Raw genomic sequence first — 55,569 nt, forward strand, 5'->3', positions numbered from 1 at the left:
TGACCCTGGAGCTGCTGCGCCGCGGCCGCGGGCTGTCCCTCGCCGACTGCTTCGCCCTGGAGCTGCACCTGGACCGCCAGTGGTTCGCCAGCGGCGACATCATGGAGGGCGTGCGCGCCCTGCTGGTCGACAAGGACAAGGCGCCGCGCTGGAATCCGCCCCGCCTGGCGGACGTCACGCCGGAACGGGTCCAGACTTTCTTTGCCGGCTTCCGGCCGAGCGCCGGCAAGACCCGCCGCCAGGCCTGACAGCGAGAGGTGAGCGCGATGCACGATATCGAACTGAGCGAAGAGCAACGCATGATCCGCGACCTGGCCCGGGACTTCGCCCGCCGCGAGGTCGCCCCGCGGGCCAGGGACTGGGAGAAGGCCGGCTGGATCGACGATGACCTGGTGGCGCAGATGGGCGAGCTGGGCCTGCTCGGCATGGTGGTGCCGGAGCAATGGGGCGGCAGCTACGTCGACTACGTCGCCTACGCCCTGGCGGTCGAGGAGATCTCCGCCGGCGACGGCGCCCTCGGCACGCTGATGAGCGTCCACAACTCGGTCGGCTGCGGTCCCCTCCTGCACTACGGCAGCCAGGCGCAGCAGGACGCCTGGCTGGCCGAATTGGCCACCGGCCGCGCCATCGGCTGCTTCTGCCTGACCGAGCCGCAGGCCGGTTCGGAGGCGCACAACCTGCGCACCCGCGCCGAACTCAGGGACGGCCGTTGGGTGCTCGACGGCGCCAAGCAGTTCGTCAGCAACGCCAGCCGCGCCCGGCTGGCCATCGTCTTCGCGGTGACCGACCCGACACTCGGCAAGAAGGGCCTGTCGGCCTTCCTGGTGCCCACCGACACCCCCGGCTTCGTCGTCGAGCGCCGCGAGCACAAGATGGGTATCCGCGCCTCCGACACCTGCGCGGTGAGCCTCTCCGGCTGCAGCATCCCCGCCGAGAACCTGCTCGGCGAGCGCGGCAAGGGGTTGGCCATCGCCCTCTCCAATCTGGAGGGCGGGCGCATCGGCATCGCCGCCCAGGCACTCGGCATCGCCCGCGCGGCGTTCGAGGCGGCGCTGGCCTATGCCCGCGAACGCGTGCAGTTCGGCAAGCCGATCGCCGAGCACCAGAGCATCGCCAACCTGCTGGCCGACATGCACACCCAGCTCAACGCCGCGCGCCTGTTGACCCTACACGCCGCGCGCCTGAAGAGCGCCGGCCTGCCCTGCCTGTCGGAGGCCTCGCAGGCCAAGCTGTACGCCTCGGAAATGGCCGAGCGGGTCTGCTCCAAGGCCATCCAGATCCACGGCGGCTACGGCTACCTGGAGGACTATCCGGTGGAGCGCTACTACCGCGACGCGCGGATCACCCAGATCTACGAGGGCACCAGCGAGATCCAGCGCCTGTTGATCGCCCGCGAGCTGGCCGACTACCCGCTGTGAACTTCGGCGGCGGGCCCGCAACGGGCCTGCCGCTCAGCGTCCCAGCATCAGGTCCTGATGCTGGCGGGCCATCTCGCGCAGGAAATCCCAGGTCACGCGCATCCGCGCCAGGTCCTTGCTCTCCACCGGCATCAGCATCCAGAAGGTGCGGGTGAATTCCACCTGGTCGGCGAGCACCTCGACCAGCGCGGGATCCCTGCGCGCCGCGAAGCTGGGCAGAATGGCGATGCCGGCGCCGGCGCCGGCGGCCTTCTGCTGGGCGAGGATGCTGGTGCTGCGCAGGGCGACCTGCCGCGGCCGGCCGATGTCGTCCAGGTAGTGCAGCTCCTTGCTGTAGAGCAGGTCCTCGATGTAGCTGACGAAGCTGTGCTGGCGGAGGTCGTCGCGGCTGCGGATCGGCGGATGCGCGGCCAGATAGTCCGCCGAGGCGTAGAGGCGCAGCACGTAGTCGGTCAGCTTGGTGATGATGTAGGGGCCGCGCTCGGGGCGTTCCAGGGTGATGACGATGTCCGCCTCGTGGCGCGACAGGTGCACCATGCGCGGCACCGCCAGCAGGTCGACGCCGAGGTGGGGATAGCGCCGGGTCAGGGCCGCCAGCTGGCCGGCGAGCAGCTCGACGCCGTAGCCCTCGGTCGCGCCGATGCGTACCAGCCCCGACAGGTGGTCGGCCGCGCCCGAATCCTCCTGCTCGATGGCGCGAAAGGCGCTTTCCATGGCCTCCACCTGGACCAGTAGGCGGCGCCCCGCCTCGGTCGGCCCGTAGCCCGAGCCGTCGCGGATGAACAGCGGCTGCCCCAGATTCTTCTCCAGCGCCTGCACCCGCCGCGCCACCGTGGTGTGGTCGACGCCGAGCCGGCGGGCCGCCACCGTCAGTTTTTTCGCCCGTGCCAGTTCGAGAAAGAAGCGCAGATTGTCCCAGTCCATGTCCTTGTCTCGGGAGAGATCACGGCCCCGATCATGCAGTGCCTGCGCACCTTTGCACAGCCCGGAGCCGTGTACCCGATACCTGTGCATAAATGCAGACCGGCTCTGCGCCTGGCTGCCTTGCCAAGGGAGGGCACCGGGTTAGGCTCAGAGATGACCCGCCGAACGCGCGCCTTCCGCCGTAGCCGCCGTTCCCGCGCATTCGCCGTTCTCGTCAATAACAACAACAGAGAGCCGGAAAAATGAACTATCAGCACTCCCATGACCGCTCCATCGCCGATCCCGCCGGTTTCTGGGCCGAGCAGGCACGCGCGGTGAACTGGTTCCGCCATCCCACGGAAACGCTCCGCCCCCTGCCCGACGGCACGCATCAGTGGTTCGCCGACGGCCAGCTGAACAGCTGCTACCTGGCCCTGGACCAGCAGATCGAGCAGGGTCGCGGCGAGCAGACGGCGCTGATCTACGACTCGCCGGTCACCAACCGCAAGGCCCGCTACAGCTACCGCGAGCTGCGCGACGAGGTGGCCCGCCTGGCCGGCGCGCTGCGCGAGCTGGGCGTGGAAAAGGGCGACCGGGTGATCATCTATATGCCGATGGTGCCGCAGGCGGCCATGGCCATGCTCGCCTGCGCGCGGATCGGCGCGGTGCATTCGGTGGTGTTCGGCGGCTTCGCTCCCCACGAGCTGGCGCTGCGCATCGACGACGCCAAGCCCAGGCTGCTGCTCACCGCCTCCTGCGGCCTGGAGTTCGAGCGGGTCATCGAATACAAGCCGCTGGTCGACAAGGCCCTGGAGCTGGCCGGCCACCAGCCCGAGCACGTGCTGGTGCTGAAGCGGCCACAGGCGCCGGTCACGCTGGTTCCCGGGCGCGACCTGGACTGGCACGCCCTCGTCCCGCTGGCCGATCCGGTGGAGCCCGTGCCGGTCGACAGCGGCGATCCGCTGTACATCATGTACACCTCCGGCACCACCGGAAAACCCAAGGGCATCGTCCGCGACAACGGCGGCAATGCGGTCGCCCTCAAATTCGCCATGCGCCACATCTACGACATGCAGGCCGGCGACGTCTGGTGGGGCATCTCCGACGTCGGCTGGGTGGTCGGCCATTCGCTGATCGTCTACGGCCCGCTGATGGCCGGCTGCACCACCGTGCTCTATGAAGGCAAGCCGATCCGCACGCCCGACGCCGGCGCCTACTGGCGGGTGATCGAGGAGTACGGCGTCAACGGCCTGTTCTGCGCACCGACGGCGATCCGCGCCATGCGCAAGGAAGACCCCGCGGGCGAGCTGGGCAGGCGCCACGACCTGGGTTCGCTCAAGCAGCTGTTCCTGGCCGGCGAGAAGCTCGATTCCAGCACCCACCAGTGGCTGGCGGAGCTGACCGGCAAACCGGTGCACGACCACTGGTGGCAGACGGAAACCGGCTGGCCGGTCACCGCCCCCTGCACCGGGCTGGAGGGCTGCATCTCGCGGCCCGGATCGAGCAACCGCGCGGTGCCCGGCTACCGGGTCGCGGTGCTGGACGAACAGGGCCAGCCGCTCGGGCCGAACCGCCAGGGCGCGATCGTCATCGCCCTGCCCCTGCCGCCCGGCTGCGCGCAGACCCTGTGGAACGACCACGCGCGCTACCTGCAGTCCTACCTCGCCGCCTACCCCGACTACTACCACACCGGCGACGGCGGCTATCTCGACGAGGAGGGCTTCGTCCACATCATGGGTCGCACCGACGATGTGATCAACGTGGCCGGCCACCGCCTCTCCACGGGGGAGATGGAGGACCTGGTGGCCCAGCATCCGGCGGTGGCCGAGTGCGCGGTGATCGGCGTGCCCGATGCGATCAAGGGCCAGGTGCCGCTGGGGCTGATCGTTCTCAAGGACGGCGCGCGGATCGCCGAGCAGCAGTTGCAGCGCGAACTGACGGCCATGATCCGCGAGCAGATCGGCGCGCTGGCCTGCTTCCAGCGGATCGCACTGGTCAAGCGCCTGCCGAAGACCCGCTCGGGCAAGATCCTCAGGGCGGTGCTGCGCAAGCTCGCCAACGGCGAGGAGGTCGCCATCCCCTCGACCATCGACGACCCCGCCATCCTCGGCGAGATCGGCGCCACCCTGGCGCTGTATACGCGCGCCAGCTGAAGCCGGCGTTCCCGCTGCCGCTGATGCCTTTCGAGGTTTCGACAGCAGCGGGCGCCTCCGGCGATGTCGCCTCGCCGAGCGCAGGAATCGCCTGCCGCCTGCCGCGCTGTTCCCTATGCCCCCATCAAAAGCAAGCCTTCATTGTTGCACTCAAGTACAAAGTTAAGTTCATTATTTCCTATTGTTTACATATATAAAAATAACTAGATTTGTTGCGGTTTTATTTCAAGACAATGGATTCCCGACTCGAAAGCGTTCTTCGGCGCAGCCTGTGGAAACCCGCGCGGCGGCGCGGCGGTCCTATCGATGTCGGCGCCTGCGGCCGCGGAAAGGACGGGAAATACCGTGCCCCAGCCGCTCCGGTTCCTGCCGTATCGCCCGCACCAGAGCGCCGACTGCGCGAGCCGGCCTCGGCAAGGCAAAAAACGGAAGGCTCTTTCGGCTCGACAGTTCATTCGCATGCATGGGCCGGCAGGAACGGACGCCCCGTCTCGATATGCAGATGAACAAGGCGTCCGGCGCCCCACCGGAAGGCCCGATCCCTTATTAGCGTCAAACATTTGGTTTTTTATATACAGGAGAAAGCGAGAAGACGCCGCGGAAGATGCTCCGGCATATTTCCCGGGGACGCTCTCGCACAGCGAAGATGAACCGATCGTTTTCCAATCTAGGTCTGTTGCTGGGCATTGCCGGTGGACTGTTCGTCGAAGAGGCCGGCGCGGAGTTCCTGAAGGACAGCAAGGCCACGCTCACCTTGCGCAACTATTACCTCAACCAGGACACCCGCAATGCGGACGCTCCCCGGCTCGATCAATGGGGCCAGGGCTTCCTGCTCGACTTCAAGTCCGGCTACACCGAAGGCCCGGTGGGCTTCGGCCTGGATGTGCTGGGCACCTATGCCATCCGCCTGGACGACGGCGGCCGTGCGGGCAAGACGGACATCGACCGGGCGCCGGGCACCGGCGGCATGTTCCCGCTGGAAAGCAACGGCAAGTCGAAACGCGACTTCGGCCGTGTCGGCGTGACCGGCAAGATGCGCTACTCGAAAACCGAGCTGCATGTCGGCACCCTGCAACCCAAGTTGCCGGTGGTGACCTACAACGACGGTCGCCTGCTGCCGCAGACCTACGAGGGCTATCAGGTCACCTCCCGGGAAATAAAGGACCTGACCTTCGTCGCCGGCAAGCTCGAACACTCCACCGAGCGCAACTCCAGCAACAGCGACAGCCTGTCGATACAGGGCTCGAACAACCGCAAGACCGGCCAGTTCAGCAATCAGTTCCTGTATGGCGGCTTCGACTACCGGCTCAACAAGGACCTGGTCGTCAGCTATTACTTCGGCAAGCTGCAGGACTTCTACAAGCAGCACTTCGTCGGCCTGGTCCACAACCTGGCCTTGCCGGTCGGCGCCCTGAAGACCGACCTGCGCTACTACGACAGCTCTTCCACGGGCGCCAACGCCTCCGCCTCCGGCCGGGCCAACGGCTATCGCGCGCAGGGCTGGTGGTCCGGCAACGACGCCGACCGCTACGAAGTGGACAACAAGCTGTGGAGCGCCCTGTTCACCTACAGCCTGGCCGGACACGCGATCAAGGCCGGCTATCAGAAAGTCACCGGCCACAGCGACTTCCCCAGCCTGGCCCCCGACTCCGGCACGGGCCGCTCGCTCTACCTGATCACCAATACCAACATCCAGGCGGCGAAGTTCGCCAGTGCGGGCGAGCAGACCTGGGTGTTCGGCTATGCCTACGACTTCGGCCAGATCGGCATTCCCGGCCTGTCGCTCAGCACCACCTACTACAGCGGCAGCGACATCGACGACACCGTCGATGGCCGCCGGGGCAACAGCGAGGAATGGGCGCGCGACCTCACCCTCGGCTACAAGGTGCAGAACGGCCCGCTCAAGGGGCTGGGCATCGACTGGCGCAACGGCACCTGGCGCGGCAACGATTCGGGCACCGTCGATCGCGACGAAAACCGCCTGATGCTGAGCTACAGCATCCCGCTGCTCTGACCACCCCGTCTTCGATACTCGTCTATCCTCTCTTCCCGACGCCTGCGCGTCGGTCGCACGGGCGGTCGGGAAGCGGCTAACCAGGCAATCCCCGGCCCTGCCGGGGAGACCGACTGCCGTCGTCGGTCAAAGCCCCGCCCTGCCGTGTGAGGCGGCATCCCATGCCCCCTGCGTCATCGTGGCGCGGCCCGATCGTCCGGCCGGCAAGATAAGAGTAATTATCTTTTGTACCCCTTTTCTTGTTCTACGGTTACGATAGCCTCCTAGCGAACTACCAAGGTGACGGACAAGCCTGCGGCCCTTGTCGACAAGGCCAAGGCGAAGCCACCCTGGCTCCGATTGTCCCGGCAGCGACACCCCATCCTGCCCTCACGCAGATATCCGGCCCCATGCACCCTATCGTCTCCAGCGCTCAGCCAACCCGAACACTCCCACGCCGCCTGCCTGCCGCCCTGCTGCTCTGCAGCCTGCTGCTGGCCCCCGCGGTCCAGGCCGTCGAGCCGGCATCATCCGGGGCAGCGCCCGCCGCTCCGGCAGCGGCGCCCGCGGCGACGGCGCCGGCAGCGGTTCCGGCGCCGGGCACTCCTCCGGCCGTCCCGGGCGCAGCGCCCGCGGCCCAGCCCGCCCCCGAGGCCGGCGCTGCGGCGCCCGCCAGCGCCGACCCGGCCGCCGCCCCCGTCGAGGAAGCCCAGGCCGAGGCCGGCCTGCCCCATGACCTCTCGCCCTGGGGCATGTACCTGAACGCCGACATCGTGGTGAAAGGCGTGATGATCGGCCTGCTGCTGGCCTCGGTGGCCACCTGGACCATCTGGCTGGCCAAGGGCCTGGAGCTGCTCGGCGCGCGCCGCCGCCTGCGTGGCGAGCTGGCCGACCTCAAGGGCCTGCGCACCCTCGACCAGGCCGCCGCGCTGCCGCGCGCCAGCCACTGCCTCAGCGCCCAGCTGATCGAGGACGCCCGCGAAGAGCTGCAGCTTTCCGCCGGCACCGTCGACAAGGACGGCATCAAGGAGCGCGTCAGCTTCCGCCTCGAGCGCCTGGTCGCCGCCAGCGGCCGCAAGATGAGCGTGGGCACCGGGGTGCTCGCCACCATCGGCTCCGTCTCGCCCTTCGTCGGCCTGTTCGGCACCGTCTGGGGCATCATGAACAGCTTCATCGGCATCGCCAAATCGCAGACCACCAACCTCGCGGTGGTCGCTCCCGGCATCGCCGAGGCCCTGCTGGCCACGGCCATCGGCCTGGTCGCGGCGATTCCGGCGGTGGTCATCTACAACGTCTTCGCCCGTTCCATCGCCGCCTACAAGGCGCAGGTCGCCGACCTCTCGTCGCAGGTGCTGCTGCTGGTCAGCCGCGACCTCGACCAGCCCTCGGCCGCCCGTCAGAGCCAGGCCCAGGCGTCGCACAAGGCGACAGTGGAGTAAGCCGCCATGGGAATGCACATGAACGAGGGGGGGATGACCTCCAGGAAGCCCACGACATCAACGTCACCCCTTTCATCGACGTCATGCTGGTGCTGCTGATCATCTTCATGGTCGCCGCGCCTCTGGCCACCGTGGACGTCAAGGTCGATCTGCCGGCCTCGACCGCGCAGCCGACGCCGCGACCGGAGCAGCCGATCTACCTGAGCATCAAGAAGGACCACAGCCTCTACCTCGGCAACGACCGGGTCGAGCCGGACCTGCTCGGCAGCACGCTCGACCAGCAGACCAAGGGCGACAAGGAGGAAACCATCTTCGTTCGCGGCGACGAGGACGTGGACTACGGCCAGCTGATGGAAGTCATGGATCTGCTGCGCGCCGCCGGCTACCTGAAGATCGGCCTGGTCGGCCTGGAGACAGTGGGCAAGCCATGAGCGAACAACTGCGAACCCTGCCGCGCTGGGGGCTGTGCCTGCTGCTGGTGCTCGGCGTGCACGTCGGCATAGCGCTCTGGTCGCTGTACTGGCGGCCGGAGAGCAAGCCGATCCAGTTGGCGCCGCCTCCGCCGGCCATGATGGTGGCGCTGGCGCCCGCCGCCGCTCCGGCTGCCGCGGCCGCCGCCCCGGCCGCGCCGCCTCCGCCGGAACCGGCCGCGCCGCCGGAACCGGTGGTGCAACCCAAGCCGATCGAGGCGCCCAAGCCCAAGCTGGCCCTGCCGCCGCCCAAACCCAAGCCCAAGCCGCAACCGCCCAAGCCCAAGACCGAGGCCAAGCCGCTGCAGAAGGCCGAGCCCAAGCCGGAGCAGAAGGCCGAGCAGCAGCAGGTCGCCCAGAACCAGTCGCAGAACAGCGCCCCGGCGGCCTCGAACGCCGCGCCCAGCAACGCGAAGCCGGCCGGCCAGGCGGGCAGCCCGGAGTCCTCGAACGCACTGCCCACCTGGCAGGGCATCCTGCGCGCCCACCTGAGCCGCTACAAGCGCTATCCCCCGGAGTCCCGCCGTCGCGGCGACGAAGGCACCGTCACGCTGCGCTTCAGGATCGACGGGCAGGGCCGGCTGCTGTCCTACGAGCTGGTCACCCGCTCCGGCCGTACCGCGCTGGACCAGGCCACCCTGCAGATGATCCGCCGCGCCGAGCCGCTGCCGCCGCCGCCGCCGGAACTGCTGACCAACGGCAGCCTGGAAGTGGTGGCGCCTTTCGCTTATTCGCTGCGAGACCACTGACTGCCGACCGCCGCCCCGCCGGGCGGCGGTGCCGGCTCCCGCCCCGGATTGTTCATTTTTTACACCGTTTTTATTCCACGCCCGATACGATGGCGCGTCGTCGAGACGTCCAGGTAAGGCCGCGCCACCGTGACCCTGCAAAAATTCCTGCCCGCCCTGCTGGTCAGCGTCGGCCTCACCCTGCTCATGCTGCCGATGCAAGAGGCCATCGACCTCTCCAACACGGCGCTGCTCTACGTGCTGGTCGTCGTCGTCATCGCCACCCGCTACGGCCGCGCTCCGGCGATCGCCGCGGCCGTGCTGAGCGCCCTGCTCTACGCCCACGTCTTCGTTCCGCCGCTGTTTTCCCTGGCGATCACCGAAACCCAATACCTGCTGGCGGCCGTGGTCATGCTGGTGGTGGCCCTGCTGGTCGGCCACCTCACCGCCTCCCTGAAGAGCCAGGCCGAGCAGGTGCAGGCCCGCGAAGCGCAGACCCGCGCCCTGTACGACCTGGCCCGGCACCTGACCGCCGCGCAGAAGCCGACCGAGGTGGAGGAGATCGCCAGCCGCTTTCTCGGTACCGCGCTGCAGGCCGCCCATACCCGCATCCTGCCGGAAAGCGCCCTGGCCGAGCCGCCGGCACCGCTCACCGCGGCTCTGCTGCAGTCGGCTCTGGCCGGGCGCCACCCCCTGCTCAGCGCCGGCAGCGATCCGCAGCATACCCTCGCCCTAGTCCCGCTGATCGCCAGCGGCCCGCCGTACGTGCTGGCCTGCGAGCTGCCGGCCGCCCAGGCGGGCAGCGAGGCGACCCGCGCGTTCCTAGAAACCGCCTCGTCGGTGCTGACCGTCGCCCTGGAGCGCACCCATTTCGCCGAAATCGCTCGGGAAACCGAGCTGCGCCGCGCCGCCGAGTCCCTGCGCAGCTCCATCCTCTCCGCGCTGTCCCACGACCTGCGCACGCCGCTGACGGTGATGGTCGGCCTGGCCGATAGCCTGGCCCTCGGCAAGGCCTCGCCGGAGCGGCAGAAAAACATGCTGAATGCCCTGCGCAACCAGGCCCTGTCGATCAACCAGCTGGTCACCAACCTGCTCGACATGGCCCGCCTGCGCTCCGGCACCATCGAGCTGAACGAGGCCTGGCAGCCGATCGACGAGGTCATCGGCGCCACCCTGCAACAGGTCCGTACCCACTGGAAGGACCGCGAAGTCACCCTGGACATTCCCGTCGGCCTGCCGCCGCTGCGCTTCGATGCGGTGCTGGTCGAGCGGGTGCTGTGGAACCTGCTGGAAAACGCCATCAAGTACTCGCCGGCCGATACGCCGGTGGAGCTGATGGTGCGCCGCTTCGGCGACTGGCTGGACGTGATGGTCTGCGACTGGGGGCCGGGCCTGCCGGCCGAGGGCGCCGAGGAACTGTTCGGCCTGTTCCGCCGCGGCCAGAGCGAATCGAGCATCCCCGGCGTCGGCCTCGGCCTGGCCATCGCCCGCAGCATCGCCGAGGCCCACGGCGGCCAGGTGCTGGCGGAAAACCGCATGGGCGGCGGCGCCTGCTTCCGCCTGCGTCTGCCGCTGGGCAGCGCACCCACCCTGAGCGATTTGAAGGACGAACCATGAGCGAAACCCAGACCATCCTCCTGGTGGAGGACGACCCGCAGATCCGCGAACTGGTGGCGGCCACCCTGGAAGGCGAAGGCTACACCATCATCGAGGCCGGCACCGCCGCCCAGGGCGCGGTGGAGGCCGGCGCCCGCAAGCCGGACCTGCTGGTCCTCGACCTGGGCCTGCCGGACCGCAACGGCATCAACTTCATCCGCGACTACCGGATCTGGTCGGCGGTCCCCATCCTGGTGCTCTCCGCCCGCTCCCAGGAAATCAGCAAGGTCACCGCCCTGGATGCCGGCGCCGACGACTACCTGACCAAGCCCTTCGGGGTTTCCGAGCTGCTCGCGCGGGTGCGTGCCCTGCTGCGGCGCAGCCCTTCGGAGGAGCGGGAGCAGCTGGAGCCGATCATCGAGTTCGGCGACTGCCGGATCGACTGCGTGCACCGCGCGGTCACCCGCGCCGGCGAGCCCCTGCACCTGACCGACATCCAGTACCGCCTGCTGATCCTGCTGGCCTCCAACCCTGGCCGGGTGCTCACCCATCGCCAGCTGCTGCTGCAGATCTGGGGCAGCCACGCGGTGGAGAACAACCAGTACCTGCGGATCTACGTGGGCCACCTGCGGCAGAAGATCGAGCGCATCCCCGCCCAGCCGCAGCACATCATCACCGAGATCGGCGTCGGCTACCGCTTCCAGCCCTGAGGTTCGCCGACGAAGGCCGCGATCGGCTTCCTGAAAAAGCTTGCAACGGCTTCCCGCTTGAGCCCCCCGCCCGGATCACTAGCCTGAACGCGTGACGCCGGGCCCCTCTGACGGCTGCTGCCGCCATGTCGGAGTCACCTTTCTTTCAACTTCGACTGTAAGGAGGGGCTCATGGACGCATTCATGGCGTTTGCCTCGACCACCTTTCTCGGCACATCCACCTGGTTTTGGCTGCTGTTCATCGGCATCGTCATCGCGCTGCTGGCCTTCGACCTCGGCGTGCTGCACCGCGACCATCATGAAATCGGCGTGAAGGAGAGCCTGCTGCTGTCGGCCGGCTACATCAGTGTCGGCCTGCTGTTCGGCCTCTTGGTCTGGCACTGGAAGGGCGCCGAAGCCAGCCTGGAGTACTACACCGGCTTCATGATCGAAAAGTCGCTGTCGATGGACAACGTGTTCGTCATGGCGATGATCTTCGGCTACCTGGCCATTCCGCGCAAATACCAGCATGAAGTGCTGTTCTGGGGCATCCTCGGCGTGATCGTGCTGCGCGCGCTGATGATCGGCCTGGGCGCCGCGCTGATCGCCGAATTCCACTGGATCCTCTACGTGTTCGGCCTGTTCCTGCTGCTGACCGGCCTGAAGATGCTGTTCTCCAAGATCGACGACGATCACCACCTGGAAGACAGCCGCTTCATCAAGTTCCTGCGCCGGCACCTGCGGGTCACCGACCGGCTGCACGAGGGGCGCTTCTTCGTCCGCCAGCCCAATGCCGAAGGCAAGACCGTGCTCTGGGTCACGCCGCTGCTGCTGGCGCTGCTTCTGATCGAGTGCGCCGACCTGGTGTTCGCGGTGGACAGCGTGCCGGCGATCTTCGCCATCACCCTGGACCCCTTCATCGTCTACACCTCGAACATCTTCGCCGTCCTCGGCCTGCGCGCGCTGTACTTCGCCCTGGCGGCGCTGATCCACCGCTTCGCCTACCTGAAGTACGCCCTGGCCCTGGTACTGGTGTTCATCGGTGCCAAGATCTTCCTGGTCAACATCATCGGCAAGATCCCGGCCGGCATCTCGCTCGGCGTGACCTTCGGCCTGCTGCTCGGCGGCGTCCTGGTTTCCCTGTGGAAGACCCGCAACCAGCCGGTGCTCGAGGAGTCCGGCAAGCCGCTTCACTAAAGGCCCAGCCGGCAGGGGTGCTCGAACCGGACGCCCCTGCCGGCCGCCTCCCAGGCGGCCTCAGCGCTTGGCCGGACGGCTTTGCCAGGCTTCCAGCCGAGCCACGTGCTCGGACTCCTCCTCGGCGAAGGCCTCGGCCATGCGCTTCACCTCCGGGTCCTGGGCGGTTTCGGCGATGCTCCGATAGTAGTCGCAGCTGCGCCGCTCGCCGTCCAGGGCCAGGACCAGGGCGCCGGGCACGTCCATGAAGCCGTCCACCCCGGCCCAGGCCGCCGCCTCGGGGCTGGTGCCCTCCGGCCAGTCATAATCCTCGGGGGCCAGCGTCGGCAGGTCGTGGAAACCGCCGCGCTGCATGGCCTCCTTCAGGTGCAGGCGGGAGTAGTGCGCCATCTGCCGGAAGAACTCGGCCACCTCCATGCTGCCGAGGCTCTGCATGGCCTCGGCCAGCTCCTCGTAGCGGCGCGCCGACTCCTTCTCCAACTGGATGGCATGGGCCAGGAAACGCTGGATGTCGTCCATGCTCGCCCCTCAACCGAACTTGAACAGGATGCCGAACCCGCCCCGCGGCCATTCCCAGGCCACGTTGCGGTGTTCGTCGCAGATGATCCGGCAGGTGCCGCACTCCAGGCAGCCGTCGGTGGCCAGCGCCACCGAGCCGTCGGCCTCGCGGCTGTAGCAGCCGGCGGGGCAGCAGACGGTGCATTGCTGGTTGCGGCACTTGGCGCAGACCGCGGCATCCTTGATCTGGATGTGCGGGCGGTCGGCATCGACCCGGTAGCGGTCCTGAAACAGCTTCTCTTCGATCTTCGACATGCTCTTCTCCTTACTCGACGGCGCGCCAGAACTTGAAGGCATCGGCGATCAGCCCGAACAGCGAGCGGGATGCGACGAAGCTCTTCCTGATTTCCTTCTCCTTGGTCTTCTTGTCCACCCCGTCCACGCGGATCAGGGTCTGCGCCGCCTTGGAGAGCAGGTCCGGATAGGTGGTGAAGAACTGCTTGTTCTTGTGGAAGATCTCCGGCATGCGCCGGTACTTCTTCAGGTCCTTCATGACGAAGCTGTCGTCCAGCTTCTGCTTGTAGCCGGCCAGGTTGGCGGCGCTGAACGGCTTGCCGGCGGCCTTCAGCTCGATCAGGGTCTGCGCCGCCAGCATGCCGGTGGTCATCGCCAGGTTGGAGCCTTCGCGGTGGAGACCGTTGACGAACTGCCCGGCGTCGCCGGCGATCATCCAGCCCTCGCCGTAGACCTGGGGAATGGCGTGGTAGCCGCCCTCGGGAATCAGGTGCGCGGCGTATTCCTTCATCTCGCTGCCGGCGATCAAGGGCGCGATGGAGGGATGGGCCTTCATCCGGTCGAGCAGCTCGTAGGGGGTGACCTTCTGCTCCTTGAAGTCGGAGAGCATGCAGCCGACGCCCAGGGTGATCGACTCCTTGTTGGTGTAGAGGAAGCCGGTGCCCATCATCCCGGCGCTGATCTTGCCGGCCATCTCGATGACCACGCCCTCGTCCTCGCCGATGTTGAAGCGCGCCTCGATGGTTTCCTGGGGCAGGAAGTGGATCTCCTTGACCGCCAGGGCGACGTTCTCGGGCTTGATCTCCGGCTGGAAGCCGGCCTTCACCGCCAGGCGCGAGTTCGCCCCGTCGGCGAGGATCACCGCGTCGGCGCGGATCTCGCCGCCCTGGCGGTCAGTGCGCACGCCCACCACCTTGCCGCCCTCGATCAACAGGTCGGTCACCGTGGTCTCGCAGATGGTCAGCACCCCGGCCTCGCGGGCCTTCTTGTTGAACCACTGGTCGAAGTGCACGCGGATGATGGTATAGCGGTTGTACGGCGGCTTGTTGAAGTCCTCCGAGCGGTAGTGCGTACCCATGTAGGACGCGTCGTCCATCACCCAGACGCGCTGCTCGATCAGGTGGCGCTCCAGGGGCGCGTCGTCGCGGAAGTCGGGGATGATCTTCTCGATGGCGTCCGCGTAGAGAATGGCGCCCTGTACGTTCTTCGAGCCGGGCGTTTCGCCCCGCTCGATCTGCAGCACCTTGAGCCCGCCCTTGGCCAGGGTATAGGCGGCCGCGTTGCCGGCCATGCCGGCACCGACCACGATCACGTCGAATCTTTCAGCCATGCTGTGTCTCCTTTAGCCGGTCTTTTTCGCTTGGGCCAGATGGGCCTTGAAGGCTTCGGTCAGCGCCGGGAGGACGGTCGTGGCATTGCCGACGATGCCGTAGTGGGCGAAATCGAAGATGGGCGCGTTCGGATCGGTGTTGATGGCGATGATCAGGTCCGCGCCGTCCATGCCGACGCGGTGCTGGATCGCCCCGGAGATGCCGGCGGCGATGTACAGCTTGGGCCGCACGGTCTTGCCGGACTGGCCGACCTGGCGGTCCAGCTCGGCCCAGCCGGCCTGGACCACGGGACGCGAGGCGCCCACTTCGGCGCCGAGCACCTTGGCCAGGTCCCAGACATGCCGGAAGTTCTCCTGGTTCTTCAGGCCCCGGCCGCCGGAGACGATGATGTCGGCGAACGGCAGGTTGGGCTTGTCGCGGGTATCGTCGGGGATGAACTCCAGCACCTTGGTGACGATCGAGGTTTCGATCATCGAGAACGGCACCTCGACGATCTCGCCGCTGCGGCTGGCGTCGGGCTCCGGCATGGCCATCACCCGCGGGCGCACGGTGGCCATCTGCGGCCGGTGGCGCTGGGTCATGATGGTGCAGAGCAGCGAGCCGCCGAAGGTCGGGCGGGTGGAGGCCAGGTTGCGCGTGTCGGTGTCGATGAGCAGCTCGGTGCAGTCGGCCACCAGGCCGGTGCCCAGGGTGGTGGCCACCGAGCCGGCCAGGTCGCGGCCCAGGGTGGTGGCGCCGAGCATGAGGATTTCCGGCTGGTAGCCGTTCACCAGGTCGGTGAGCGCCTTGGTGTAGGGCTCGTTGCGATAATCCCGCAGCACCTCGTCCTGGAGCAGGTAGCACTTGTCGGCGCCGAAGCGGAAGGCCTCGGCGCAGATGCCCTTGCCGCGCTCGCCGGGGCCGCAGATGACCACCCCGCAGAGTTGCACGCCCAGTGCGTTGGCCAGCTTGCGGCCTTCGCCCAAAAGCTCCCAGGACACCGGATGCACCTCGCCGCGCTCGCTCTCGATGCAGACCCAGACGTGGCGGTAATCGACGAAGCGGGGGTCCAGCTCGACCTTCTTCTTCGCCGGCTTTTTCGGTTGTTCGCTCATTTCGTGGTCCTCATACCGCCCGCTTGGCGATTTCCTGTTCCAGCTTGGGGTGCTGGGTGAACAGCTTGGCCAGCAGGGTCACGGCCAGGTTCTTCGGGTCGCTGTCGTGGACTTCGATCATCTCGGCCCGCTTGCTGCGCGGCTTGGGGGCGAAGACCTTGCTGACCACGGTGGGGCTGCCCTTGAGGCCGATCATTTCCACCGCGTCGATGCCGGCGGCCGCGCGGTCCCAGACCTTGAGCTCGTGGCGGGCGGCGCGGAACAGGTCATCCAGGTCGCCGAAGCGCATCTCGTTGGTGCCTTCGAGCATGGTGATCAGGCAGGGAGTGGAGGTCTTGAGCAGTTGCACGCCGCCCTCGGCGCGGCGCTCCACCTGGATCTCGCGCTTCGCCAGGTCCACGTCGACGATCTTCGACACGTAGGTGAGCAGCTGGAAATCCAGGCGCTTGGCGATGCCCGGCCCGACCTGGGCGGTATCGCCGTCGATGGTCTGCTTGCCGGTGAAGATCAGATCGACCGGCATGTCCTGCATGATCTGGCGGATGGTGGCGCTGAGCGCATAGGAGGTGGCCAGGGTGTCGGAGCCGGCGAAGGCCCGGTCCGAGACCAGGATGGCGTCGTCGGCACCGAAGGACAGGCACTTGCGCAGCGCCGCCTCGGCCATGGGCGGACCCATGGTGATCACGGTGACCGTGCCGCCGAACCGGTCCTTGAGGCGCAGGGCCTCTTCCAGGGCGAACAGGTCGTAGGGGTTGATGATCGCCGGGACGCCCTGGCGCATGATGGTGTTGGTGACCGGGTGCACCCGGATCTGGGCCGAGTCCGGCACCTGCTTGATACAGACGACGCTGTGCATGGGGTGGCGCTCCGAAGAGGGGGACGGATCAGACGGCCTGGTAGCGCGGCACGCTCTTGTCGATGCGGATGCACTCGACCGGGCAGTTCGACGCGCACTGGGCCTCGTCGTGGTCGCCCACGCACTCGGTGCACAGTTCGGTCTTGATGGCGTAGACGCCGTTCTTTTCGTAGATGGCGTCGTTCGGGCACTCGGATTCGCAGGCGGCGCAGGCGGTGCACTCGGAACCGTTGATCTTGTAGGGCATGGGAATTCTCCTGATGAGTATCGGCTAATTGGCTGACAGTGAAACTGCAACAGCCGTACCACGCCCAGAATCCAGGGTTTTTATATAAAATTAATATAAAATTCCTTTTAAATCAGAAACATAAAATTTGTTGTCTTTATGCACGCAAATCCCGATGAATATTTCTTTTGGTGGTCTTTGCTGCAAACAAAGATGCACTTCCACGGCGCCTCGATAAATCGGGACACATAAAACAAGGCCGGAAAGAGCGCGCAACTTCCGGTCAATCCGTTAATGTGTCGCAAAACTTATCGGCTGCTCATTCAAGGAGTCCGCATGCCCGACCTTTTCCCCGTCGCAGCCGGCAGGGGGCATTCCCATGCCGCATAGCCTGCCGCTGATCACCACCCTGGCCAGCGCGCTCGGCCTGGCCCTCGTGCTCGGCGTCATCGCCGCCCGCCTCAGGCTGCCGGCGCTGGTCGGCTACCTGCTGGCCGGCGTCATCATCGGCCCCTTCACGCCGGGCTTCGTCGCCGATCTCCACCTCGGCCAGGAACTCGCCGAGATCGGCGTGATGCTGCTGATGTTCGGCGTCGGCCTGCACTTCTCCCTCGACGACCTGCTGGAGGTGCGCAAGATCGCCCTGCCCGGCGCCGTGCTGCAGATCGCCGTGGCCACCGCCCTGGGCGCCGGCATGGCCGTCGCCTGGGGCTGGAGCCTCGGGGCGGCGCTGGTGTTCGGCCTGGCCCTGTCGGTGGCGAGCACCGTGGTGCTGCTCAGGACCCTGGAGGCGCAGGGCATCCTCGAGTCCATGAACGGGCGCATCGCGGTCGGCTGGCTGGTGGTCGAGGACCTGGCCATGGTCCTGGTCCTGGTGCTGCTGCCGCCGCTGGCCGGCATGCTGGGCGGCACGGCGGCGGACGGCGGCGACGGCAACCTGTGGAGCACCCTCGGCCTCACCCTGCTCAAGGTCTCGGCCTTCATCGCCTTGATGCTGGTGGTCGGCCGCCGGGTGTTCCCCAAGCTGCTCTGGCTGGTCGCCGGCTGCGGCTCGCGCGAGCTGTTCACCCTCTGCGTGGTGGCCGCCGCGGTGAGCATCGCCTACGGGGCGGCCGAACTGTTCGGCGTGTCCTTTGCCCTGGGCGCCTTCTTCGCCGGCATGGTGCTGCGCGAATCCGAGTTCAGCCACCGCGCCGCCGAGGAGTCGCTGCCGCTGCGCGAGGCGTTCGCCGTGCTGTTCTTCGTCTCGGTGGGCATGCTCTTCGACCCGCGGGTGCTGGTCGAGCAGCCGCTGCAGGTGCTCGCCGTGGTCGGCATCATCGTGGTCGGCAAGTCGATCGCCGCCGCCGCCCTGGTCCTGCTCCTGCGCTATCCGCTGAACACCGCGCTGATCGTCTCGGCGAGCCTGGCGCAGATCGGCGAGTTCTCCTTCATCCTCGCCGGGCTCGGGGTGAACCTGGGCCTGCTGCCGGCGGAAGGCCAGAGCCTGATCCTCGCCGGCGCGCTGATCTCGATCGCCATCAACCCGCTGGTGTTCACCCTTACCGGGCCGCTGCAGGCCTGGCTGGATGCGCACTCGAAGCTGGCGCGCCGGCTGGAGCATCCCGCCGACCCGCTGGCCGAGCTGCCGATGAGCACCCACGAGCGCTACCTGTCCGGGCAGGTCGTGCTGGTCGGCTACGGCCGCGTCGGCCGGCGCATCGCCAGGGCCCTGGCCGAGCGCGACATCCCCTACGTGGTGGCCGAGCAGAACCGCGAGCTGGTCGAGCGCCTGCGCGCCGAGGGCGCCGCCGCCGTGTCGGGCGACGCCGCGGACCCGGCGGTGCTGATCCAGGCGCACATCGCCCGCGCCAGCATGCTGGTGGTGGCGATTCCCGACACCTTCAACGTGCGGCAGATGATCGCCACCGCCCGCACCCTCAATCCGGCGATCGAGACGGTGCTGCGCACCCACAACGAGGAAGAGGCCGAGCTGCTGGAGCGGGAGGCCGCCGGGAAGATCTTCCTCGGCGAGAACGAGCTGGCCAGCGGCATGAGCTGGCATGTGCTCAAGCGCTACGGCAAAGTCCACTGAGCGGCCGCTCCGGGGCGCCGGCGATCCGCTGCGGCGCCCTCGGCAGCGACCATCCGGCGGAGCGAGGCTACCGTCGATAGATGATAGGAATTATCATCCATCCCCGCCCTTGCCGAGCCGCGTCGTTCCCCGCCGATGTCCGATCACGATTCCCCTGCCGACCTCGATCCGGCGGATCCGCCGGCACCGGGCGAGGCGCCGGAGCAGGACTTCCTGCGGGTCTTCCTGGCCCAGCGCGAGCGGATGGAAGCCCTGGTCAGCCGGCGGGTCGGCTGCCGCGCCACGGCGGCGGACCTCATCCAGGACCTGTTCCTGCGCTTCTGGAAACGCCCGCTCCGGCAGCTCGACGAGCCCGGCACCTACCTGCTGCGCAGCGCGCACAACCTGGCCATCGACCACCTGCGCGGGGAAGGCAAGCGCAACCGCTCGCTGGACAGCCTGGGACCGGAGCACGACGGCGAGAGCGCCTCGCTCGAAGCGGCGCTGCAGGCCGGCGACGAGCTGCGCCTGGTCGAGGCCGCGCTGCGTGGCCTGCCGGAGCGCACCCGGCACATCTTCCTGCTCAACCGCATCCACGGACGCACCTACGGCGAAATCGCCCAGGCCATGGCGCTGTCCCAAAGCGCCGTGGAAAAACATATGATGCGCGCCCTAGACACCTGCAAGGCGGCTCTCGAGCAGACGCCCGGCAGCTGCGACGCCACGCCAGGGAACGACCGCCGATGACCCCGCCGCCCACCTCCGCCGTGTCCACCGCCCAGGAGCAGGAAGCCTGGCGCTGGCTGCTGCAACGGCATGCCCCGGCCCCGGGCTGCGACGAACGGGCCTTCCAGCGTTGGTTGGCCGCCGATCCCGGCCATCCGGAGGCCTATGCCAAGGCCGAGGCGGTGTGGATCTGCAGCGCCGCGCCCGCCGCCCGGCTGGCCGCGCAGGAGTCGGCCGCCCTCGCCGGCTATCTGGCGCGCATGGACGCGCCCGACAGCCGGCGGCGCAGCGGCCCGGCCTGGCGCGCGCCGGCCTGGACAGTGGGCATGGCCGCCTGCCTGCTGCTGGTGCTCTGGACCGGCGGCTGGTGGCAGCCGCAGCGCTGGCTCGGCGACCTGCGCGCCGACTACGTCTCGGCCCCCGGCGAAGTCCGCGAACTGCCTCTGGCCGACGGCTCGCGCCTGGTGCTGGACGGCGACAGCGCCCTGGCGGTGCATTTCGACGGCCGGGAACGGCGGGTCGAACTGCTGCGCGGCGCCGCCTCGTTCCAGGTGGTGCGCAACGGCCTGCCCTTCGTGGTCGGCGCCGAAGGCGGCGAGGCGCGGGTGCTGGGCACCGAGTTCGAGGTCCGCCGCCTGCGCCGGGAAACCCGCGTCACCGTCGCCTCCGGCCAGGTGGCGGTGCGCGCCGGCGAAGCCGCCGAGCAGCCGCCGGCGGTCCTCCACGCCGGACAGCGCGTGGCCTTCGCCGACGGCCGCCTGGCGGCGCCCGAGGCGGTCGACAGCGGCGCCGCGCTGGCCTGGCGCCAGGGCTGGCTGGCCTTCTACCAGACCCCGCTGAGCGAGGTGCTGGAGCGCCTCGGCGACTACTATCCGGGGCGCATCGTCCTGCTCGACGCCGACCTGGCGACGCGCCGGGTGACCGGCTCCTTCCCCAGCGCCGATCCGCACGCGGTCCTGAACGCGCTGCAGGCGGTGCTCGGCTTCCGGCAGCGCGAGCTGCTCGGGCGGCTGATCGTCGTCCACTGAAAAATTTTTTCATTTTCAGGTGAGGTAATCCGGCGCGGGCTTCGTGTAGTAGTCGAATTGCGATTCATTCGCATCGAAGCAGCCCATGCGCATGAGAAGACCTCGATGACCCACCGCTCCGCTCCCCTGTCCCGCCTTTCCCGCCGGCTCCTGGCGACCGCCCTGCTGGGCCTCGGCCTGCACGGCCTGCCGATGGCCCAGGCCCAGGCCGAGACGGCGCAGGCCGCCTGGCAGGACCGCCGCCATGACTTCGCCATTGCCGCCGGCCCGCTGCCGCGCTCGCTCGGCGAGTTCAGCCGGATCACCGGCCTCAGCCTGGTCTATACCGACGAGGCGCCGTACGAGGTGCAGAGCGCGGCGCTGGAGGGCAACCTGAGCGCCGCCGCCGCCCTCGACCGGCTGCTCGCCGGCTCCGGCTACACCTGGCGCCAGCTCGACGCGCGCACCCTGACCCTGCAGCGCCTAGGCGGCGCCGACAGCGGCCCGATGACCCTGTCGAGCACCCTGGTCAGCGCCGACAGCGACCCGCAGACCAGCTACCAGCCGGAGCCGACCGCCTCGATCATGCGCAGCGACACGCCGGTGCTGGAGATTCCGCAGACGATCAACGTGGTTCCCGCCCAGGTGGTCAAGGACCAGCGCCCGCGCAACCTCGACGACGCGCTGAACAACATCAGCGGCATCACCCAGGCCAACACCCTGGGCGGTACCCAGGACGCGGTGACCAAGCGCGGCTTCGGCGACAACCGCGACGGCTCGATCATGCGCGACGGCATCCCCTCGATCCTCGGCCGCAACTTCACCGCCAGCGTCGACCACGTCGAGGTGCTCAAGGGACCGGCGAGCCTGCTGTACGGCATCCAGGACCCCGGCGGGGTGGTCAACCTGGTGAGCAAGAAGCCGGAACTCGCCCCCTACCACGCCATCAAGGCGAGCGCCAACGCCTACGCCCACGGACGCAACGGCAGCGGCGGCCAGTTCGACAGCACCGGCGCGCTGGGCGGCTTCGGGCTGGCCTACCGGCTCATCGTCGACTACGAGGACGAGGACTACTGGCGCAACTTCGGCACCAACCGCGAGACGACGGTCGCCCCCTCGCTGGCCTGGTACGGCGCGGATACCACCGTGCTGCTGAGCTACGAGCACCGCGAATACACCTACCCCTTCGACCGCGGCACGGTCATCGACCCGAACACCAGGCGGCCGCTGGACATCTCCCGGCGGCGCCGGCTGGACGAGAAGTTCAACATCACCGACGGCCGCTCCGACCTGACCCGCTTCAGCGTCGAGCATGCCTTCGACGAGCACTGGAAAGGCCACTTCGCCTACGGCTGGACCCGCGAGACCTACGACGACGACCAGGCACGGGCGACCGCGGTCAACACCGCCAAACAGACCGTGACCCGCCGCATCGACGGCACCCACGGCGCGGTCAGCACCAACAGCTTCGCCAGGCTCGGCCTGAACGGCGACTTCGAGCTGTTCGGCCTGCGCCACGAACTGATGACCGGCATCGACAGCGAGAAGCGCAAGATCTTCCGCGCCGACCTGATCCGTGGCGCCACCTCGACGCTCAGCTATACCGATCCGGCCTACGGCCGGGTCGGCGCGTCCGACAACGTCGACGCCGCGAGCAGCGACCAGACCGACAAGCTGCGCACCGACTCCGTGTATTTCCAGGACTCCATCCACCTGAACGAGCGCTGGATCCTGGTGCTCGGCACGCGCTACCAGCGCTACGACCAGTGGGCCGGCCGCGGCCGACCGTTCAAGGCCAACACCGACGTCAAGGACCACGAATGGACGCCGCGCGCCGGCCTGGTCTATCGCCTCAGCGACGAGGTTTCGCTGTACGGCAGCTACACCTACTCCTTCAAGCCCAACTCGACCATCGCGCCGCTGGCCAACGACCAGGTCCTCGACAGCGCGACCCCGCCGGAAGAGGCGCGCTCCTGGGAGCTCGGCGGCAAGCTGGAGATTCCCGGGCGGATCACCGCCAACCTGGCGCTGTTCGACATCCACAAGCGCAACGTGCTGGTCAGCCAGCTGGACGCCAACGGCGACAGCTACAGCCGCGCCGCCGGCAAGGTCCGCTCCTACGGCCTGGAGCTGGACGTGAGCGGCCAGCTCAGCGAGCGCTGGAGCCTGATCGGCAGTTACGCCTGGCTGCACGCCGAGGTGACCGAAGACCCGGAGCTGGAGGACAACCGCCTGCAGAACGTGGCCAAGACCAGCGCCTCGGCCTCGCTGGTCTACGACGCCGGCAGCCTGTTCGGCGGCGACCGGCTGCGCCTGGGCGGCGGCACCCGCTACGTGGGCAAGCGCTCGGGGGATGCGGCCAACTCCTTCACCCTGCCGTCCTACACGGTGACCGACGTGTTCGCCACCTACGACACCCGGGTCGGCGAGCACAAGCTCAACCTGCAGCTCAACGTGAAGAACCTGTTCGACAAGACCTACTACGCCTCCAGCGCCAACCAGTACTACGTGTCGCTCGGCGAGCCCCGCCAGCTCCAGCTCTCCAGCACGCTGGAGTTCTGAAGGCCGCGCGCGCCCTGTCGACGGAGTCGGACCTGCGCCGGGCAACGGACTGCAGGCCTGGCCCGACCCGCCCGTCAGCGCCGGCCGGCTCCCCTGGCGCGCCGGACCAGAATACGCCCCAGGACGAGGCCGATCGCCCCGGCCGCTCCCGAGGCGAGCAGCACCCCCAGCTTCGCGGCACTCAGCAGATGCGCATCGTCGAAGGCCAGCGTGGCGATGAAGATCGACATGGTGAAGCCGATCCCGGCCAGACAGCCGATCAGCCACATCCACGACCAGCTCATGCCTTCCGGAAAACGGCAGCCGCCCAGGCGAACCAGCAGCCAACTGCTGAGCAGGATGCCCAGCGGCTTGCCGAGGACCAGGGCCAGCGCGACGCCGAGCATCACGCTCAGGGAACCGCCACTCCCCAGTTCGACGCCATCGAGGTTCACCCCGGCATTGGCCAGCGCGAACAGCGGCATGACCCCATAGGCGACCCAGGGATGCAGCGCCATCTGCACGCGGACGACGGGGGGCAGCAGCTCGCGCTGCGCGTGGCGGAGCTGGCGCACCGGCTGCAGCAACTGGTAGGTGTCCCCGTCGCCCTGCCGCACCCGCTCGACGAAGTCTCGGATGGCACCGGTCGCCGTTTCGACGGGACGCGCGATGCTTGGCGACGAGACGACCGGCGTCATCAGCCCGAGGATCACGCCGGCCAGCGTCGGATGTGCGCCGGTCTGCAGCAGGCCGAACCAGAGCAGGGCTCCGGGGACGATGTAGGCCCAGGCCGAGCCGATGCCGATCCGCTGAAAGCCCAGCACCAGCAGGATTCCGCCCCCGGCAATCAGCAAGCCCAGCGGATCGAGCCCGCCGGAAAAGAACAGCGCAATGATCAGTACCGCGACGATGTCGTCGATGATCGCCAAGGCCAGCAGAAAGACCCGCACGGAGCCGGGAATCGCTTTGCCCAGCAGGGCCAGCACGCCCACGGCGAAGGCGATGTCGGTCGCCGTCGGCACGGCCCACCCCTGGCGCAGACCTTCCGTGCCGTTGACGGCAAGGTACAGCAGCGCCGGCATCGCCACGCCCCCGAGGGCCGCCGCCATGGGCAATACGGCCAGCCGGAGGCTGGACAGGGCTCCGTTATGGATTTCCCGGCGAATCTCCATGCCGACGACCAGGAAGAACACGCTCATCAGCGCGTCGTTGATCCAGAAGTGCAGGGACTGCGAGACGATATGCTCGCCGATCCCGACGGTGAGCGGCATGTGCCACAGATGCTCGTAGCTCGCGGCGGCCGGCGAGTTGGCCCAGAGCAGCGCGATGGCGGCAGAAATCAGCAGGACGATGCCGCTCACGGCTTCGATGTGCAGGAAACGCTCGAGCGCGTCGAACGCTTTATCGGCCAGGCGCTGCGCGGACGGCAACGCCCCGCGGGAAGGGTGTCGGTTCATGAGATCGCTCGCTCTCGGCTGTGCGGCGGCCCGACCGACACAAGAAACCTGTCCGGCTGCACCTGCAGACCCGACACCCGCCAACGACCCTACACAAACGCATCGGCGATGGGAAGGCCGGCGATCATGTCAGGACGTGTCGCCTCAGCGAGGCGCGGTCCTGTCCGTTCGAGGACGCCTCAGCTCGACTGGAACGCCTTGTCGTCCTTGCCCCAGGGGAAATCCAGGTACGACGGATTGGCGAACCATTCCAGGCCCCGGGTGGCCTCGAAGCCGATGTGCGGCATGATCTGGTCTTTCGCCATGAACCGGAGGCCCGCGCCCTGCAGGTAGTGCGTGGCGAAGCCGTTGCGGCGCAGCTGGGCCGGCAGGCAGTCCCGGTTGCGCCGGGTCAGGGTCAGCATCTCGACGCCCTTGGGCGTGCCGTTGTCGAGCTTGTCGTAATCGCCGCAGAGCATCACGTACAGGCCGCGAATGGTCTGATGGCTGTGCAGCACGTAGTCGGGCGTGTTCATGCCGCGCTCGGCCCAGGCGCTCAGCTGCGGCATCGGGTTTTCCCGGTAGCTGCTGTGCAGGGCCTGCCGGTTCGCCTCCACATAGGAGCCCGGAATGCCTTCGAGCACCACCACCAGCACGTTGCGCGCGCGTCCGGGCGCCGGCAGCAGTTTCCGCCCCTTCAGGTCGAGCCGGGTGAGCCCCGCCATCTGCGGCGGGATATCGACGCTGTGGTCTTCCAGCCATTCCGCCACGCGCGCCTGCCCTGCCCGAGGCCTGCCGCCAGCAGCTGGTGCGGCAGGTTGAACAGCCGCCACTGATCCTCCTCGCTGGGTTGCAGGTACTGCGCGCCGCCGTGGGCCGCGAGGAGCAGCACGGGCGCCAGCCAGGCATGCCGGGGCAGGTCGGGTGTGGGGCTCGAACGGCCGCTCCACTGGCCGACCAGCCAGACCGCCAGGCCGAGCGCCAGGGCGGCAGCCAGCCAGGGGTGGGCGAAACCGCCGCCGGTGGAGTTTTCCAAAAACTGCGGATCGAGCAGGTAGTGGAGGTCCGCCAGATTCGGCAGCCTGCCGACGGCGCTGACCAGTTCGGCCGTGGCCAGGGTCATCAGGCACCACAGCGACAGCATCGGCAATGCCAGCCACCACGGACGGCAGTACAGGAGCACGACCAGCACACCGCCGATGCCCAGGTCCGACAGATAGCCGAGGGGAGCGGACCAGCCGAGGGCGAGGCGCAGGCCCAGGGGAACGACCAGCACCAAGCCGAGCAAGGCGCCGAGGGAGAAACGGGGATGCTGTAACCAGCGACGCATGCAATTCACGAAAACCTGCCAGCCATCGAGTCGTCATGGGGGGCGGGGAGCAACGGCCGTAGCCTCCCGCCAAGAGCGGCCCAGCCTGTCGCGGTAGCCGGGAAGCGGCGGCGCGAGCCGTGCGAACCGCTCGCGACCGACGTAGCTCGGCTAACGCACCCCGCGCACCGGGCGATTATCCCGATGTGAAAAGATCGTGAAAAGATGTCGGACACCCGGAAAGACGAAGGCCGGACGACGCGTTGCGCTTCGTCCGGCCTTCGGGAACGGCGGCAGATTGCGGAGCGGCGGTCAGCCGGCGGCGGTCAGCTTCGCCAGGTTGACCTGCCAGACGTCCAGCTGGACCACGTGCTCGGCCTCCTCGTCGGCGAACTCGGTGGCCATCGCCTTCACTTCCGGGTCGGCGGTTTCGTCGGCGATCTTCTGGTAGTACTCGTGGCTGCGCTGCTCGCCGCGCATGGCCAGCGCCATGGCGCCGAGCACGTCGATGTCCGGGTCCACCGGACCCCAGGCGGCTTCCGGACTGGAACCGTCGGGCCAGTCGTACTCGTCGGCCGTCAGCTTCGGCAGGTCGTGGAAGCCGCCGCGCTCCATGGCCTCGCGCTGGTGCAGGCGGGAATAGTGGGACATCTGCTGGAAGAACTCCGCCACCTCGGCATTGCCGAGTTTCTGCATGGCTTCGGCCAGCTCGGCATAGCGGCGGGACGACTCCTTCTCCAGCTGGATGGCATGGGCAAGGAAACGCTGGATCTCGTTCACACCCCTTCTCCTTAATAAATATCGATTGAAGGTGGATGGAAGCCGAAGCCGCCACGGCCCTGTCGGGCGATCGGGTGGCCTCACGGAAAGTGAGGATAATGCGGCAGGTGTCGCATTGCCGGCAACCGGCGATTTGCCGCGGCGGACGCTGCCCGTCGGATGAAGCGCCCGGTAGACTCGCGGCAAGGACCGCAAGGTCGCCGCTCCCACTCCCGGTAGTGCCCATGCAGATCGACGAAGAACTGACCTTCAAGAAGCTGGAAATCTTCCTGGCCTTCATGCGCAGCGGCAACCTGTCGCGCGCCGCCGCCGAGCTGGACACCAGCACGGTCAGCGTGCACCGCGCCCTGCACTCGCTGGAAAACGCCCTGCGCTGCCCGCTGTTCCGCCGCGAGGGGCGCCGGCTGACGCCCCTGGAAAGCGCCCTGGTGCTGGAGGACCGCGCGCAGAAGCTGGTCGCCGACATGCTCGACACCGTGCGCCTGACCCGCGAGGCCGCCGGCTTCTCCGCCGAACGCTTCAAGCTCGGCGCGCTCTACTCGCTGACGGTGAAGACCGTGCCGCAGCTGATCATGGGCCTCAAGCTGCGGCGCAGCACGCTGAACATCGACCTGATCCTCGGCTCCAACATCGACCTGCTGTACAAGCTGAAGAACCTCGAACTGGACGCCATCCTGGTCTCGCTCAACGACAGCGTGGCCGATCCGGATTGCGAGTCGCTGCCGCTGTTCCGCGACGACATCTTCCTCGCCGTGCCGGTCGACTCGCCCTTCGCCGCGCAGGCCGAAGTCGATCTGGCCGAGCTGCGCGAAGCCACCTTCATCACCCTGACCCAGGGCTTCGCCACCCACCAAGATGCCCTGCGCGTGTTCCGGCAGGCCGGCTTCGCGCCCAAGGTGGCGATGCAGGTCAACGACATCTTCACCCTGCTCAGCATGGTCAGCTCCGGGGTCGGCTACGCCCTGCTGCCGGGGCGCATCGCCGCGGTGTACGAGAACCGCGTGCGGCTGATTCCGCTGCAGGCGCGCTACCGGATGCAGCAGCAGATCGGCGTGGTGTTCCTGAAGAGCCGCGAACGCGATCCCAACCTGCTCGCCCTGCTCGCCGAGTGCCGGATGTACGCCACGCGCCACGCGGGCTGAAAACGACAGGCGCCGCACGGAGCGGAGCCTGTCGAGCGCCTGGGCGGCGGTCAGAAGAAGAACAGCGTCAGCAGCACGAACCACGGCAGCAGGATGGCGCACGACCAGCCCATGTAGCCGAAGAAGCTCGGCATCGGCACGCCGCGCTGGTCGGCGATGGCCTTGACCATGAAGTTCGGCGCATTGCCGATGTAGCTCAATGCGCCCATGAACACCGAGCCCATGGACACCGCCAGCAGGGTCTTCGGCAGCTCGTTCATCATCACCTGCGCGTCGCCGGAGGCCAGGTTGAAGAACACCAGGTAGGTCGGCGCGTTGTCGAGGAAGCCCGACAGCATGCCGGACATCCAGAAGTACATGGCGTCGATCGGCGAGCCGTCGGGATGGGTCACCGCCGCCACCAGCCCGGCCATGCTGCCCTCGCTGCCGGCACGCAGGATGGCGAGCACCGGCACGATGGTCAGGAAGATCCCGGCGAACAGCTTGGCGACCTCCAGGATCGGTCCCCAGTCGAAGTCGTTGCCGGCGCGCACCTGCTTCGGCGTGATCTTCAGGGACGCCAGGGCCAGGCCCAGCATCAGCAGATCGCGCACCAGGTTCTGCAGCTCGATCGGCGTGCCCATCACCGTGAAGGCGACGCCCGGCTTCCAGACGCCCGACAGCAGCACGGCGCCGACCACCCCGCCGAGCAGCAGGAAGTTGACCGTGCCATGGAGCTTGAGCGGCGAGTCCGGCGACGGATCGCTCGGCAGCAGCTCGTCCTCCCGGGCGTAGAAATAGCGGTCGACGAAATAGAAGACGGTCAGCAGCGCCAGCGTCGACAGCAACACCGGCAGCAGCATGTGCTCGACCGTCCAGAAGAAGCCGACGCCCTTGAGGAAGCCGAGGAACAGCGGCGGATCGCCCAGCGGGGTCAGCCCGCCGCCGATGTTGGCCACCAGAAAGATGAAGAACACCACCACGTGCACGCGGTGCTTGCGGTTGTCATTGGCGCGCAGCAGCGGGCGGATCATCAGCATCGCCGCCCCCGTGGTGCCCATCAGCGAGGCCAGCGCCACGCCGATGGCCAGCAACGCGGTGTTCAGCCGTGGCGAGCCGTGCAGGTTGCCCCAGACCAGAATCCCGCCGGAAATCGTGTAGAGCGAGAACAGCAGGATGATGAACGGCAGATACTCGGCGAACAGCGCATGGACGATCACCGCGACGGTATCGTGCAGGCCGAAGATGAAGGCGAACGGAATCAGGAACAGCAGCGTCCAGAGCGCGGTGATCTTGCCGAAGTGGTGGTGCCAGACAGAGGCCGCGAACAGGGGAAACAGGGCAATCGACAGCAGAACGCCGACGAAAGGAATGCTCCAGGCCAGACTCAGGCTGGCGCCATCGACTTCCGCCGCAAACACGAGTCCGGGCGACAGAAGCAGTACATATAAAAACCGGCTCAGGATCGACTTCATCAACCGATTCTCCAGAAAGAAATTGATTACGGATGTCCGACACTTTGCGGGCCGCGCATGGACTCGAAGCGACAACCCAATAATCGGAGCGGGTCTTCTTCGTAAAAGCAGGATTTGCGCCAGATCAATATGGAAAGTGCCATTCGCGGCGAAAATTCGTTTATCGATGATCCGCTCCACGACAGCCATCCGCCTGCTCGGCCATTGCCGCTCGCCGGCGGCAGGCAAGCCTGCGAAGCCGCGCCAATGGCCGTGGTTCCTGGCCCGCAGCATGGCAGCCACTCGGCAACGGCCCTGCAGAACCGGCAACTGCGGCCATACTTGGAAATCTCTGCCGCCCCCGCTATACGGCGTATCGAATAGCAGCGAAGTTCAACGCCGGTCTTGTATGAAAAGTGCCGTCGCCAATTAAGACCGTATAAAAAAATGGCTGGAACGAAACAGGCGTAAATATCCACTCGGTATCTACGGGTTTAGTTTTCCGTTATTGCCGCTCCGACTTTTTCATATACCCACTAACTGGTTCGAACGAATTTCGTTCGAACCCTTTTGAAACCCAAAAAATGGCCGCCTCGCGGCGGCCGAAAGTTTCGACGGTAACGGGCGAAACGGGCGCTCAGCCGAACAGGCCGCGCATCATGAAGTACAGCAGCGACGGGCCGAGCAGACAGCCGAGGGCGGTGTAAAAGGCCGCGGTCAGGCAGCCGTAGGGCACCAGCTTCGGATCGGTCGCGGCCAGCCCGGCGGCCACGCCGCTGGAGGTGCCCATCAGCCCGCCGAAGATCACCGCCGAGCGCGGGTTGTTCAGCCCGATCAGCGGCGCGACGAAGGGCGTGACCACCATCACCGCCATGGCCTTGATCAGGCCGGCGGCGATCGACAGGGCCATCACTTCCGAACTGGCGCCCAGCGCCGCGCCGGTCACCGGGCCGACGATGTAGGTCACCGCGCCGGCGCCGATGGTGGTCAGGCTGACCGCATCGGTGTAACCGAACACCAGCGCCACGCTCACCCCGGCGATGAACGAGACGAAGATGCCGAACGCCAGCGAGATCACTCCGCTGACCCCGGCCCGCTTGAGCTCCTCCGGGTTGACGCCGAAGGCGGTGGCGATGATCGCGAAGTCGCGCAGCATGGCGCCGCCGAGGATGCCGATGCCGGACAGCAGCGGGATGTCCACCAGGCCCTTCTGGCCGCCGGTATAGAGCCCGCCGAAGTAGGACAGCAGCAGGCCGAGGAGGATGGCGATGGCCGAGCCGTGCAGACGCCCCCGGGTGAATTTCGCGGACATCCAGTAGGAGATCCACATGGTCGCGCCGATCACCGCGAAGCCGCTGATCAGACCGTAACTGGTGAGTACCTTGGTCAAGGTTTCAGTGATCATGGCGCTTACCTCTGCACGCTGGCGGTGGCTTGGGCGGCAGTGCCCGACTCATGCGGCTTTTTTTCGGCGGTGTCCGGGCGACCGAGCTTGTCCAGCACCGGCACCATGGCGAAGCTCAGGCCGACCGCCAGCAGACCGGCGAGGATCGCCATAGGGCCGCTGCTCAGCGCGCCGACCACGTTCTGCTGGGCGGCCATGGCGACCACGATGGGGATGTAGATGGCGCTCCAGAACTCGATGCCCTGCTCGGTCTTGCCGGCGAGCAGGCCGCGCTTGCTCAGATAGCCGCCACCGAAGATCAGCAGAATCATGGCGATGCCGACACCGCCGACATTGGAGGGAACGCCGAGGAGCACGCCGAGCAGGTCGCCGATGAACAGGCCGGCCAGGGTGCAGATGGAGAGCAAAGCAACACCGTAGATGATCATTGTTATTGTCCTGTCTGGAAAAATATTGTTCTTGTCGTGCAGGCAGTGGCGGTCAGCGGTCGAGGCAACCCTCCTCGCGCAGCAGCGCGTCCAGCGTGTCGAGGCGGGCGCCCTGGAAGGCGACCACGGCGCCCTGGCGGATCACCCGCCGCGCCAGGCCGCTGAGCACCGTGCCCGGCGACAATTCGACGTGCAGGCGCACCCCACGCTCGTAGGCATTGCGCAGGGTACCCCGCCAGTCGACCACCCGGCACATGTTGAAGGTCAGGTCGTCGCGCAGCGCCTCGGGGTCGAGCACCAGGCGCGCCGAGCTGCCGCTCAGGTAGCGCAGTGCCGGGCGGCGCAGCGTCACCCCGGCGAAGGCCTCGGCCAGTTGTGCCGCCGGCTCGGCCAGCAGCGCGCAGTGCGAGGGCACGCTAACCGCCAGGCGCCGCGCCGCGCCGGCGCCGCTGCGCCGGGCCAGCTCGCCGACCGCGGCCATCGCCGCCTCGCTGCCGGCGATCACCAACTGGTTGTCGGCGTTGATGTTGGCCAGGAACACCGGGCTGTCCGGGCCGTTGACCCGCGCCAGCAAGGGCTCCAGCTCGGCGATGCCCAATCCCATGATGGCGGTCATGCCGTAGCCGCCCGGCCAGGCCCGCTCCATCAGCTCGCCGCGCAGGGCCACCAGACGCGCGGCATCGGCCAGCTCCAGCGCGCCGCCAATCACTGCCGCCGGATAGGCACCGATCGACAGCCCGGCGACGTAGTCCGGCCGCGCGCCGCGCGCCAACAGCAGCCGGGCGCTGGCGACTCCGGCGAGCAGCAGGCAGAGCTGCACGGCGCGGGTCGAGGCCAGGGCCTCGGCGCTGTCCAGCGCCAAGACGTCCTCACCCAGCGCGTCGCCGGCCTCCTCCAGGCAGGCCCGCACCAGGGGCTCGTCCGGCAACTGGTGGAGCATGCCCGGCTGCTGGGCGCCCTGCCCGGAAAAGGCGAACAGACTGCTCATGCCGCCACCTCCCGCCAGGGATCGCCGACCAGCCGCGCGCCATTGCCGGCCTTGAGCAGCACCCGCGCCGCAGGGCTCGCCCAGTCGCGCAGGGCGATGGCGCCGGCCGGGGTTTCCAGTTGCAGGTCGACCCGGCACGGCAACCGCTCCAGCCGCTCCACGAGGGCCTGCGCCTGCCGGCGCTGCAGCGGCCGCGGCACGCGCAGCAGCAGGTCGAGATCGCTGTCCTCATGCAGCACCGTCACGCCGGTGGCCAGCTGGTAACCGGCGCCGCCGGTCACCCCCCAGGCCAGATCGCGCTGGCGGCACAGCGCATCCAGTTGCGGCTGCAGCAGGGCCAGGGCGCGCAGCGGCGCGCAGAGGCCCTCCCGTTCCCCGCCGCCGATCAGCTGCTCCGGCGGCACGCAGCGGCGGACCGCCGCCTGCGGCATCCAGGTGGCGTGGCGCCGCTCGCGCCCGTGCCCGCGCACCCCCACGGCGATCCAGCCGTCGCGCGCCGGCGCGCGACGCACCACCACCGGCAGGCCGGCGGCGAGCACCGCGCGGGCCCAGGCCGGCGCACCGGCCTCCAGCCAGTCGGCGCTCGCGCCCCAGAGCAGGTCGTGGGGCCGGGGCAATCCGTCCGTCCCGCGGTGCATCGTCGTTTCGCCCATGACAGCCACCCCGCGGCCTACCACTGTGCCCGCAACAGCTCGCGTACCCGGCGCGAGGCGGCGCGGTTGGTTGCGCCGAGACGACCGCGCAGATCGCTGCCGGTGGCGCGGATGTCGGCCTCGGCCTGTTCCAGGCAGGCCCGCACGCGCGCCAGATCCTCCGCGCCCGGTTGCTCGATGCACTCCACCGACAGGCTTTCCCAGAGCAGACCGAGGGAGGCGTAGCTGTCCAGGTCGTAGGCCATCGGCGGCACCTGGGCGGCGAAGGCCTCCAGTTCGTCCACCGTGCGCAGGGTGACCCGCGCCGCGGACTCCTTGCCCATGGCGTGGACCATCACCCCCGGATCGCGCAGGGCGACGATGCGGTTGGCCTGGTAGCCGTGGGCGAGGAAGGCGCCGGACATGGCCTTGCCGACCAGCAGGGCGATCACCGGATGCCCGGCCAGACGGGCCCGGGCATAGCCGTCCACCGCGCCGGCCAGCGCCTGGTGGATGCCGTAGGCTTCCTCGCGGCGGCCGTAGGCCTGGCTGGGCACGTCGACCACGGCGACCACCGCGCGCTTGACCGGCGCGTCACGGTCGGCGGCGATCACCTCGTCCAGCGCGCGACCCAGGCTCCAGCCTTCGAGCAGGCCGACCTCGCCGCTGCGGGCGCGCGGAAAGCGGTTGTCGGCATCCGGCACCACGGCGATATAGCGGGCCGGGCGGCCGGCCAGCGGGGCGTCGACCACCTTCAGCGAGGCCGGGTAGCCCGGCTGCCCGGCGGCGTCGGCGGTCAGGGCGCGCAGCCAGTTCAGGCCGCGTTGCGAAAGGGCGTTGCTCATGCCTGATCTCCTTGGTAGAGGGCGCGCACGGCGGCGGCGTCAGCTTGCGGGCGGGTGTCCACGCGCTCCAGCAGGTCGAGGAAACGCGGATACTGACGGCTGCGCGGCAGGGCGTCGCCGGGCCGGTCGAGAATGCCCAGCAGCCGCGCGCGGATGGCCTGCGCGTCGTCGGCGACGTAGGCATCGACCAGCCCGCAGGCGAAGCGCTGTTCGCCGCCGGTCAGGCTCCAGATGAACGGACGGTCGCGCGAGTCGTACTCCTCGATGCCGGCCTCCTGCTCGATCACCTGCGGGCCGTTGAGGCCCAGGCGCGCCTCGCGGGTCACCAGCAGATGGCTGCACAGCGCGGCGGCGATGGACATGCCGCCGAAGCAGCCCACGGGACCTGCGACCACGCCGATCACCGGCTGGTACTGGCGCAGCTCGACGATGGCGGCCTGCACCTCGGCAATCGCCGCAAGACCGAGATTGGCCTCCTGCAGGCGCACGCCGCCGGTCTCCAGCAGCAGCACGGCACAGGTCGGGATGCCGTTGCGGTTGTCCTCGGCGGCCAGCTCCAGGGCGCCGGCGATCTTCGCGCCGCCCACCTCGCCGAGGCTGCCGCCCTGGAAGCCGCCCTCGATGGCGGCGAGCACCGCCGGGCGGCCGCCGAGGCTGCCCTTGGCCACCACCACGCCGTCGTCGGCCTGGGCGACGATGCCCTGGGCCTCCAGCCAGGGCGACTTGAGCCGGGCGAAGGGGTCGAGCAGCTCGCGCAGGCTGCCCTGATCGAGCAGCGCGGCAGCGCGCTGGCGGGCGCCCAGTTCGACGAAGCTGCGGCTGTGCAGCAGTGCGTTCGGGTCAGTCATGGCTCAGCTCCTCCAGCGCCTGTTCCAGACGCAGGCGCACCACACCGGGGTGGCGCCGAAATCGTGGATGTCGACGTTCAGGGCCGGCGGGTTGCCGCCGGCGAACATGCGCTCGAACAGGTGGCGCCAGCGCTCGGCGCTGCCGTTCACCGAGGTGACCACCTGGATGTTCAGGCGACCGGCCGGGCCGGGCTCGAGCAGCACCTCCAGGTCGCCGGAACCGACGCAGCCCACCTGGGCGCGCTGGCGGGCCGGCTGGCCGGCTGGAAATTCGAAGGACAGGGTTTCCATAGTCACAGGCTCCCAAGCGGCGCCCCGAGCATCGGCTCCAGGCGGTCGAGGAATAAGGTGGCGGCGAGCAGGTCGGCGGCGCCGCCGGGCGAGGCGTCGAGGGCCAGCAGGTCGTGCTCCAGCGCCTTGAGGCAGCGGCGACCGGCCAGCGTGGCGCTGCCGCCGGCGTCCAGCACCGCGCGGGCGCCGTGCTGCATGCTGGCCAGCCCTTCCAGGCCGGCCCGGTGCAGCACGCAGGTATCTTCGAGCTGCGCCATGATCGCCAGCAGCGCATCCAGCTGCGCGTGGTTCTCGTCGAAACCGGCTGCGCGGCTGCGCCGGAGCTGCGGTAGGCCGTGCTGCAGCGCGCCGGGGAAGCCACACCGGGCCTCTTCCCGCGCACCGCGCACGCCGTAGCGCTGGCGCACGCGCTCGCCATGGCTGGGCGCCTGCGCCGGTATCTGCCGGTCCTCCAGCCGGGCCAGCCGCGCGGCGCGCAGGCTCACCTGCTGCGGCGCGGCCTGCGAGGGTTCGAGCGCGGCGGCGGTGACCAACAGGCCGAGTGCCCAGATCGCCCCGCGATGGGTGTTGACCCCGCCGGTGACCGCCAGCATCTGCGCCTCACCCTCGCGGCCGAGCCGGCCGATGGCCTCGCGCAGCGGCTGGCCGAGTTCGGCAATGGACTGCCCGGCGTCGGCCATGGCGTGGAAGGCCGGCCACAGCGCGTGCGCCGAGGCGTGCATCAGTTTCAGGTCGAGGTCGCGGTGCGCGCCGCTGCCGCGGCGGTCGACCAGCGCCGGCTTGGGCGACAGGTCGGCCTCGTCGATCAGCGCCTCGACGGCGAGGTCGGCGAGCCGCTCGGCCAGGCTCGGGCGCGCTCTTGCTGCAATGAATGCGCTCATCACCAGCTCCTGAACTTGGCGGGCGGGTTGTAGAGGCCGCCGGACCAGTCGACCAGCTCGGCGATGCTCTTGGCGGCGAGCAGCTCGCGGCTCGCCTCGGTGCGGCGGATGCCGAGATCCTCCGGCAGGGCGATCAGCCCCTCGCGGCGCATGCGCTCGGTGTCCTTCGGGTCGTGGCGCAGGCCGATGCTGGTGACGCCGGCCACCGCGGCGATCATCGCCCGGCGTTCCTCCAGCGAGCGCGCCTTGTACAGGTAGGCGATCCCCTCCTCGGTGAGCAGGTGGGTGACGTCGTCGCCGTAGATCATCACCGGCGCCAGCGGCATGCCGACCTTCTTCGCCACCTCGACCGCGTCGAGCTGCTCGACGAAGGTGGGTTTGCCGCCTTCCTGGTAGGTCTCGACCATCTGCACCACCAGCTTCTTGCCGCGCTCGAGCAGGGTCTCAGGCGTGGTCATGTCCAGCCATGCCGGGGTGGCGTGACGACGGCCGCGCGGGTCGTGTCCCATGTTCGGCGCGCCGCCGAAGCCGGCCAGGCGGCCGCGCGTCACCGTGGAGGAATGGCCATCGCCATCCACCTGCAAGGTCGCGCCGATGAACAGATCCACCGCGTACTGGCCGGCCAGCTGGCAGAGCATGCGGTTGGAGCGCAAGGAGCCGTCGCGGCCGGTGAAGAACACGTCCGGGCGCGCCGCCACGTAGTTCTCCATGCCCAGCTCGGTGCCGAAGCAGTGCACGCTCTGGACCCAGCCGGTCTCGATCGCCGGGATCAGCGTCGGGTGCGGGTTGAGGGTCCAGTTGCGGCAGATCTTGCCCTTGAGCCCGAGGCGCTCGCCGTAGGTCGGCAGGATCAGCTCGATGGCCGCGGTGTTGAAGCCGATGCCGTGGTTGAGCGACTGGACCTTGTGCTTCTCGTAGATGCCGCGGATCGCCATCATCGCCATCAGCACGTGCACCGGCTTGATGTGGCGCGGGTCGCGGGTGAACAGCGGCTCGATGTAGAACGGCTTGTCGGCCACCACTACGAAGTCGACCCAGGAGGCCGGGATGTCCACGCGCGGCAGGTCGCGCGGGTCGTCGACGATCTCGTTGACCTGGACGATGACGATGCCATCGGCGAAGGCGGTCGGCTCGACCAGCGCCGGGGTGTCCTCGGTGCTCGGGCCGCTGTAGATGTTGCCCTCGCGGTCGGCCATGAAGCCGGCGACCAGCGCGACGTTGGGGATCAGGTCCACCACCAGGCGCGAGTACAGCTCGATGTAGGTGTGGATGGCGCCGACTTCGAGCAGGCCGTCCTCCATCAGTTGGCCGATGCGCAGGCTCTGCGGGCCGGCGAAGGAGAAGTCCAGCCGACGGGCGATGCCGCGCTCGAAGAGGTCGAGGTGCTCGGCACGGCTGACGCTCGGCATGATCATGTGCAGATCGTGCAGCCGGCCGGGATCGGCCTTGGCCAGCGAGCGGGAGAGGAAGTCGGCCTGCTTCTGGTTGTTGCCTTCCAGCACCACGCGATCGCCGGGGGCGATCAGCGCTTCCAGGGCGGCGACGATTTTGTCGCTCGGCAGGACCACGCCCTCGGCGAGACCTCGCACCTGCTCGAGCCGCCGCAGCTTCTCGCTGCGCCGGCGCGACCACTGCGGCGGGGGGAAATTGTTGTTGTCATGCTTGCTCCACGGGTTCCGCTGTCGAGGCCTCACGGTAGGGCGCCGCCGGGAGCGTTCAATCAAGCTGGCCGGTCGTTCATTACTTTGAAGTTAACGATTAACCAGAATTTCCCGCTGGCAAGCCGTGCATGGCGCCGTCATACCTTGGTCTGGTCTATGGGGCGGGTACGGTTGTACAAAGTGGGACACTGCTATAAGTTCCTCGACAGGTTCGGTGGCGCGGCGTCCCTTACTACTGGTCAGGTACCCGGATGCTGCGCCGCTGGACCCGCCCCCCGGCTGTACGAGTCCCCTCATGAGTGCGTCCCCGGCCCCCATCCTGATCACCGGCGCCAGCCAGCGCATCGGCCTGTACTGCGCCGAACGGCTGCTCGACGCGGGCCAGCCGGTGATCGCGACCTTCCGCAGCGAGCGGCCGGGCCTCGACCGGCTGCGCGAACGCGGCGTGCCGACCCTGCACGCGGACTTCGCCGACGAAGCCGGCATTCTCGCCTTCATCGAGCGGCTCAAGGCGCATACCGACCGCCTGCGCGCCATCGTCCACAACGCCTCGGAATGGCTGAGCGAAGCAGCACCCGGCGAAACGCCCGGCGCGGAGGCGCAGACCTTCCAGCGCCTGTTCAGCGTGCACATGCTGGCGCCCTACCTGATCAACCTGCACTGCACCGAGCTGCTGGAGCGCTCGAACCCGGCGGACATCGTGCACATCGGCGACGACGTGACGCGCAAGGGCAGCGCCGCGCACATCGCCTACAGCGCCAGCAAGGCCGGCCTGGACAACCTTACCCTGTCCTTCGCCGCGCGCCTGGCGCCGCGCGTCAAGGTCAACGGCATCGCCCCGGCGCTGATCCTCTTCAAGCCGGAAGACAATGCCGAGTACCGCACCCGCACCCTGGCCAAGTCCGCCCTCGGCATCGAGCCGGGCGCCGAAGCGGTCTACCTCGGCCTGCGCTATCTGTTGGACAATCCCTACGTCACCGGCACCACGCTGACGGTCAATGGCGGCCGTCACCTCAAGTGAGTGCCACTTCCCAGCGACAGGATGGAGCAAGGCTATGCCGCGACTGGAGCCAGGCATGGCGCGGATCCGGGTCAAGGACCTGCGTCTGCGCACCTACATCGGCATCAAGGAGGAGGAAATCCTCAACAAGCAGGACGTGCTGATCAATCTCACCGTGCTCTACCCCGCCGTGGACGCGGTGCGCGACAACGTCATCGACCAGGCGCTGAACTACCGGACCCTGACCAAGGCGATCATCCGCCATGTGGAAGAGAACCGCTTCGCCCTGCTCGAGCGCCTGACCCAGGAGATCCTCGACCTGGTGATGGGCTACTCGAGCGTGCGCTACGCCGAGGTGGAGGTGGACAAGCCCCACGCCCTGCGCTTCGCCGAGTCGGTGTCGATCACGCTCGCCGCCCACCGCGAGGCCTGAGCGGGCCCGCCCGGACGCGCTGGTGAGGGCCGCCGGCAGCGCGCTATGATCGCGCCCGGCGGCCGCCGCGCCGGCCGTCTACTTTCTACCTCTACCGACGACCGTCAGCCGGGGAACCACGATGACCGAAGAACAACGCATCGAACTCGAAGCCGCCGCCTTCCGCCGCCTGGTCCAGCATCTGCGCAGCCGGCCGGACGTGCAGAACATCGACCTGATGAACCTCGCCGGCTTCTGCCGCAACTGCATGTGGAAATGGCTGAAGGCCGCCGCCGACGACCTGTCCATCGACCTCAGCGTCGAACAGGCGCGCGAGGAGATCTACGGCATGCCGTACGACGAGTGGAAGAGCAAATACCAGAAAGAGGCCAGCCCCGAGCAGTTGGCGGCCTTCGAGAAGAGCAGCAAGCAATGACCGACCTGAACGACTTCCGTGCCCGCCTGCGCAGCGGGGAGCACGCTTTCGCCGACACCCTGGCCTTCGTCGCCGGGCACTACGACTACCGGCCGAGCGCCTTCGCCAACGGCCCTGTGGAGAACGCCGCCGGGCAGAACGAAGGCTCCTGCAAGACCCTGGGCCTGGCGCTGCTCGAGGGCCTGAGCGACGAGGAAGCCCTGCTGGCCTTCGGCGAGCACTACCGCGCCGTGCTGGCCGATCCGGCCGGCAGCGACCACGACAACATCCGCGCGCTCATGCGCAGCGGGCTGGCCGGCGTGCGCTTCGAGAGCCAGCCGCTCGGCCGCAAGGGCTGAGCCGGGCCGGACGGGAACCGGGGGCGAACGCCCCCGGAAACCGCCGGTTCACTGCAGGGTCTTGCCCTGGTATTCGCCGTTGAGGGTGTTGAGGAAGGCGACGATCTTGCCGACCTCGTCCTTGGACAGCTTCACGCCGACCTGGTACTCCGCCATCTTGTCGACCGCCTCTTCCAGGGTCCGGGCGCTGGCGTCGTGGAAATAGGGCGCGGTCAGCGCGACGTTGCGCAGGGTCGGCACCTTGAAGCGGTGCATGTCGTGCGGGTCCTTGGTCACGTTGTAGCGCCCGCGGTCCACCTCGCTGAGGTTGCCGCGGTCGGCGAAGTAATCCTTCTTCACCCCCATCAACTCGAAGGACTGGCCGCCCATCGCCTCGCCCACGTGGCAGGTCGCGCACTTGGCTTCCTTGAACAGCGCATAGCCTTCCTGCTCCACGCGGCTCAGCGCGTCGTGCTGGCCCTTGAGGAACAGGTCGAAGCGGCTGTTCGGCGTGACCAGGGTCTTCTCGAACTCGGCGATGGCGTCGGTGATGTTCTTCGCGGTGATGCCGTCCGGGTAGAGGGCGGCGAACTCGGCGCTCAGCGGCGCGTCCTGAGCCAGCTTGCCGACGATCTGCTGCCAGGAGGTCGAGGCCATCTCCAGCGGGTTCAGCGGCGGGCCGCCGGCCTGCGCCTGCAGGTCGGCGGCGCGGCCGTCCCAGAACTGGTGCAGGTTGAAGGCGGAGTTGAACACCGTCGGCGCGTTGATCGGGCCCTTCGAGCCGCCGACCCCGACGGATACGTCCAGGCGGTCGACCCCACCCTTGTCCAGGGCGTGGCAACTGGCGCAGGAGAGGCTGTCGTCGCCGGACAGCCGGGTGTCGTGGTAAAGCTTGTCGCCCAACGCGACCTTGGCCGGATTCACCGGGAAACGGGTGGTGATCGGCTGCACCGCCTCGTACTTGTAGGCGTCGGCGACCACGCCGGCCGGCTGCCGCTTCAGGCGCTCGGCCTTCACCCAGTCGAGCAGCACGCCCTTCTCCGCGTCGGACAGCCGGGAACGCCAGTGCATGCTCAGGTAGAGGTTCGGCGGCATGGCGTTGTCCTGCATCACCGACTCGATCTTGGCCAGATCCACTTCCGACACCGGCTGGCCCTGCTGCACGTTGGCCAGCAGCGCCTCGATGTTGAACTGCCGCTGGGCCAGGGCGATGTCCTTTTCCATCAGCTGCTTGGCGACCGGCAGGTCGGCATAGAACGGCAGTTCGCTGCTCCGGGTGTGGCAGTACTGGCAGCCGTTGCTGTTGAACACGTCGAAAGCCTGGGTCGTCAGCGGGTCCGCACCCTTCAGCTCGGCACCGGCCAGCCGCTGCTGGCTGAGGCGCGCGTCGAAGCGGTCGACGATGAAGACGGTGGCCAGGTAGCCGGCGACGCAGGCACCGACGACAAGGGGGAGCTTTTTCACGGGTCATCCTTTGCAAGGGGTGGGTAAAGGGGCAGCCGACAGCGTGGTGGCCGAAGCGCGGGGCTTCGGTTGTCGACTGAATCACAAATCGGATGAACGGAACCTTAACGTCTCCACCCCTGGCAAAGGAAATGCTTAAAGCCAATGCCATCCATAGACGGAGGCTATCTTTCTGTACAAAAAAGTAATTTTCATACTATCGAGGCAGCTACGCAGGGAAAACTCGTGAGGCAGGCAAGCCTGGGAGGGAAAGGCCGTAGTGCCGCCGCTGCGACGCGCCGCATCGCGGGCGTGCAGCGGGTGGGAAATAAAACGGCCCGGGCGTTATGCGCTGCGACAACCCGCCGCCAGGCCTGAAAGGGAGGAATAAAAGGGGGCCACCAAGTCAAGGGGAAGACTTCAGGGAGATGGAGGCCCCAACAAGCGTCGATTCGTTCTCAAATTCGATGAAGGCAAGTTACCTGTGGAATCGGGTTCGCGGAAATTTTCAAAATCAATCCAGCCGATAGGCGAACTCTATCGGACTCCGGCAGCGCTTTTCCTGCCCCGGCAAAGCCGGTAAGGTCGGCGCGAATTTGCCTCCGGAGTCCCCCATGCCCCCGTCCGTCCTGTCTGGCCCGCACTATCTGGGCGAAGGCCTGAAACTGGTCCTGAGTCCCGGCCTGCGCCTGTTCGTCCTGCTGCCGCTGGCGGTCAACCTGCTGCTCTTCGCCGGCCTGATCGGCCTGGCGGTACGCCAGTTCGAACACTGGATCGACTACCTCATGCCCAGCCTGCCGCAGTGGCTGGCCTTCCTCGACTACCTGCTGTGGCCGCTGTTCGTCGGTCTGGTGGTGCTGATGGTGTTCTTCACCTTCACCCTGCTGGCGACCACCATCGCCGCGCCCTTCAACGGCTTCCTGGCGGAAAAGGTGGAGGTGGTGGTGCGCGGCGAGGACCATTTCCCGCCCTTCCACTGGCGCGAGCTGTTCGACATGGCGCCGCGCACCTTCGCCCGCGAGTGGCGCAAGCTGAGCTATCTGCTGCCGCGCACGCTGTTCCTGCTGGTGCTTTCCTTCATCCCGGTGCTCAACCTGCTCGCCCCGCCGCTCTGGCTGCTGTTCGGCGTGTGGATGATGGCCGTGCAGTACATCGACTATCCGGCCGACAACAACAAGCTGTCCTGGGACGAGATGCTCGCCTGGCTGCGCCGGCGCCGCTGGCAGAGCCTGAGCTTCGGCGGCATCACCTACGCCGCGCTGCTGGTGCCGGGCCTGAACCTGCTGATCATGCCCGCCGCGGTGGCCGGCGCCACGCTGCTCTGGGTGCGCGAGGGCGGTCTGCCGGCCCATGCGTCGCGCTGACGGCGCCATGACGCTGCCGCGGACCGGTGCGAATCGCCGGCCGGGGGACGCCCCCGGCCGGTGCGCTCAAGCGACGATCCCGGCATCGCCCCAGCGCCAGCGTACCAGCGCCTGGACCTGGGTGCGGCTCATGGAGGGGCCGATCAGGAAAAACCGGTAGCCGGACACCGCCACGGGCCAGACCTTGCGCCGGGGGTGCTCCTCGGCAGCATTCAGGAGTTCGACGATCAGGGCCTGGTGCGCCCGCAGCGCGGCGAGCAGAGCGGGAGACGCGATGTCGTCCGCCGCCAGACGGTCGCCGTTCGCCGTCAGGGCGATGCCTTCGTCCCTCGCCCAGCGAATGATTTCGAACACATTCGTGCGAGGAGCATGGCTTTCGGAATGGCGAACCGGCGTGGCGGTTCGAGTGGCGGCCGGACGGCGAAACGGAGCAACGGAAATGGGCATGGAGGGCGCGTGCCTTTGCAGGATCGGAGACTTGGGAGTTTCAGGGATCTGTCGACGTTCTGGCCTGCGCCGCGTTGTCGCGCCCCCCGCTGGGACGCTGTCCGCCTGCCCCTCCCTGCTCGTCACGAATGACCAGGCTTCTCTCCGCGCTCCCTGCTCTGCGCCGGAAGGCGCCCGTCGCGGCCTGCTTCGGAACGTCGACAGCCCCCGCTGAAGTCGGCCCTCCAGTGTAACCCCGGACGAAGCGTCATTGGCAGTCGCCCCGTCCTTCTCTGCCGCCAGACTGACGGACGAGCGGTACGGGGAGCCCCTGCCCGTCACCGGAACGTCAAGCCTCCGTCATCGGTCTGACACATCATCGTCCGAGACTGACGACATGACTACCGTCCTGCATATCGCCCTGATCAGCGAGACCTTCCCCCCGAGGTCAATGGCGTCGCCAACACCCTCGGCCGGCTGTGCGCCGGACTGCGCGAACGCGGCCACCGTCTGCAACTGGTCCGCCCCCGCAGAGCGCCGACCGCGGCCGGCGCAGCGACGAGCAACTGTTGCTGACCCGCGGCTGGCCGCTGCCCGGCTACCCGGGGCTGCAGTGGGGCCAGTCGGCCACCGGCAAGCTGCTGCACCGCTGGAAGCGCGAGCGCCCGGACGTGGTCTACATCGCCACCGAAGGCCCGCTGGGCCTGTCCGCCCTGCGCTGCGCCAGACGCCTGGGCATTCCGGCGGTCAGCGGCTTCCATACCAACTTCCAGCAATACAGCAGCCATTACGGCTTCGGCCTGCTGGCCCGCCTGCTGACCCGCTACCTGCGCTGGTTCCACAACCACTCGCGGCTGACCCTGGTGCCCAGCGCCAGCCAGCGCATGGAACTGATCCGCCGCGGCTTCGAGCGCCTGGAGCTGCTCTCGCGCGGCGTCGACAGCCGCCTGTTCCATCCCGCCCGGCGCTCCGCCAGCCTGCGCGCCAGCTGGGGGGCGGGCGACGACGACCTGGTCGTGCTGCACGTCGGACGGCTGGCGCCGGAGAAGAACCTCGGCCTGCTCGGCAGCAGCTTCCGCCAGTTGCAGGCGGCCCATCCGCAGCGCCGGCTGAAGCTGGTGGTGGTCGGCGACGGCCCGCTGCGCGCCAGCCTCCAGCTGCAATGGCCGGAGGCCCACTTCTGCGGCATGCGGCTGGGCGAGGAACTGGCCACCCATTACGCCTCGGGCGACCTGTTCCTGTTTCCCAGCCTGTCGGAAACCTTCGGCAACGTGGTGCTGGAGGCGCTGGCCTCCGGGCTCGGCGTGGTCGCCTACGACCAGGCCGCCGCCGCCCAGCACATCCGCCACGGCCACAACGGCGCGCTCGCCGAGCCGGGCGACGAGCAAGACTTCGTCGAAGCGGCGAGCTGGCTGCTGGAAGACGAGGAGAGCCTGCGCCGGGTGCGCCTGAACGCCCGCCAGCACGCCAGCCACCAGGGCTGGGAGGCGATCGTCGGGCAGTTCGAGGATTACCTGCGCCGCGCCCTACAGCATCCTTCCGAACTCGTCGCCGGCCGCCCCAGCGTCGGCTGAGCGGGCCTCAGCCGCCGGCGGCCTCGGCCGCGCGCGCGCGCAGATAGGCCAGCACCGCCGCCTGGTCGCCGGAGAAGACGATGCGCCCGGCCTTGCTCTCGCGCTGGTAGGCGTACATCGGGTCGTAATATTCGCGCAGCAGCCCGACGATCCACTCGCGGTGCCGCGCGACGCCGCGCCCGGCCTGCTGCTCGGCGAGCGCCTCGGCCATGATCGCCGCCAGACGCTGGTAGCGTTCGCCGCCGAGCCGTTTGACGATGTTCGCCAGGCTCTGGGTGAGACGCGCGGCGAAAGCGGCGAAACCGGCCTCCGGCCCCTCGACGGCGACGAACTCGGCGCAGAGGTCGATCACGTAGTCGCGCAGGATGCGCTCGACGCGCCCCTCGAAGCTGTCCTCCAGCCAGACCAGCGGGTACTGCTGCATGCCCTGGTGCAGCTCCAGCGGCAGCGAGCAGCTGCCGACCAGGCGGCTCTCGTCCTCCAGCACGAACTGGCCGATACCGGCCGCGCGCTTTCTCAGGATGTCGACGGCCAGGCGGTTCTCGAAGTCGATCTGCGCCGGCTGCGGCGTGGCGCGCTTGCCGAAGCTGGAGCCGCGGTGATTGGCGTGGCCTTCGAGGTCCAGGCTGTTGCCGAGGGCGGCGATCACCTCGGTCTTGCCGGTGCCGGTGAGGCCGCCGACCAGCAGGAACTCGCACTGCTCGGTGGCCTGCCGGGTGGTATCGAGGAGAAAGTTGCGCATCGCCTTGTAGCCGCCGATCACCCGCGGGTAGTCGATGCCGGCCTCGGTCTTCAACCACTGCTGGACGATCTGCGAGCGCAGGCCGCCGCGGAAGCAGTACAGGTAGCCTTCGGGATGGGCGCGGGCGAAGTCCGCCCAGGCCTGGATGCGCTGTTCCTTGGTCTTGCCGGACACCAGCCGGTGGCCGAGCTCGATGGCCGCCTGCTGGCCGTGCTGCTTGTAGCAGGTACCGACCTTCTGCCGCTCGCTGTCGGTCATCAGCGGCAGGTTGAGCACGCCGGGAAAGGCGCCGCAGGTGAATTCCACTGGGGCGCGGGTGTCCATCATCGGGACGCCCTCAAGGAACAGCTGACGGTAGTCGGCGGTGTCGGCACGCATCAGAAGAGCACCTCGACCGCCAGACTCTGTCGCTCGACCAGCTCGCCGATCGGCGCCAGCGAGAGGCCCAGCTCGGCGGCCGTGGCGAGGAATTCCGCCTCACCCTCGGGACTCACCGCGACCAGCAGGCCGCCGCTGGTCTGCGGGTCGCAGAGCACCAGCTTGCACAGCTCCGGCAGCGGCGCGATGCGCGCACCGAAGCTGTCGAAGTTGCGCAATGTACCGCCGGGCACGCAGCCCTGCTCCAGGTAGTACTCCAGACCGGCGAAACGCGGCACCGCGGCGAACTCGACGCGCGCCGACAAGCCGCTGCCGTCGGCCATCTCGACCAGGTGGCCGAGCAGACCGAAGCCGGTGACGTCGGTCATCGCCTTGACCCCCTCGAGGCGGCCGAAACGGCTGCCGGGCTTGTTCAGGGTGCACATCCAGTCGCGCGCCAGGCCGATATCCTGGGCGCGCAGCTTGGCCTTCTTCTCCGCGGTGGTGAGGATGCCGATGCCCAGCGGCTTGGTCAGGTACAGGCAGCAACCGGCGGTGGCGGTGTCGTTGCGCTTGAGGAAGCGCTTTTCCACCATGCCGGTCACCGCCAGGCCGAAGATCGGCTCCGGCGTGTCGATGGAGTGCCCGCCGGCCAGCGGGATGCCCGCCTCGTCGCAGACCGACCGGCCGCCGGCGACCACCTCGCGGGCCACTTCCGGCGGCAGCGTGTTGATCGGCCAGCCGAGGATGGCGATGGCCAGCAGCGGGTCGCCGCCCATGGCGTAGATATCGCTGATCGCGTTGGTCGCGGCGATGCGGCCGAAGTCGAAGGGGTCGTCGACGATCGGCATGAAGAAGTCGGTGGTGGACACCACCCCGCGCTCCTCGTCGACGGCGTACACCGCGGCGTCGTCGCGCGAGGCGTTGCCGACCCAGAGTTTCGGATCGAGGTTCTGCGCGCCGCTGCCGGCGAGGATCACCTCCAGCACCTTGGGGGAAATCTTGCAGCCACAGCCGGCGCCGTGGCTGTACTGGGTCAGACGAATGGGCTCGCTCACGGGGCGTCCTCGGAGGGGAACTGAACAGGCGGCCAATTGTACCAAAAGCGTACCTTGGCGCCGCGCCGTGCCCGGCGTATGGTTCAGGAAAGCGGTACGGGGGACGACATGGGCAAGCGGGTGGCATTGGTACTGGGCTCGGGCGGCGCGCGCGGCTATGCGCACATCGGCGTGATCGAGGAACTCGAGGCCCGCGGCTACGAGATCGGCTGCATCGCCGGCTGCTCCATGGGCGCGGTGATCGGCGGCATCCATGCCGCCGGCAAGCTGCCGGAGTACCGCGAGTGGATCGAAAGCCTGGATTACCTGGGTCTGCTGCGCCTGCTCGACGTCACCTTCAGCATGGGGGTGATCCGCGGCGACAAGGTCTTCGCGCGCATCCGCGAGATCGTCGGCGAGGTGAACATCGAGGACCTGCCGATCCCCTTCACCGCGGTGGCCACCGACCTCACCATCCATCAGGAGGTGTGGTTCCAGGAGGGCTGCCTGCACCAGGCGATGCGTGCCTCGGCGGCGATCCCCAGCCTGTTCACCCCGGTGATCAAGGGCCAGCACATGCTGGTCGACGGCGGCCTGCTCAACCCGCTGCCGATCGTCCCGGTGGTGTCCAGCCACTGCGACCTGATCGTCGCGGTCGACCTCGGCTCCAACAGCCACAAGCAGTACCGTCTGCCGGTGAACGAGCGGCAGACGGCGCTCAAGGGGCGGGTCGACGCCATGCTCGACTCGCTCGGCTCGCGCCTGCCGTTCCGCCGCCGCGAGGGGGAAAGCGCGCCGCTGCCGGTGCCCGACCTGCGCGGCGAGCTGGGCGAGCCGCCCGGCCCGGATACGGAAAGCCCGCCGAAGTCGGCCAGTGGCGCCCGGGTGGTGGACTCCATGGGGCCGGCGACGCTGCTCGATCTGGTCAACCAGAGCTTCGAGGTCATGCAGACCGCGCTGACCCAGTACAAGATCGCCGGCTACCCGCCGGACATCCTGATCAACGTGCCCAAGCAGGTATGCCGCTTCTTCGAGTTCCACCGGGCGCCGGAGATGATCCAGCTCGGCCGGGAGATCGCCCGGGACAGCCTGGAGGCCTACGAGCGCGACCACGAGGCCTAGAGGCCGCTACGCCCGCTCCTCCCTCCGCTCCTCCTGCACAGTCTGATGCGCCGGCGCCTCGTCGGCCGACCGGGGCTCGCTCACCCAGTCGCAGAGCAGGCTGTAGGCCACCGCCAGCAGGGTCGGGCCGAGGAACAGGCCCATGAAGCCGAAGGCGTAGATGCCGCCGAACACGCCGAGCAGCACCACCACCAGCGGCAGGTTGCCGCCGCGGCTGATCAGGTAGGGCTTGAGCACGTTGTCCACGCCGCTGATCACGAACATGCCCCAGATGCCGAGGAAGATCGCGTAGCCGTAGTCGCCCTGCCAGACCAGCCAGGCGGTGGCCGGTATCCAGGCCAGCGGCGGGCCCATGGGAATCAGGCTGAGGGCGAAGGTGAGCAGGCCGAGCAGCAGCGCCCCGGGCACCCCGGCGATCCAGAAGCCGATCAGCGCCAGCACCCCCTGGGCCGCGGCGGTGCCGATCACCCCGTTGACCACCCGCTGCACGGTGGCGGCGACCAGCGCCAGGTAATGCTCGGCGCGCTCGCCGATCAGCCGCTCCAGCAGGCTCTGCACGAAGCGCTCCAGACGCGGCCCGTCGCGGTAGAAGAAGAACACCAGCACCAGGCTCAGCACCAGTTCCAGGAGACCGCCGCCGAGCCTGGCGCTGCGCGCCAGCAGCCAGTTGCCGACCTGGCCGAGGTAGGGCTTGAGCGTGGCGAACAGCGCCAGCCCCTGCTGATCGACGGCACGCCAGAGGTCGACCAGCTCGTCGCCGAGCAGCGGTATCCCGGCCAGCCACTCCGGCGGCGGCGGCAGCCCCTCGAGACGCAGGGTGTTGACCAGCCCGGTGAGCTCGCGGATGTAGTCGACCAGGTTGAAGCCGAGCAGCAGCAGCGGCACCGCCACCAGGACCACCCAGCCGGCGGTCAGCAGGCCGGCCGCCACCGACTCCCGTCCGTTCAGCCGGGCGGTCAGCAGGCGCATCAGCGGCCAGCTGGCGAAGGACAGCACGGCCGCCCAGAACAGCGCCGAGGCGAACGGCAGCAGCATCCACAGACAGGCGCCGAGCAACGCCACCAGCAACAGCAGGACCCACAGACGATCGTTACTGAACATTCGGATTCGCGGCTCCTTGGGAAGGACAGCGGAAAACAGGACTATAGGGACATTCTGCCGGCCGCGGATTGCAGGAGGAGCGACGGGCAAGCGCCGGCGGCGGGCTGGCCCGGCTCACGGCAGACGGCTCAGGCGCAGCCCGGCGACGGACGCCTCGTCCAGCTCCAGCCGCGCGGCGCGCACGCCGCGCTCGACCAGCGCATCGCGCCAGGCCGGCGCCTGCGCCCCGGCCAGGGCGACCCGCAGGGTGCTGTCGAGCATCAGGCTGCGCGCCAGCAGCTCGATCCAGGCCGCGCCGGGCTCGCCGTTCAGGCCGGGCAGCAGCAACTGGCCGTCGGTGCGCAGCTGGCGCAACAGGGTGGCCGGGGTCGGCAGCAGCTCGCCGAGCGCGCCGGCGGCGTCGAGCTGTTCGACATGCAGGTAGTCGCGGCGGTTGCCGCGGGTGATGGCGTACAGCGCCAGCAGGCTGTCGCGGCGCGGCGCGGCCAGGCGCAGCAGCGCGTAGGCCTGGCGCTCGTCCGGGCCGTACAGGCGGGCGTTGCCGAACACCGCATTGGCCCACAGGCTGCTGGAGCCGCAGTCGCGCCCCTCGCACCAGTAGAGCAACTCCGCGTCCTGCCCCAGCAAGGCCCCGCGGGCCTGGGCGAAGGCCTCGCCGGCGGCGTGTCCGACGGGCAGCAGGTAGGTCGCCGCGGTCAGCGCGCCCTCGGCCGATACCTCCTGCTCGTAGCGCAGGCGCCCGCTGATCCGCTGGATGTCGCCCATAGGATAACGGCGCTCCGCAGCGCCCTGGCGGAACTCGACGATCTCGGCGTGGGGAAAACGCGGCAGCCCCTCGAGATCGCGACTGCCCGGCAGGTCGGCGGCCAGCAAAGAGCTGCCGGCCAGCGCCAGGCAGCAGAAGGTGGTCAGACGCATCCGGCTCCTCGCAGGTCCGGCCCGAGGCAAGCGGCCGAGGCTTGGCTGAAGCGACCGCCCGGCGCCCTTTCCCGGGACGACCGGTCAGGACGCACGGAAGAAAGCCTGGAAAAGCTCCGCCACGGCCTGGGCACCGGCCTCGTCATCCAGGTGCAGGTGGTGTCCGCCGGGCAGCTCGTGCACCTCGAAGGATAGCTCCTCCAGCAGCGCCGCCACCGGCGGGCGCCCGGCCAGCAGTCCCCGGCGGGCCAGCACCAGGCTGACCGGACAGCGTACCGCGCGGACGAAGGCCTCGGCCTGGGCCGGGTCCAGGCGCAGCGCGTAAGGCAACCGCAGGCGGCTGTCGGCCCGCCAGGTGTAGCCGCCGGGCACCGGCATCAGGCCGCGCTCGGCGAGCCGTTCGGCGGCCTCGCGGCTCAGCGCGGCGACCCCGTGCAGACGCGCCTGCACCGCCCGCTCGATGCTCTCGTAGACCGGTTTGCGCTTGCCGGTCAGGGCCAGGTGCCCGCGCAGGGCATCGCCGAGCTGCAGCGGGGCCTCGGCGGCTTCCCGGGTGATCGGCATGCCGCCATCGATCAGCGCCAGCCGCTCGATGCGCTCCGGCAGCGCGCCGGCCAGCAGCACGGCGACGATGGCGCCCATCGAGTGGCCGAGCAGGGAGAAACGCTGCCAGCCGAGCTGCTCGGCGACCTGCAGCACATCGAAGGCATGCTCCCAGTGGCTGTAACCCAGGCCGGCCGGACGGTGGGCGGAATGGCCGTGGCCGGCGAAGTCCAGGGCGACGATGCGCAGCCCCGCAAGGCGCGGCGCCAGGCGGGAGAAGCTCATGGCATTGTCCAGCCAGCCGTGCAGGGCCAGCATCGGCCGGCCGTCCTCCGGTCCGTAGAGGTGGGCGGCCAGCTCGATATGCGGCAGATTGAGGCGAACCTCTTCGCAGTGCAGGGTCATGGAAGATCCGGGCGACAGGGGCGAGAGCCGCAGCATAACGGATACGGCGTCGGCACCGGCGGTTCTAGACTTACGCGACGACGCGGAGGCACAGAATGAGCGACGAGGCCGTTTCCCCCGAGCTGACCGCCCGGCGCCTGCAGGCGCTGCACGAGGACGGCTTCGCGCTGCTGCCCGGCGGGCTGGATGCCGGGCAGATCGCCGTGCTGCGCGACGCCATCGACCGCCTCCGGCCCGAACACTGGGACTACACCGGGCTGGTCGACCACTACAAGTGCGTGTTCAACCGCTCGCCGCTGTGGCTGCCCTACCTCGACCTGCCGGGGCTGATCGAGCTGGCCGAGGCCGCGCTCGGCGCCGACTGCCATGTGATCGGCCAGACCGCCTGGCGTTGCCATCCGGGCTTCATCGGCGCCGACCTGCACCTGGACTACCTGGTCATGGAGCTGCCGCCGGCCCTGCTCGCCGACCCGGCGTTCCGCCTGCCCATGCAGATCTGCACGGCGCACCTCTACCTCGACGCGATCGACGCGGACCTCTGCCCGACCCTGGTGATCCCCGGCAGCCACCGCGCCGGCCGCCCGCCCCGTCCGGACGAGCGGCACTGGCAGGGACGCGCGCCCGAGCCGGTGCTGTGCCGGGCCGGCGACGTGCTGTTCTTTCGCAGCGAGCTCTGGCACGCCGGCAGCCGCAACCGCACGCCGGACCGGACGCGCTACCTGCTGCAGGTGCACTACGGCAGGCGGATGGTGGCACAGAAGTTCTCGCCCTATCTGCACTGGCGCTTCAATCCGGCAGTGCTGGCCGCCTGCACGGCGCGCCAGCGGCGCCTGCTGGGCGACCACGCACCGGCGGAATACGACTGAGGGCGCCACCACCGCTCTTTTACCCACAAAGACTGTGGGCGCAACTGTGGATAACGTCGGGATGCCCGGCTGGCAGCCGCGCAGGGGCTGGCCTGCAAGCGATTCGTACAGTTTTCATCCAACCACCTCGCCGCGACTCGCCCTCCCCGTCCGTCCACAGGCGACTGGCCGCGGGGTGCTTCACGGACGCGCAAGCTGCGCTTTTCAACAATCGGCGGGGAAAAAGCTGTGGATAAACCCGGGATGAGCGAGCCGGACGCCGATCCCGTGCGGCTTGCAGCAAGCTGCGCAAAAAATCGCCAATCCGGCCCGAAAGACGTGGTTACAACTTGCGCCGCCGGCCGGTGATCATCGACAGCGGCAGGTTCTCGCGCAGACGGACGCTCTCCACCAGCGCCGCCGCCAGATGCAGACAGACCAGCACGAGCAGGCCGTTGGCCAGGAGCTCGTGCGCCTCCTCGACCGGCTCAGAGCCCCAGAAGTAGTCGACCTCCTGCATCAGGAAGCCGCTCGCGCCGAGACCGAAGATGCAGGCCATCATCAGGATCATCACCAACGCGCCCAGCGGCGAATGGCCGAGCCGGTGGTAAGGGCGCCCGGTTCGCAGCGCCTGCAGATGCTCGGCCAGGCGGGCGCGGGTCGGCCAGAAATCCGACCAGCGCGCCGCCGGCGAGCCGACGAAACCCCACAACACGCGGACGGGCAGCCAGGCCAGTGCGTAGTAGCCCAGCCAGACGTGCCAGGACTCGCCTTCCTCGGTGAAGAAGTAGTTGGCGACGAACACGCCGGCCAGCGACCAGTGGAACAGGCGCACCAGCGGGTCCCAGAGGCGCAGGGTCTCGTTGTTCATGGATCAGTCCTCGACTTCTTCCTTGATCGGCTTGCCGCTCACCGGATCGAAATAGATCTCGACCTTGCGCTTATCCTTGTCGAAGCCGTAAATCTCGTAGCAGTTGCCGCCGGTGACCTTGAACTTCTTGATCTCGTAGCCCTGGGCCTTGAGCTGCTCCTGGAACTTGGCCTGGTCCTGCCACTGGGACTTGTCGGTCATGGTGCACTGCGGGCCGGCGAGCGCCAGCGGAGAGGCCAGGGCGAGGCCGAGCAGAACGATCTTGCGCATGATGAATCCCTCATCTGGGTGGTTAAAGTTGCAGCAACTTTGTCCTTGAAAGCTTAAAACGACCTTAAGCGCCTGCAGGGGACAGGCCTGCCGGCTACTGGCAAGTATTGCAAGGCCGGCTCGTCCGCGGCGACACCGGACCAGCGAAAAAGATCGAAGCGCCGTACATTTCGGCGACGGAAGGCATTGACTCGCATCGGCTCCCCGCGTAGTGGCCATCTACACTATCGGCCACAAAACCCGGCAAGCGTCGCCGTCTCGGACGCACCCAGACACCCCAGGAGGAAGCATGCAAGTCATCGTGCAACCGGTCGCCCGCCCGCAGGGCTTCTGGAAAGTCCAGCTGGGACGGTTCAGCGTGCCCTTCCGCAGCGAGAACGAAGCCCGCCAGTACGCCATCCGCCTCGAGTCGCGCCTGAAGGCGCCCCATCCCTGGCCGAAGGGCGCGGACTGAACCCGCCCCGTAACAGCCGCTCTTTACGCCGACCTGCCGTTCAGCGCGCCCGCACCTCCAGTTGCCCGCTGTACCAGGCGAGCCCTGTCGCGGTCAGCGCACAGAGGCCGATCACCTGAGCCATAGGCAGCGCGCTGCCGTCGTGCAGCGCACCGACCAGCACCGAGGCCAGCGCCGCCACGCAGAACTGCAGGCTGCCCATCAGCGCCGAGGCACTGCCGGCCTGGCTGCCCTGCGCCGCCAAGGCACAGGCGGCAGCGTTGGGCATGATCGCGCCGAGGCTGGCGATGCAGACGAACAGCGGCAGCAGCAGCGGCCACAGCGCCGCGGGACGGGCCAGCGCCACCAGCAGCAGAATCAGCGCGCTCAGGGCATGCAGCCAGACCACCCGACGCAGCCAGAACCCCGGACCGCGCCAGTGCAGAACCCGGGCGTTGAGCTGGGAGACCAGGATGAAGCCGGCCGCATTGCTGCCGAACAGCCAGCCGTAGTGCTCCTCCGGGACCCCGTAGAGCTGGATGAAGATGAACGGCGAGCCGGCGATGTAGGCGAACATCCCGGCCATGGCCACCCCGCCGGCCAGGCTGAAGGTCAGGAACTCCCGGTCGCGCAGCAGCCTGGTGTAATGCCGCACGCCGTCGCCGAAGGACGGCCGCGGCGCATCGGCGGCCAGGGTTTCCGGCAGGTACAGGGCCACCGCCAGGCCGGTCAGCATGCCGAACAGGGTCAGGCAAAGAAAGATCGACTGCCAGCCGAACGCCTGGAGCAGCACGCCACCGGCCAGGGGCGCGAGGATCGGCGCCAGGCCCATCACCAGCATCAGCCGGGAGAAGACCTTCGCCGTGGTCAGCGGATCGCACAGATCGCGCACCACGGTACGCGCCACCACCATGCCAGCACAGCCGCCGAGGGCCTGGGCGAAGCGCGCCACGATCAGTTGCTCGAGGTTGCCGGCCAGGGCACAGGCGAGCGACGCCAGGCTGAACAGCGCGACGCCGAAAAGCAGCGGCAGGCGCCGACCGAAACGGTCGGCCAGCGGCCCGTAGCCCAGCTGGCCAATGGTCATACCTACGAAGTAGGCCGCCAGGGACAGCTGCACCTGCTCCACGTCGGTACCGAAGGCGACGGCCAGGGCGGGAAAACTGGGCAGGTAGAAATCGATGGCCAGCGGGCCGAAGGCCGTAAGGGCACCTAGAATCAGCAACAGGGGCAGAGTCAAGTGGGCAAGCTCCTACCGCAGCGAAGGCTGCCGCGGAATGTCTGGAGGAGAGGACAACGGACGGTACAGCGGCATCTGCCGGCTATTTGCAGCGATGCTGTGCGATACCGGCGAGCTTGTAAACAGGATGTAAACGGGGCACTCCGGGCAGACAAGAGAGGTAAACTCGCTCCCCCGACAAAGCGCGGCCGGCGCCCCGGACGGCTTCACTCGAGCATGCACGGGGCCACTGGCCAAACCAATATTCGACTTCATACCGCCAAGCATTCAGAACACTATGCGCCGAACCAAGGCCGATGCCGAAAAGACCCGCGAAGCCATTCTGGTCGCCGCCGAGCACCTGTTCCTGCAGAACGGCGTGGCCCACACCAGCCTGGAGCAGGTCGCCCGCGCCAGCGGCGTGACCCGCGGTGCGGTCTACTGGCACTTCCAGAACAAGAGCCATCTGCTCAACGAGATGCTCAACCAGATCCGCCCGCAGCCGGAAGAGATCGCCGAACGGCTGAACGCCCCCGGCGCGGTGCACCCCCTGCAGAACCTGCGCGATCTCTTCGTGGAAATCATGGCCGGCCTGGCCGGCAACGAGCAGAAGCGCAACATCCTGACCATCCTGCTGCTGCGCTGCGAGTTCACCGACGAACTGAGCGATGCGGAACAGCGCCACACCGACTTCATCAATCAGTTCATCGCCCTCGGCGAGGAACAGTTCGAGCGCGAGCGGGAACGCCTGCGCCCCGGCATCAGCGCGCGCCTGGCGGCCCGCCTGCTGCACGCCACCCTGGTCGGCATGCTCAGCGACCGCCTGCGCGATCCCGGCCTGTTCGACACCCAGGCCGAAGCACCGGCGATGATCGACGCCCTGTTCAGCGGCATGCTCGTCGACTGGCGGATCGCCGAACCGGCCGCGGGGCGAACGCCTTCTCAGGCGGGCGCCACCTCGTAGCCCTCCTCGCGGATCGCTTCCATCAATCGCTCGGCCGGCAACTCGCTGAGCACCTGCACCTCGCCCGTGGGCAGATCCACCTGCACCTCGGCCCCGGCATCCAGGGCCTGCACGGCCTGGGTGACGGCGCGCACGCAGTGACCGCAGCTCATGCCTTTGACCTGAAACTTCTGCATCGTGACGCTCCTCTGGAGTATGGATGCCCACAGTGTCAAGCTTGCCCCCCTGGCAAGGTCAAGCCCCCGCGCGGGGCGCCGGGCCGCCGGATCGGCCGTCAACAGGGGGAAGCAGCGATGAACATCGGCCAAGCAGCGAAACGCAGCGGCCTGTCCGCCAAGATGATCCGCCATTACGAGGCCATCGGCCTGATCGCGCCGGCCGGCCGCGGCGACAACGGCTATCGGCACTACACCGAGGCCGATCTGCAGCGGCTCGCCTTCATCAAGCGCTCGCGGGACTTGGGCTTCTCCCTGGAGGAG

General features: G+C 68.4%; 52 protein-coding genes and 5 pseudogenes (2 of these 57 running past the window's edge). 26 read left to right on the plus strand and 31 right to left on the minus strand.

Going from position 1 to position 55,569, the window contains the following annotated elements; all coding sequences use genetic code 11:
• Nucleotides 1-248, plus strand: partial view of an enoyl-CoA hydratase/isomerase family protein gene (locus Atro_RS09105; protein ID WP_497927317.1) — the end only. Its footprint begins 835 nt before the window's first position; only the last 248 of its 1,083 coding nucleotides appear in the window; its start codon lies beyond the left edge, outside the window; its stop codon occupies nucleotides 246-248.
• Between the two features lie 18 nt (nucleotides 249-266).
• The gene (locus tag Atro_RS09110; protein ID WP_497927318.1) at nucleotides 267-1,418 is read left to right on the plus strand and encodes an acyl-CoA dehydrogenase family protein; all 1,152 of its coding nucleotides are present in this window, start codon (nucleotides 267-269) and stop codon (nucleotides 1,416-1,418) included.
• A 33-nt stretch (nucleotides 1,419-1,451) separates the two neighbouring features.
• Here the strand turns inward: Atro_RS09110 and Atro_RS09115 are convergent, their stop codons facing one another.
• Nucleotides 1,452-2,342, minus strand: a complete 891-nt coding sequence (locus Atro_RS09115; protein ID WP_497927319.1) for a LysR family transcriptional regulator — start codon at nucleotides 2,340-2,342, stop codon at nucleotides 1,452-1,454.
• A 242-nt stretch (nucleotides 2,343-2,584) separates the two neighbouring features.
• Between Atro_RS09115 and Atro_RS09120 the strand changes: the two genes are divergently transcribed.
• From Atro_RS09120 to Atro_RS09155, 8 genes and pseudogenes are all read left to right on the plus strand, one after another.
• Nucleotides 2,585-4,474: a propionyl-CoA synthetase gene (locus Atro_RS09120; RefSeq protein WP_497927320.1), complete on the plus strand. Its 1,890-nt coding sequence runs from the start codon at nucleotides 2,585-2,587 to the stop codon at nucleotides 4,472-4,474.
• A gap of 646 nt (nucleotides 4,475-5,120) precedes the next feature.
• Nucleotides 5,121-6,488, plus strand: a complete 1,368-nt coding sequence (locus Atro_RS09125; RefSeq protein WP_497927321.1) for an OprD family outer membrane porin — start codon at nucleotides 5,121-5,123, stop codon at nucleotides 6,486-6,488.
• 389 nt (nucleotides 6,489-6,877) lie between these two features.
• A complete protein-coding gene (gene exbB, locus Atro_RS09130) occupies nucleotides 6,878-7,906 on the plus strand; it encodes a tonB-system energizer ExbB (RefSeq protein ID WP_497927322.1) in 1,029 nt (342 codons plus the stop codon).
• Between the two features lie 6 nt (nucleotides 7,907-7,912).
• Nucleotides 7,913-8,337 (plus strand): annotated as a pseudogene (gene exbD / locus Atro_RS09135) (TonB system transport protein ExbD).
• Nucleotides 8,334-9,125, plus strand: coding sequence for an energy transducer TonB (locus Atro_RS09140; protein ID WP_497927323.1), 792 nt, complete (start codon nucleotides 8,334-8,336; stop codon nucleotides 9,123-9,125). Before exbD ends, Atro_RS09140 begins: the two are co-directional and overlap by 4 nt.
• A gap of 129 nt (nucleotides 9,126-9,254) precedes the next feature.
• Nucleotides 9,255-10,721, plus strand: coding sequence for a DUF4118 domain-containing protein (locus Atro_RS09145; RefSeq protein ID WP_497927324.1), 1,467 nt, complete (start codon nucleotides 9,255-9,257; stop codon nucleotides 10,719-10,721).
• Nucleotides 10,718-11,410: a response regulator gene (locus Atro_RS09150; RefSeq protein WP_497927325.1), complete on the plus strand. Its 693-nt coding sequence runs from the start codon at nucleotides 10,718-10,720 to the stop codon at nucleotides 11,408-11,410. Before Atro_RS09145 ends, Atro_RS09150 begins: the two co-directional genes overlap by 4 nt.
• A 171-nt stretch (nucleotides 11,411-11,581) precedes the next feature.
• Nucleotides 11,582-12,586: a TerC family protein gene (locus tag Atro_RS09155; RefSeq protein ID WP_497927326.1), complete on the plus strand. Its 1,005-nt coding sequence runs from the start codon at nucleotides 11,582-11,584 to the stop codon at nucleotides 12,584-12,586.
• Between the two features lie 60 nt (nucleotides 12,587-12,646).
• Here the strand turns inward: Atro_RS09155 and Atro_RS09160 are convergent, their stop codons facing one another.
• From Atro_RS09160 to Atro_RS09185, 6 genes are read right to left on the minus strand one after another with little or no spacing between them, the layout of a single operon-like run.
• Nucleotides 12,647-13,105: a ferritin-like domain-containing protein gene (locus tag Atro_RS09160; protein WP_497927327.1), complete on the minus strand. Its 459-nt coding sequence runs from the start codon at nucleotides 13,103-13,105 to the stop codon at nucleotides 12,647-12,649.
• A 9-nt stretch (nucleotides 13,106-13,114) separates the two neighbouring features.
• Nucleotides 13,115-13,399 carry a ferredoxin family protein gene (locus tag Atro_RS09165; protein WP_497927328.1) on the minus strand — a complete coding sequence of 95 codons (285 nt, stop codon included), beginning with the start codon at nucleotides 13,397-13,399 and terminating at the stop codon, nucleotides 13,115-13,117.
• Nucleotides 13,400-13,409: 10 nt separating this feature from the next.
• On the minus strand, nucleotides 13,410-14,708 hold the full coding sequence (locus Atro_RS09170) for an FAD-dependent oxidoreductase (RefSeq protein WP_039805785.1): 1,299 nt from the start codon (nucleotides 14,706-14,708) through the stop codon (nucleotides 13,410-13,412).
• A gap of 12 nt (nucleotides 14,709-14,720) precedes the next feature.
• On the minus strand, nucleotides 14,721-15,803 hold the full coding sequence (locus tag Atro_RS09175; RefSeq protein WP_497927329.1) for an electron transfer flavoprotein subunit alpha/FixB family protein: 1,083 nt from the start codon (nucleotides 15,801-15,803) through the stop codon (nucleotides 14,721-14,723).
• 10 nt (nucleotides 15,804-15,813) lie between these two features.
• A complete protein-coding gene (locus Atro_RS09180) occupies nucleotides 15,814-16,659 on the minus strand; it encodes an electron transfer flavoprotein subunit beta/FixA family protein (protein WP_497927330.1) in 846 nt (281 codons plus the stop codon).
• Nucleotides 16,660-16,687: 28 nt separating this feature from the next.
• A complete protein-coding gene (locus Atro_RS09185) occupies nucleotides 16,688-16,906 on the minus strand; it encodes a 4Fe-4S binding protein (RefSeq protein ID WP_497927331.1) in 219 nt (72 codons plus the stop codon).
• Between the two features lie 358 nt (nucleotides 16,907-17,264).
• Between Atro_RS09185 and Atro_RS09190 the strand changes: the two genes are divergently transcribed.
• The 4 genes from Atro_RS09190 (at nucleotide 17,265) to Atro_RS09205 (ending at nucleotide 23,233) form a co-directional block, all read left to right on the plus strand.
• Nucleotides 17,265-18,959 (plus strand): cation:proton antiporter domain-containing protein, encoded by a 1,695-nt coding sequence (locus tag Atro_RS09190; RefSeq protein ID WP_497927332.1) that lies wholly within the window; start codon nucleotides 17,265-17,267, stop codon nucleotides 18,957-18,959.
• A 135-nt stretch (nucleotides 18,960-19,094) separates the two neighbouring features.
• Nucleotides 19,095-19,685, plus strand: a complete 591-nt coding sequence (locus tag Atro_RS09195; RefSeq protein WP_497927333.1) for an RNA polymerase sigma factor — start codon at nucleotides 19,095-19,097, stop codon at nucleotides 19,683-19,685.
• The gene (locus Atro_RS09200; protein WP_497927334.1) at nucleotides 19,682-20,692 is read left to right on the plus strand and encodes a FecR family protein; all 1,011 of its coding nucleotides are present in this window, start codon (nucleotides 19,682-19,684) and stop codon (nucleotides 20,690-20,692) included. Before Atro_RS09195 ends, Atro_RS09200 begins: the two co-directional genes overlap by 4 nt.
• A 105-nt stretch (nucleotides 20,693-20,797) precedes the next feature.
• A complete protein-coding gene (locus Atro_RS09205; RefSeq protein WP_497927335.1) occupies nucleotides 20,798-23,233 on the plus strand; it encodes a TonB-dependent siderophore receptor in 2,436 nt (811 codons plus the stop codon).
• A 74-nt stretch (nucleotides 23,234-23,307) separates the two neighbouring features.
• On the opposite strand, the gene nhaA is transcribed toward Atro_RS09205, so the two are convergent.
• The 3 genes and pseudogenes from nhaA to Atro_RS09220 all read right to left on the minus strand — a co-directional run bounded on the left by nhaA (nucleotide 23,308) and on the right by Atro_RS09220 (nucleotide 26,737).
• Nucleotides 23,308-24,669: a Na+/H+ antiporter NhaA gene (nhaA, locus tag Atro_RS09210; protein ID WP_497927336.1), complete on the minus strand. Its 1,362-nt coding sequence runs from the start codon at nucleotides 24,667-24,669 to the stop codon at nucleotides 23,308-23,310.
• Nucleotides 24,670-24,860: 191 nt separating this feature from the next.
• A pseudogene (locus Atro_RS09215) lies at nucleotides 24,861-25,978 on the minus strand (sulfatase-like hydrolase/transferase); the annotation flags it as partial.
• 291 nt (nucleotides 25,979-26,269) lie between these two features.
• Nucleotides 26,270-26,737: a ferritin-like domain-containing protein gene (locus Atro_RS09220; RefSeq protein WP_497927337.1), complete on the minus strand. Its 468-nt coding sequence runs from the start codon at nucleotides 26,735-26,737 to the stop codon at nucleotides 26,270-26,272.
• A gap of 224 nt (nucleotides 26,738-26,961) precedes the next feature.
• Here Atro_RS09220 and Atro_RS09225 point away from each other — a divergent pair, with 224 nt between their 5' ends.
• A complete protein-coding gene (locus tag Atro_RS09225; RefSeq protein WP_497927338.1) occupies nucleotides 26,962-27,879 on the plus strand; it encodes a LysR family transcriptional regulator in 918 nt (305 codons plus the stop codon).
• Between the two features lie 50 nt (nucleotides 27,880-27,929).
• On the opposite strand, the gene Atro_RS09230 is transcribed toward Atro_RS09225, so the two are convergent.
• From Atro_RS09230 to mdcA, 10 genes and pseudogenes are all read right to left on the minus strand, one after another.
• The gene (locus Atro_RS09230; protein WP_497927339.1) at nucleotides 27,930-29,333 is read right to left on the minus strand and encodes a sodium:proton antiporter; all 1,404 of its coding nucleotides are present in this window, start codon (nucleotides 29,331-29,333) and stop codon (nucleotides 27,930-27,932) included.
• A 616-nt stretch (nucleotides 29,334-29,949) separates the two neighbouring features.
• Nucleotides 29,950-30,714, minus strand: coding sequence for a malonate transporter subunit MadM (gene madM / locus Atro_RS09235; RefSeq protein WP_497927652.1), 765 nt, complete (start codon nucleotides 30,712-30,714; stop codon nucleotides 29,950-29,952).
• Nucleotides 30,715-30,722: 8 nt separating this feature from the next.
• Nucleotides 30,723-31,145: a malonate transporter subunit MadL gene (madL, locus tag Atro_RS09240; RefSeq protein ID WP_497927340.1), complete on the minus strand. Its 423-nt coding sequence runs from the start codon at nucleotides 31,143-31,145 to the stop codon at nucleotides 30,723-30,725.
• 52 nt (nucleotides 31,146-31,197) lie between these two features.
• A complete protein-coding gene (gene mdcH, locus Atro_RS09245) occupies nucleotides 31,198-32,133 on the minus strand; it encodes a malonate decarboxylase subunit epsilon (protein WP_497927341.1) in 936 nt (311 codons plus the stop codon).
• A complete protein-coding gene (locus Atro_RS09250; RefSeq protein WP_497927653.1) occupies nucleotides 32,130-32,771 on the minus strand; it encodes a malonate decarboxylase holo-ACP synthase in 642 nt (213 codons plus the stop codon). Before Atro_RS09250 ends, mdcH begins: the two co-directional genes overlap by 4 nt.
• Nucleotides 32,772-32,803: 32 nt before the next feature.
• Nucleotides 32,804-33,610, minus strand: coding sequence for a biotin-independent malonate decarboxylase subunit gamma (gene mdcE, locus Atro_RS09255; protein ID WP_497927342.1), 807 nt, complete (start codon nucleotides 33,608-33,610; stop codon nucleotides 32,804-32,806).
• Nucleotides 33,607-34,458, minus strand: a complete 852-nt coding sequence (locus Atro_RS09260) for a biotin-independent malonate decarboxylase subunit beta (protein WP_497927343.1) — start codon at nucleotides 34,456-34,458, stop codon at nucleotides 33,607-33,609. The genes mdcE and Atro_RS09260 overlap by 4 nt, the downstream gene beginning before the upstream one ends.
• Nucleotides 34,451-34,749 (minus strand): annotated as a pseudogene (locus Atro_RS09265) (malonate decarboxylase subunit delta). Before Atro_RS09265 ends, Atro_RS09260 begins: the two are co-directional and overlap by 8 nt.
• 2 nt (nucleotides 34,750-34,751) lie before the next feature.
• Complete coding sequence (locus tag Atro_RS09270; protein WP_497927344.1) at nucleotides 34,752-35,630, minus strand: triphosphoribosyl-dephospho-CoA synthase; 879 nt, start codon at nucleotides 35,628-35,630, stop codon at nucleotides 34,752-34,754.
• Nucleotides 35,630-37,290 (minus strand): annotated as a pseudogene (gene mdcA / locus Atro_RS09275) (malonate decarboxylase subunit alpha). Before mdcA ends, Atro_RS09270 begins: the two are co-directional and overlap by 1 nt.
• A gap of 296 nt (nucleotides 37,291-37,586) precedes the next feature.
• On the opposite strand from mdcA, the gene folM reads away from it, so the two are divergent.
• From folM to Atro_RS09295, 4 genes are all read left to right on the plus strand, one after another.
• Nucleotides 37,587-38,312 (plus strand): dihydromonapterin reductase, encoded by a 726-nt coding sequence (gene folM, locus Atro_RS09280; protein WP_497927345.1) that lies wholly within the window; start codon nucleotides 37,587-37,589, stop codon nucleotides 38,310-38,312.
• A gap of 34 nt (nucleotides 38,313-38,346) precedes the next feature.
• Nucleotides 38,347-38,724, plus strand: a complete 378-nt coding sequence (gene folX, locus Atro_RS09285) for a dihydroneopterin triphosphate 2'-epimerase (protein WP_497927346.1) — start codon at nucleotides 38,347-38,349, stop codon at nucleotides 38,722-38,724.
• A 121-nt stretch (nucleotides 38,725-38,845) separates the two neighbouring features.
• Entirely contained in the window at nucleotides 38,846-39,139 is a 294-nt protein-coding gene (locus Atro_RS09290; protein ID WP_349615911.1) for a DUF1244 domain-containing protein, read from the plus strand.
• Nucleotides 39,136-39,477: a HopJ type III effector protein gene (locus Atro_RS09295; protein WP_497927347.1), complete on the plus strand. Its 342-nt coding sequence runs from the start codon at nucleotides 39,136-39,138 to the stop codon at nucleotides 39,475-39,477. Before Atro_RS09290 ends, Atro_RS09295 begins: the two co-directional genes overlap by 4 nt.
• A gap of 48 nt (nucleotides 39,478-39,525) precedes the next feature.
• Here the strand turns inward: Atro_RS09295 and Atro_RS09300 are convergent, their stop codons facing one another.
• Nucleotides 39,526-40,920 carry a cytochrome c peroxidase gene (locus tag Atro_RS09300; protein WP_497927348.1) on the minus strand — a complete coding sequence of 465 codons (1,395 nt, stop codon included), beginning with the start codon at nucleotides 40,918-40,920 and terminating at the stop codon, nucleotides 39,526-39,528.
• Nucleotides 40,921-41,513: 593 nt separating this feature from the next.
• On the opposite strand from Atro_RS09300, the gene cysZ reads away from it, so the two are divergent.
• Nucleotides 41,514-42,263: a sulfate transporter CysZ gene (gene cysZ, locus Atro_RS09305; RefSeq protein WP_497927349.1), complete on the plus strand. Its 750-nt coding sequence runs from the start codon at nucleotides 41,514-41,516 to the stop codon at nucleotides 42,261-42,263.
• Nucleotides 42,264-42,329: 66 nt separating this feature from the next.
• Here the strand turns inward: cysZ and Atro_RS09310 are convergent, their stop codons facing one another.
• Nucleotides 42,330-42,617: a hypothetical protein gene (locus tag Atro_RS09310; RefSeq protein WP_497927350.1), complete on the minus strand. Its 288-nt coding sequence runs from the start codon at nucleotides 42,615-42,617 to the stop codon at nucleotides 42,330-42,332.
• 469 nt (nucleotides 42,618-43,086) lie between these two features.
• On the opposite strand from Atro_RS09310, the pseudogene Atro_RS09315 reads away from it, so the two are divergent.
• Nucleotides 43,087-44,221 (plus strand): annotated as a pseudogene (locus tag Atro_RS09315) (glycosyltransferase family 4 protein); the annotation flags it as partial.
• Nucleotides 44,222-44,270: 49 nt separating this feature from the next.
• Here Atro_RS09315 and mnmH read toward each other — a convergent pair.
• Complete coding sequence (gene mnmH, locus Atro_RS09320) at nucleotides 44,271-45,383, minus strand: tRNA 2-selenouridine(34) synthase MnmH (RefSeq protein ID WP_497927351.1); 1,113 nt, start codon at nucleotides 45,381-45,383, stop codon at nucleotides 44,271-44,273.
• The gene (selD, locus tag Atro_RS09325) at nucleotides 45,383-46,420 is read right to left on the minus strand and encodes a selenide, water dikinase SelD (RefSeq protein WP_497927352.1); all 1,038 of its coding nucleotides are present in this window, start codon (nucleotides 46,418-46,420) and stop codon (nucleotides 45,383-45,385) included. The genes mnmH and selD overlap by 1 nt, the downstream gene beginning before the upstream one ends.
• A 108-nt stretch (nucleotides 46,421-46,528) precedes the next feature.
• Here selD and Atro_RS09330 point away from each other — a divergent pair, with 108 nt between their 5' ends.
• Entirely contained in the window at nucleotides 46,529-47,521 is a 993-nt protein-coding gene (locus Atro_RS09330; protein WP_497927654.1) for a patatin-like phospholipase family protein, read from the plus strand.
• A 6-nt stretch (nucleotides 47,522-47,527) separates the two neighbouring features.
• Here Atro_RS09330 and Atro_RS09335 read toward each other — a convergent pair whose 3' ends face one another.
• From Atro_RS09335 to Atro_RS09345, 3 genes are all read right to left on the minus strand, one after another.
• Nucleotides 47,528-48,622 (minus strand): AI-2E family transporter, encoded by a 1,095-nt coding sequence (locus tag Atro_RS09335; protein WP_497927353.1) that lies wholly within the window; start codon nucleotides 48,620-48,622, stop codon nucleotides 47,528-47,530.
• A 114-nt stretch (nucleotides 48,623-48,736) separates the two neighbouring features.
• Complete coding sequence (locus Atro_RS09340) at nucleotides 48,737-49,540, minus strand: DUF4892 domain-containing protein (RefSeq protein WP_497927354.1); 804 nt, start codon at nucleotides 49,538-49,540, stop codon at nucleotides 48,737-48,739.
• 84 nt (nucleotides 49,541-49,624) lie between these two features.
• Nucleotides 49,625-50,488, minus strand: a complete 864-nt coding sequence (locus tag Atro_RS09345; RefSeq protein ID WP_497927355.1) for an alpha/beta hydrolase — start codon at nucleotides 50,486-50,488, stop codon at nucleotides 49,625-49,627.
• 95 nt (nucleotides 50,489-50,583) lie between these two features.
• Between Atro_RS09345 and Atro_RS09350 the strand changes: the two genes are divergently transcribed.
• Nucleotides 50,584-51,354, plus strand: coding sequence for a phytanoyl-CoA dioxygenase family protein (locus tag Atro_RS09350; protein ID WP_497927356.1), 771 nt, complete (start codon nucleotides 50,584-50,586; stop codon nucleotides 51,352-51,354).
• Nucleotides 51,355-51,676: 322 nt separating this feature from the next.
• On the opposite strand, the gene Atro_RS09355 is transcribed toward Atro_RS09350, so the two are convergent.
• Entirely contained in the window at nucleotides 51,677-52,204 is a 528-nt protein-coding gene (locus Atro_RS09355) for a cytochrome b/b6 domain-containing protein (RefSeq protein WP_497927357.1), read from the minus strand.
• A gap of 3 nt (nucleotides 52,205-52,207) precedes the next feature.
• Nucleotides 52,208-52,474, minus strand: coding sequence for a PepSY domain-containing protein (locus tag Atro_RS09360; RefSeq protein ID WP_497927358.1), 267 nt, complete (start codon nucleotides 52,472-52,474; stop codon nucleotides 52,208-52,210).
• A gap of 289 nt (nucleotides 52,475-52,763) precedes the next feature.
• On the opposite strand from Atro_RS09360, the gene Atro_RS09365 reads away from it, so the two are divergent.
• Nucleotides 52,764-52,928 carry a hypothetical protein gene (locus Atro_RS09365; protein WP_497927359.1) on the plus strand — a complete coding sequence of 55 codons (165 nt, stop codon included), beginning with the start codon at nucleotides 52,764-52,766 and terminating at the stop codon, nucleotides 52,926-52,928.
• A gap of 40 nt (nucleotides 52,929-52,968) precedes the next feature.
• On the opposite strand, the gene Atro_RS09370 is transcribed toward Atro_RS09365, so the two are convergent.
• A complete protein-coding gene (locus Atro_RS09370; protein ID WP_497927360.1) occupies nucleotides 52,969-54,147 on the minus strand; it encodes a multidrug effflux MFS transporter in 1,179 nt (392 codons plus the stop codon).
• Between the two features lie 277 nt (nucleotides 54,148-54,424).
• Here Atro_RS09370 and Atro_RS09375 point away from each other — a divergent pair, with 277 nt between their 5' ends.
• Nucleotides 54,425-55,090, plus strand: a complete 666-nt coding sequence (locus Atro_RS09375; RefSeq protein ID WP_497927361.1) for a TetR family transcriptional regulator — start codon at nucleotides 54,425-54,427, stop codon at nucleotides 55,088-55,090.
• Here the strand turns inward: Atro_RS09375 and Atro_RS09380 are convergent.
• A complete protein-coding gene (locus Atro_RS09380; RefSeq protein WP_497927362.1) occupies nucleotides 55,069-55,266 on the minus strand; it encodes a heavy-metal-associated domain-containing protein in 198 nt (65 codons plus the stop codon). The two genes, Atro_RS09375 and Atro_RS09380, sit on opposite strands and share 22 nt — an antisense overlap.
• Nucleotides 55,267-55,383: 117 nt before the next feature.
• Here Atro_RS09380 and cueR point away from each other — a divergent pair, with 117 nt between their 5' ends.
• Nucleotides 55,384-55,569 carry the start of a Cu(I)-responsive transcriptional regulator gene (gene cueR, locus Atro_RS09385; protein ID WP_497927363.1) on the plus strand. 231 nt of this gene lie beyond the right edge of the window, so 186 of the gene's 417 nt are visible here — the first part of the coding sequence; its start codon is at nucleotides 55,384-55,386; the stop codon falls past the right edge of the window.

The sequence above is a fragment of the Azotobacter tropicalis genome, from assembly GCF_059739045.1.

Coding starts and splice junctions, on each gene's coding strand:
- Atro_RS09200 (WP_497927334.1), top strand. CDS start 19,682: ATGACCCCGCCGCCCACCTCCGCCGTGTCCACCGCCCAGGAGCAGGAA.
- Atro_RS09365 (WP_497927359.1), top strand. CDS start 52,764: ATGCAAGTCATCGTGCAACCGGTCGCCCGCCCGCAGGGCTTCTGGAAA.
- mdcE (WP_497927342.1), bottom strand. CDS start 33,610: ATGAGCAACGCCCTTTCGCAACGCGGCCTGAACTGGCTGCGCGCCCTG.
- Atro_RS09165 (WP_497927328.1), bottom strand. CDS start 13,399: ATGTCGAAGATCGAAGAGAAGCTGTTTCAGGACCGCTACCGGGTCGAT.
- Atro_RS09190 (WP_497927332.1), top strand. CDS start 17,265: ATGCCGCATAGCCTGCCGCTGATCACCACCCTGGCCAGCGCGCTCGGC.
- Atro_RS09250 (WP_497927653.1), bottom strand. CDS start 32,771: ATGCACCGCGGGACGGACGGATTGCCCCGGCCCCACGACCTGCTCTGG.
- cysZ (WP_497927349.1), top strand. CDS start 41,514: ATGCCCCCGTCCGTCCTGTCTGGCCCGCACTATCTGGGCGAAGGCCTG.
- Atro_RS09125 (WP_497927321.1), top strand. CDS start 5,121: ATGAACCGATCGTTTTCCAATCTAGGTCTGTTGCTGGGCATTGCCGGT.
- Atro_RS09260 (WP_497927343.1), bottom strand. CDS start 34,458: ATGACTGACCCGAACGCACTGCTGCACAGCCGCAGCTTCGTCGAACTG.
- Atro_RS09120 (WP_497927320.1), top strand. CDS start 2,585: ATGAACTATCAGCACTCCCATGACCGCTCCATCGCCGATCCCGCCGGT.
- Atro_RS09360 (WP_497927358.1), bottom strand. CDS start 52,474: ATGCGCAAGATCGTTCTGCTCGGCCTCGCCCTGGCCTCTCCGCTGGCG.
- Atro_RS09205 (WP_497927335.1), top strand. CDS start 20,798: ATGACCCACCGCTCCGCTCCCCTGTCCCGCCTTTCCCGCCGGCTCCTG.
- Atro_RS09150 (WP_497927325.1), top strand. CDS start 10,718: ATGAGCGAAACCCAGACCATCCTCCTGGTGGAGGACGACCCGCAGATC.
- Atro_RS09155 (WP_497927326.1), top strand. CDS start 11,582: ATGGACGCATTCATGGCGTTTGCCTCGACCACCTTTCTCGGCACATCC.
- Atro_RS09340 (WP_497927354.1), bottom strand. CDS start 49,540: ATGCGTCTGACCACCTTCTGCTGCCTGGCGCTGGCCGGCAGCTCTTTG.
- madL (WP_497927340.1), bottom strand. CDS start 31,145: ATGATCATCTACGGTGTTGCTTTGCTCTCCATCTGCACCCTGGCCGGC.
- folX (WP_497927346.1), top strand. CDS start 38,347: ATGCCGCGACTGGAGCCAGGCATGGCGCGGATCCGGGTCAAGGACCTG.
- Atro_RS09330 (WP_497927654.1), top strand. CDS start 46,529: ATGGGCAAGCGGGTGGCATTGGTACTGGGCTCGGGCGGCGCGCGCGGC.
- Atro_RS09180 (WP_497927330.1), bottom strand. CDS start 16,659: ATGCACAGCGTCGTCTGTATCAAGCAGGTGCCGGACTCGGCCCAGATC.
- Atro_RS09140 (WP_497927323.1), top strand. CDS start 8,334: ATGAGCGAACAACTGCGAACCCTGCCGCGCTGGGGGCTGTGCCTGCTG.
- Atro_RS09355 (WP_497927357.1), bottom strand. CDS start 52,204: ATGAACAACGAGACCCTGCGCCTCTGGGACCCGCTGGTGCGCCTGTTC.
- Atro_RS09350 (WP_497927356.1), top strand. CDS start 50,584: ATGAGCGACGAGGCCGTTTCCCCCGAGCTGACCGCCCGGCGCCTGCAG.
- Atro_RS09185 (WP_497927331.1), bottom strand. CDS start 16,906: ATGCCCTACAAGATCAACGGTTCCGAGTGCACCGCCTGCGCCGCCTGC.
- nhaA (WP_497927336.1), bottom strand. CDS start 24,669: ATGAACCGACACCCTTCCCGCGGGGCGTTGCCGTCCGCGCAGCGCCTG.
- Atro_RS09290 (WP_349615911.1), top strand. CDS start 38,846: ATGACCGAAGAACAACGCATCGAACTCGAAGCCGCCGCCTTCCGCCGC.
- Atro_RS09160 (WP_497927327.1), bottom strand. CDS start 13,105: ATGGACGACATCCAGCGTTTCCTGGCCCATGCCATCCAGTTGGAGAAG.
- Atro_RS09115 (WP_497927319.1), bottom strand. CDS start 2,342: ATGGACTGGGACAATCTGCGCTTCTTTCTCGAACTGGCACGGGCGAAA.
- Atro_RS09380 (WP_497927362.1), bottom strand. CDS start 55,266: ATGCAGAAGTTTCAGGTCAAAGGCATGAGCTGCGGTCACTGCGTGCGC.
- folM (WP_497927345.1), top strand. CDS start 37,587: ATGAGTGCGTCCCCGGCCCCCATCCTGATCACCGGCGCCAGCCAGCGC.
- Atro_RS09170 (WP_039805785.1), bottom strand. CDS start 14,708: ATGGCTGAAAGATTCGACGTGATCGTGGTCGGTGCCGGCATGGCCGGC.
- Atro_RS09110 (WP_497927318.1), top strand. CDS start 267: ATGCACGATATCGAACTGAGCGAAGAGCAACGCATGATCCGCGACCTG.
- exbB (WP_497927322.1), top strand. CDS start 6,878: ATGCACCCTATCGTCTCCAGCGCTCAGCCAACCCGAACACTCCCACGC.
- Atro_RS09195 (WP_497927333.1), top strand. CDS start 19,095: ATGTCCGATCACGATTCCCCTGCCGACCTCGATCCGGCGGATCCGCCG.
- Atro_RS09335 (WP_497927353.1), bottom strand. CDS start 48,622: ATGTTCAGTAACGATCGTCTGTGGGTCCTGCTGTTGCTGGTGGCGTTG.
- mdcH (WP_497927341.1), bottom strand. CDS start 32,133: ATGAGCAGTCTGTTCGCCTTTTCCGGGCAGGGCGCCCAGCAGCCGGGC.
- Atro_RS09375 (WP_497927361.1), top strand. CDS start 54,425: ATGCGCCGAACCAAGGCCGATGCCGAAAAGACCCGCGAAGCCATTCTG.
- Atro_RS09295 (WP_497927347.1), top strand. CDS start 39,136: ATGACCGACCTGAACGACTTCCGTGCCCGCCTGCGCAGCGGGGAGCAC.
- Atro_RS09230 (WP_497927339.1), bottom strand. CDS start 29,333: ATGAAGTCGATCCTGAGCCGGTTTTTATATGTACTGCTTCTGTCGCCC.
- Atro_RS09270 (WP_497927344.1), bottom strand. CDS start 35,630: ATGAGCGCATTCATTGCAGCAAGAGCGCGCCCGAGCCTGGCCGAGCGG.
- Atro_RS09225 (WP_497927338.1), top strand. CDS start 26,962: ATGCAGATCGACGAAGAACTGACCTTCAAGAAGCTGGAAATCTTCCTG.
- mnmH (WP_497927351.1), bottom strand. CDS start 45,383: ATGCGTGCCGACACCGCCGACTACCGTCAGCTGTTCCTTGAGGGCGTC.
- Atro_RS09345 (WP_497927355.1), bottom strand. CDS start 50,488: ATGACCCTGCACTGCGAAGAGGTTCGCCTCAATCTGCCGCATATCGAG.
- Atro_RS09175 (WP_497927329.1), bottom strand. CDS start 15,803: ATGAGCGAACAACCGAAAAAGCCGGCGAAGAAGAAGGTCGAGCTGGAC.